At 71.8% G+C, this 57,671-nt stretch carries 52 protein-coding genes (2 of these 52 running past the window's edge); 40 read left to right on the top strand and 12 right to left on the bottom strand.

What is annotated here, in order from left to right:
* On the bottom strand, positions 1-754 hold the 5' portion of the coding sequence (locus NX794_RS12185) for an IclR family transcriptional regulator (RefSeq protein WP_258778465.1). 11 nt of this gene lie to the left of the window's left edge; only the first 754 of its 765 coding nucleotides appear in the window; the start codon lies at positions 752-754; the stop codon falls past the left edge of the window.
* A 326-nt stretch (positions 755-1,080) separates the two neighbouring features.
* Here NX794_RS12185 and metH point away from each other — a divergent pair, with 326 nt between their 5' ends.
* The 3 genes from metH (at position 1,081) to NX794_RS12170 (ending at position 7,467) form a co-directional block, all read left to right on the top strand.
* Positions 1,081-4,596, top strand: a complete 3,516-nt coding sequence (gene metH, locus NX794_RS12180; protein WP_258778463.1) for a methionine synthase — start codon at positions 1,081-1,083, stop codon at positions 4,594-4,596.
* 131 nt (positions 4,597-4,727) lie between these two features.
* Positions 4,728-5,429 (top strand): HAD family hydrolase, encoded by a 702-nt coding sequence (locus NX794_RS12175; protein ID WP_258778462.1) that lies wholly within the window; start codon positions 4,728-4,730, stop codon positions 5,427-5,429.
* Positions 5,430-5,862: 433 nt separating this feature from the next.
* The gene (locus NX794_RS12170; protein ID WP_258778461.1) at positions 5,863-7,467 is read left to right on the top strand and encodes an ABC transporter substrate-binding protein; all 1,605 of its coding nucleotides are present in this window, start codon (positions 5,863-5,865) and stop codon (positions 7,465-7,467) included.
* Between the two features lie 85 nt (positions 7,468-7,552).
* Here NX794_RS12170 and NX794_RS12165 read toward each other — a convergent pair whose 3' ends face one another.
* Together NX794_RS12165 and NX794_RS12160 are read right to left on the bottom strand one after the other, a co-directional pair.
* Positions 7,553-8,224 (bottom strand): response regulator, encoded by a 672-nt coding sequence (locus tag NX794_RS12165; protein WP_258778459.1) that lies wholly within the window; start codon positions 8,222-8,224, stop codon positions 7,553-7,555.
* 49 nt (positions 8,225-8,273) lie between these two features.
* On the bottom strand, positions 8,274-9,251 hold the full coding sequence (locus NX794_RS12160) for a RecB family exonuclease (protein ID WP_258778457.1): 978 nt from the start codon (positions 9,249-9,251) through the stop codon (positions 8,274-8,276).
* Positions 9,252-9,429: 178 nt separating this feature from the next.
* Between NX794_RS12160 and NX794_RS12155 the strand changes: the two genes are divergently transcribed.
* From NX794_RS12155 to NX794_RS12145, 3 genes are all read left to right on the top strand, one after another.
* The gene (locus NX794_RS12155; protein WP_258778456.1) at positions 9,430-10,833 is read left to right on the top strand and encodes a site-2 protease family protein; all 1,404 of its coding nucleotides are present in this window, start codon (positions 9,430-9,432) and stop codon (positions 10,831-10,833) included.
* A 64-nt stretch (positions 10,834-10,897) separates the two neighbouring features.
* Positions 10,898-11,800, top strand: coding sequence for a tRNA (adenine-N1)-methyltransferase (locus tag NX794_RS12150; protein ID WP_258778454.1), 903 nt, complete (start codon positions 10,898-10,900; stop codon positions 11,798-11,800).
* A gap of 211 nt (positions 11,801-12,011) precedes the next feature.
* The gene (locus NX794_RS12145; RefSeq protein ID WP_258778453.1) at positions 12,012-12,581 is read left to right on the top strand and encodes a hypothetical protein; all 570 of its coding nucleotides are present in this window, start codon (positions 12,012-12,014) and stop codon (positions 12,579-12,581) included.
* A 7-nt stretch (positions 12,582-12,588) separates the two neighbouring features.
* Here NX794_RS12145 and NX794_RS12140 read toward each other — a convergent pair whose 3' ends face one another.
* Positions 12,589-12,891, bottom strand: a complete 303-nt coding sequence (locus NX794_RS12140; protein WP_258778451.1) for a ferredoxin — start codon at positions 12,889-12,891, stop codon at positions 12,589-12,591.
* Between the two features lie 520 nt (positions 12,892-13,411).
* Between NX794_RS12140 and arc the strand changes: the two genes are divergently transcribed.
* The 6 genes from arc (at position 13,412) to prcA (ending at position 19,562) form a co-directional block, all read left to right on the top strand.
* The gene (gene arc, locus NX794_RS12135) at positions 13,412-15,178 is read left to right on the top strand and encodes a proteasome ATPase (protein ID WP_258778450.1); all 1,767 of its coding nucleotides are present in this window, start codon (positions 13,412-13,414) and stop codon (positions 15,176-15,178) included.
* A 232-nt stretch (positions 15,179-15,410) separates the two neighbouring features.
* Entirely contained in the window at positions 15,411-16,922 is a 1,512-nt protein-coding gene (gene dop, locus NX794_RS12130) for a depupylase/deamidase Dop (protein WP_346434224.1), read from the top strand.
* Between the two features lie 173 nt (positions 16,923-17,095).
* A complete protein-coding gene (locus tag NX794_RS12125) occupies positions 17,096-17,314 on the top strand; it encodes a ubiquitin-like protein Pup (RefSeq protein WP_258778448.1) in 219 nt (72 codons plus the stop codon).
* 43 nt (positions 17,315-17,357) lie between these two features.
* The gene (locus tag NX794_RS12120; protein ID WP_258778446.1) at positions 17,358-17,951 is read left to right on the top strand and encodes an endonuclease VII domain-containing protein; all 594 of its coding nucleotides are present in this window, start codon (positions 17,358-17,360) and stop codon (positions 17,949-17,951) included.
* Positions 17,903-18,748, top strand: a complete 846-nt coding sequence (gene prcB / locus NX794_RS12115) for a proteasome subunit beta (protein ID WP_258778445.1) — start codon at positions 17,903-17,905, stop codon at positions 18,746-18,748. The genes NX794_RS12120 and prcB overlap by 49 nt, the downstream gene beginning before the upstream one ends.
* A 61-nt stretch (positions 18,749-18,809) precedes the next feature.
* Entirely contained in the window at positions 18,810-19,562 is a 753-nt protein-coding gene (gene prcA / locus NX794_RS12110; RefSeq protein WP_258778442.1) for a proteasome subunit alpha, read from the top strand.
* 73 nt (positions 19,563-19,635) lie between these two features.
* Here prcA and NX794_RS12105 read toward each other — a convergent pair whose 3' ends face one another.
* Positions 19,636-20,652, bottom strand: a complete 1,017-nt coding sequence (locus NX794_RS12105; protein ID WP_258778441.1) for a LacI family DNA-binding transcriptional regulator — start codon at positions 20,650-20,652, stop codon at positions 19,636-19,638.
* Positions 20,653-20,774: 122 nt separating this feature from the next.
* Between NX794_RS12105 and NX794_RS12100 the strand changes: the two genes are divergently transcribed.
* The 16 genes from NX794_RS12100 to NX794_RS12025 all read left to right on the top strand — a co-directional run bounded on the left by NX794_RS12100 (position 20,775) and on the right by NX794_RS12025 (position 37,062).
* Entirely contained in the window at positions 20,775-22,034 is a 1,260-nt protein-coding gene (locus NX794_RS12100; protein ID WP_258778439.1) for an MFS transporter, read from the top strand.
* 9 nt (positions 22,035-22,043) lie between these two features.
* On the top strand, positions 22,044-23,405 hold the full coding sequence (gene pafA / locus NX794_RS12095; RefSeq protein WP_258778438.1) for a Pup--protein ligase: 1,362 nt from the start codon (positions 22,044-22,046) through the stop codon (positions 23,403-23,405).
* Between the two features lie 142 nt (positions 23,406-23,547).
* The gene (locus NX794_RS12090; protein WP_258778437.1) at positions 23,548-24,552 is read left to right on the top strand and encodes an FKBP-type peptidyl-prolyl cis-trans isomerase; all 1,005 of its coding nucleotides are present in this window, start codon (positions 23,548-23,550) and stop codon (positions 24,550-24,552) included.
* Positions 24,553-24,639: 87 nt separating this feature from the next.
* Positions 24,640-25,011, top strand: coding sequence for an FKBP-type peptidyl-prolyl cis-trans isomerase (locus tag NX794_RS12085; RefSeq protein ID WP_258778436.1), 372 nt, complete (start codon positions 24,640-24,642; stop codon positions 25,009-25,011).
* 169 nt (positions 25,012-25,180) lie between these two features.
* Positions 25,181-26,134 (top strand): helix-turn-helix transcriptional regulator, encoded by a 954-nt coding sequence (locus tag NX794_RS12080; RefSeq protein WP_258778435.1) that lies wholly within the window; start codon positions 25,181-25,183, stop codon positions 26,132-26,134.
* Positions 26,135-26,148: 14 nt separating this feature from the next.
* The gene (locus NX794_RS12075) at positions 26,149-27,195 is read left to right on the top strand and encodes a helix-turn-helix transcriptional regulator (RefSeq protein WP_258778434.1); all 1,047 of its coding nucleotides are present in this window, start codon (positions 26,149-26,151) and stop codon (positions 27,193-27,195) included.
* Between the two features lie 56 nt (positions 27,196-27,251).
* The gene (locus NX794_RS12070; protein ID WP_258778602.1) at positions 27,252-27,485 is read left to right on the top strand and encodes a CpXC domain-containing protein; all 234 of its coding nucleotides are present in this window, start codon (positions 27,252-27,254) and stop codon (positions 27,483-27,485) included.
* A gap of 10 nt (positions 27,486-27,495) precedes the next feature.
* Entirely contained in the window at positions 27,496-27,693 is a 198-nt protein-coding gene (locus NX794_RS12065; protein WP_258778433.1) for a hypothetical protein, read from the top strand.
* A gap of 261 nt (positions 27,694-27,954) precedes the next feature.
* Entirely contained in the window at positions 27,955-28,233 is a 279-nt protein-coding gene (tatA, locus tag NX794_RS12060; RefSeq protein WP_258778431.1) for a Sec-independent protein translocase subunit TatA, read from the top strand.
* A 95-nt stretch (positions 28,234-28,328) separates the two neighbouring features.
* A complete protein-coding gene (gene tatC, locus NX794_RS12055) occupies positions 28,329-29,213 on the top strand; it encodes a twin-arginine translocase subunit TatC (protein ID WP_258778429.1) in 885 nt (294 codons plus the stop codon).
* 86 nt (positions 29,214-29,299) lie between these two features.
* Positions 29,300-32,149 (top strand): DEAD/DEAH box helicase, encoded by a 2,850-nt coding sequence (locus NX794_RS12050; protein WP_258778428.1) that lies wholly within the window; start codon positions 29,300-29,302, stop codon positions 32,147-32,149.
* A gap of 316 nt (positions 32,150-32,465) precedes the next feature.
* Entirely contained in the window at positions 32,466-34,136 is a 1,671-nt protein-coding gene (locus tag NX794_RS12045; RefSeq protein ID WP_258778427.1) for an ATP-binding protein, read from the top strand.
* On the top strand, positions 34,133-34,537 hold the full coding sequence (locus NX794_RS12040; RefSeq protein WP_258778426.1) for a roadblock/LC7 domain-containing protein: 405 nt from the start codon (positions 34,133-34,135) through the stop codon (positions 34,535-34,537). The genes NX794_RS12045 and NX794_RS12040 overlap by 4 nt, the downstream gene beginning before the upstream one ends.
* A complete protein-coding gene (locus tag NX794_RS12035) occupies positions 34,534-34,944 on the top strand; it encodes a DUF742 domain-containing protein (protein WP_258778425.1) in 411 nt (136 codons plus the stop codon). Before NX794_RS12040 ends, NX794_RS12035 begins: the two co-directional genes overlap by 4 nt.
* Positions 34,925-35,545 carry a GTP-binding protein gene (locus NX794_RS12030; protein ID WP_258778423.1) on the top strand — a complete coding sequence of 207 codons (621 nt, stop codon included), beginning with the start codon at positions 34,925-34,927 and terminating at the stop codon, positions 35,543-35,545. The genes NX794_RS12035 and NX794_RS12030 overlap by 20 nt, the downstream gene beginning before the upstream one ends.
* 41 nt (positions 35,546-35,586) lie before the next feature.
* Positions 35,587-37,062 (top strand): cytochrome P450, encoded by a 1,476-nt coding sequence (locus NX794_RS12025; RefSeq protein ID WP_258778422.1) that lies wholly within the window; start codon positions 35,587-35,589, stop codon positions 37,060-37,062.
* A gap of 34 nt (positions 37,063-37,096) precedes the next feature.
* Here the strand turns inward: NX794_RS12025 and NX794_RS12020 are convergent, their stop codons facing one another.
* Positions 37,097-38,047: a pseudouridine synthase gene (locus NX794_RS12020; protein ID WP_258778421.1), complete on the bottom strand. Its 951-nt coding sequence runs from the start codon at positions 38,045-38,047 to the stop codon at positions 37,097-37,099.
* 87 nt (positions 38,048-38,134) lie between these two features.
* Between NX794_RS12020 and NX794_RS12015 the strand changes: the two genes are divergently transcribed.
* Positions 38,135-38,716, top strand: coding sequence for a GNAT family N-acetyltransferase (locus tag NX794_RS12015; RefSeq protein ID WP_258778419.1), 582 nt, complete (start codon positions 38,135-38,137; stop codon positions 38,714-38,716).
* Between the two features lie 36 nt (positions 38,717-38,752).
* Here NX794_RS12015 and NX794_RS12010 read toward each other — a convergent pair whose 3' ends face one another.
* Together NX794_RS12010 and NX794_RS12005 are read right to left on the bottom strand one after the other, a co-directional pair.
* Positions 38,753-39,601 (bottom strand): siderophore-interacting protein, encoded by an 849-nt coding sequence (locus tag NX794_RS12010; protein ID WP_258778417.1) that lies wholly within the window; start codon positions 39,599-39,601, stop codon positions 38,753-38,755.
* A 111-nt stretch (positions 39,602-39,712) separates the two neighbouring features.
* Positions 39,713-40,633 carry a 5'-3' exonuclease gene (locus NX794_RS12005; RefSeq protein WP_258778415.1) on the bottom strand — a complete coding sequence of 307 codons (921 nt, stop codon included), beginning with the start codon at positions 40,631-40,633 and terminating at the stop codon, positions 39,713-39,715.
* A gap of 224 nt (positions 40,634-40,857) precedes the next feature.
* Between NX794_RS12005 and NX794_RS12000 the strand changes: the two genes are divergently transcribed.
* The 4 genes from NX794_RS12000 to NX794_RS11985 all read left to right on the top strand — a co-directional run bounded on the left by NX794_RS12000 (position 40,858) and on the right by NX794_RS11985 (position 45,423).
* The gene (locus tag NX794_RS12000; protein ID WP_258778414.1) at positions 40,858-41,931 is read left to right on the top strand and encodes a quaternary amine ABC transporter ATP-binding protein; all 1,074 of its coding nucleotides are present in this window, start codon (positions 40,858-40,860) and stop codon (positions 41,929-41,931) included.
* Positions 41,924-43,747: an ABC transporter permease/substrate binding protein gene (locus NX794_RS11995; RefSeq protein ID WP_258778413.1), complete on the top strand. Its 1,824-nt coding sequence runs from the start codon at positions 41,924-41,926 to the stop codon at positions 43,745-43,747. Before NX794_RS12000 ends, NX794_RS11995 begins: the two co-directional genes overlap by 8 nt.
* Before the next feature lie 378 nt (positions 43,748-44,125).
* Positions 44,126-44,698 carry a helix-turn-helix domain-containing protein gene (locus NX794_RS11990; RefSeq protein WP_258778412.1) on the top strand — a complete coding sequence of 191 codons (573 nt, stop codon included), beginning with the start codon at positions 44,126-44,128 and terminating at the stop codon, positions 44,696-44,698.
* Positions 44,695-45,423: a helical backbone metal receptor gene (locus tag NX794_RS11985; RefSeq protein ID WP_258778601.1), complete on the top strand. Its 729-nt coding sequence runs from the start codon at positions 44,695-44,697 to the stop codon at positions 45,421-45,423. Before NX794_RS11990 ends, NX794_RS11985 begins: the two co-directional genes overlap by 4 nt.
* Here the strand turns inward: NX794_RS11985 and NX794_RS11980 are convergent.
* Positions 45,335-46,501, bottom strand: coding sequence for a TDT family transporter (locus NX794_RS11980; RefSeq protein ID WP_258778410.1), 1,167 nt, complete (start codon positions 46,499-46,501; stop codon positions 45,335-45,337). The genes NX794_RS11985 and NX794_RS11980 overlap by 89 nt on opposite strands.
* A gap of 70 nt (positions 46,502-46,571) precedes the next feature.
* Between NX794_RS11980 and NX794_RS11975 the strand changes: the two genes are divergently transcribed.
* On the top strand, positions 46,572-47,498 hold the full coding sequence (locus NX794_RS11975; RefSeq protein WP_258778409.1) for a LysR family transcriptional regulator: 927 nt from the start codon (positions 46,572-46,574) through the stop codon (positions 47,496-47,498).
* Positions 47,499-47,517: 19 nt separating this feature from the next.
* Here the strand turns inward: NX794_RS11975 and NX794_RS11970 are convergent, their stop codons facing one another.
* Together NX794_RS11970 and NX794_RS11965 are read right to left on the bottom strand one after the other, a co-directional pair.
* Complete coding sequence (locus NX794_RS11970) at positions 47,518-48,237, bottom strand: gamma-glutamyl-gamma-aminobutyrate hydrolase family protein (RefSeq protein ID WP_258778408.1); 720 nt, start codon at positions 48,235-48,237, stop codon at positions 47,518-47,520.
* A gap of 53 nt (positions 48,238-48,290) precedes the next feature.
* Positions 48,291-49,040, bottom strand: a complete 750-nt coding sequence (locus NX794_RS11965) for a FadR/GntR family transcriptional regulator (protein ID WP_258778406.1) — start codon at positions 49,038-49,040, stop codon at positions 48,291-48,293.
* 94 nt (positions 49,041-49,134) lie between these two features.
* On the opposite strand from NX794_RS11965, the gene NX794_RS11960 reads away from it, so the two are divergent.
* From NX794_RS11960 to NX794_RS11945, 4 genes are read left to right on the top strand one after another with little or no spacing between them, the layout of a single operon-like run.
* On the top strand, positions 49,135-50,493 hold the full coding sequence (locus NX794_RS11960; RefSeq protein WP_258778404.1) for a glutamine synthetase family protein: 1,359 nt from the start codon (positions 49,135-49,137) through the stop codon (positions 50,491-50,493).
* A gap of 11 nt (positions 50,494-50,504) precedes the next feature.
* Entirely contained in the window at positions 50,505-51,878 is a 1,374-nt protein-coding gene (locus NX794_RS11955; RefSeq protein ID WP_258778402.1) for an aldehyde dehydrogenase family protein, read from the top strand.
* Positions 51,875-52,657, top strand: a complete 783-nt coding sequence (locus NX794_RS11950) for a 3-oxoacyl-ACP reductase (protein ID WP_258778401.1) — start codon at positions 51,875-51,877, stop codon at positions 52,655-52,657. The genes NX794_RS11955 and NX794_RS11950 overlap by 4 nt, the downstream gene beginning before the upstream one ends.
* A gap of 27 nt (positions 52,658-52,684) precedes the next feature.
* Positions 52,685-53,920 carry an HAD family hydrolase gene (locus tag NX794_RS11945; RefSeq protein ID WP_258778400.1) on the top strand — a complete coding sequence of 412 codons (1,236 nt, stop codon included), beginning with the start codon at positions 52,685-52,687 and terminating at the stop codon, positions 53,918-53,920.
* A 13-nt stretch (positions 53,921-53,933) separates the two neighbouring features.
* Here the strand turns inward: NX794_RS11945 and NX794_RS11940 are convergent, their stop codons facing one another.
* Positions 53,934-55,136, bottom strand: a complete 1,203-nt coding sequence (locus NX794_RS11940) for an amino acid deaminase/aldolase (RefSeq protein WP_258778398.1) — start codon at positions 55,134-55,136, stop codon at positions 53,934-53,936.
* Positions 55,137-56,114: 978 nt separating this feature from the next.
* Between NX794_RS11940 and NX794_RS11935 the strand changes: the two genes are divergently transcribed.
* The gene (locus NX794_RS11935; RefSeq protein ID WP_258778396.1) at positions 56,115-57,104 is read left to right on the top strand and encodes a hypothetical protein; all 990 of its coding nucleotides are present in this window, start codon (positions 56,115-56,117) and stop codon (positions 57,102-57,104) included.
* Positions 57,101-57,671, top strand: partial view of a type VII secretion-associated serine protease mycosin gene (gene mycP / locus NX794_RS11930; RefSeq protein ID WP_258778395.1) — the beginning only. The gene runs 620 nt beyond the window's last position; 571 of the gene's 1,191 nt are visible here — the first part of the coding sequence; it begins with the start codon at positions 57,101-57,103; the stop codon falls past the right edge of the window. The genes NX794_RS11935 and mycP overlap by 4 nt, the downstream gene beginning before the upstream one ends.

The following is a 57,671-nucleotide window of genomic DNA, read 5'->3' as shown; positions in this document are numbered from 1 at the left end:
CCGCGCCCAGATCCCTGGACACGGCACGCGCGCAGTCCCGCACGGCGGCGATCAGCTCCGGACGCAGCTCGCCCTCCCGGCACAGCCGCTCCACCGCCCCCGTGATGCCGACCGCGCCCACCGGCATCCGGCGCCGGTCGTGGATCGGGGCGGCGACCGACGCCACCCCCTCCCAGGTCTCCTCCACGTCCGCCGCGTACCCGCGCGCGCGGGTGAGGTCGAGCAGGTGCTCGAAGTCCCCGGGATCGCACACCGTCCGGTCCGTGAACGGCTTGCGGTCCGCCTCCAGCGCCTCGCTGTGCGCCACCGGGTCGTAGGCCGACAGCACCTTGCCGAGCGCCGTCGAGTGCAGCGGCTGCATGGCCCCGATCTCCAGCACCTGCCGGCTGTCGTCTGGCCGGAACACGTGGTGCACGATCAGCACGCCCTGCTGGTGCAGCACCCCCAGGTAGACGCTCTCCCCGCTGGCACGGGCCAGGTCGTCCGTCCACACCAGCGCCCGCGCCCGCAGCTCGTGCACGTCCAGGTAGGTGGTGCCCAGGCGCAGCAGCTCCGCGCCCAGCTGGTAGCGGCCCGAGGTGTCGTCCTGCTCCACGAACCCCTCCTGCTGGAGGGTGCGCAGGATGCCGTGGGCGGTGCCCTTGGCGAGGCCGAGCGAGGACGCGATGTCGGACAGGCCGAGCCGCCGCTCGCCGCCCGCGAGCAGCCGCAGCATCGCGGCCGCCCGTTCGAGCGACTGGATGTTCCGTGCCATCGCCGTCCTGCCTCCGTCCCTTCGACCGCCGCCGCACGCCGGTCGATTCCGCCCCGGGCGACGGGCGCTACGGCCCACCCGTGTACGTCTCTTACCGCTGTTCGGCAATGTCGAACACTACCGTTCCCTGTCGACCGCCCGCCAATGGTCGGACGACACCAGTTCCCTCACTCGTGGCTCCACCGCGGCCCCGGAGCCATCCGAGTCCGCCCCGTGGACGCCGCTGCCCATCCAAGCCGACTCCCGGCTACTCTGGCGCCGTGCGGCATTCCCGCTGGCAGGGAATCCGCATAGCCGACAGCCGTCGCATCCCAGGGAGCCCCTTCATGGCCTCGTCGCCAACGTCCCCCTCCGCCGACAGCCGGACCCGCGCGTCCGCGCTCCGAGAAGCGCTCGCCACCCGCGTGGTGGTCGCCGACGGAGCCATGGGCACCATGCTCCAGGCGCAGGAGCCCACCCTCGACGACTTCCAGCAGCTCGAAGGCTGCAACGAGATCCTCAACCTGACCCGCCCCGACATCGTCCGCTCCGTCCACGAGGCGTACTACGCCGTGGGCGTCGACTGCGTCGAGACCAACACCTTCGGGGCCAACCACTCCGCCCTCGGCGAGTACGACATCCCCGACCGGGTGCACGAACTCTCCGAGGCCGGCGCCCGCGTGGCCCGCGAGGTCGCCGACGAGTTCACCGCCCGGGACGGCCGCCCCCGCTGGGTCCTCGGCTCCATCGGCCCCGGCACCAAGCTCCCCACCCTCGGCCACGCCCCCTACACCACCCTCCGCGACGCCTACCAGCGCAACGCCGAGGGCCTGGTCACCGGCGGTGCCGACGCGCTGCTCGTGGAGACCACCCAGGACCTCCTGCAGACCAAGGCCACCGTGCTCGGCGCCCGGCGCGGCCTCGACGCCCTCGGCCTGGACCTGCCGGTGATCGTCTCGGTGACCGTGGAGACCACCGGCACCATGCTGCTCGGCTCCGAGATCGGCGCCGCCCTCACCGCGCTGGAACCGCTCGGCATCGACATGATCGGCCTGAACTGCGCCACCGGCCCGGCCGAGATGAGCGAGCACCTGCGCTACCTCGCCCGCACCGCCCGCGTCCCGCTGTCCTGCATGCCGAACGCCGGTCTGCCGGTCCTCGGCCGGGACGGCGCCCACTACCCGCTCACCGCGCCCGAGCTGGCCGACGCGCAGGAGACCTTCGTCCACGAGTACGGCCTCTCCCTCGTCGGCGGCTGCTGCGGCACCACCCCCGAGCACCTGCGCCAGGTCGTCGAACGCGTCCGGGACCTGACCCCGCCCGCGCGCGACCCGCACCCCGAGCCGGGTGCCGCCTCCCTCTACCAGAGCGTGCCCTTCCGGCAGGACACCGCCTACCTGGCCATCGGCGAGCGCACCAACGCCAACGGCTCCAAGAAGTTCCGCGAGGCCATGCTGGAAGGCCGCTGGGACGACTGCGTGGAACTGGCCCGCGAGCAGATCCGCGAGGGCGCGCACATGCTCGACCTGTGCGTGGACTACGTCGGCCGCGACGGCGTCGCCGACATGGACGAACTCGCCGGCCGCTTCGCCACCGCCTCCACCCTGCCGATCGTGCTGGACTCCACCGAGGTCGACGTCCTCCAGGCCGGCCTGGAGAAGCTCGGCGGCCGCGCGGTCATCAACTCGGTCAACTACGAGGACGGCGACGGCCCCGACTCCCGGTTCGCGAAGGTCACGAAGCTGGCGCGGGAGCACGGCGCCGCACTGATCGCGCTGACCATCGACGAGGAGGGCCAGGCCCGCACCCCGCGGAAGAAGGTCGAGATCGCCGAACGCCTCATCGAGGACCTGACCGGGAACTGGGGCATCCGCGAGGACGACATCCTCATCGACACCCTGACCTTCACCATCTGCACCGGCCAGGAGGAGTCCCGCAAGGACGGCATCGCCACCATCGAGGCCATCCGCGACCTCAAGCGGCGCCACCCGGCCGTGCAGACCACCCTCGGCCTGTCGAACATCTCCTTCGGCCTGAACCCCGCCGCCCGCATCCTGCTGAACTCCGTCTTCCTGGACGAATGCGTCAAGGCGGGCCTGGACTCGGCCATCGTCCACGCCTCCAAGATCCTCCCCATCGCCCGCTTCGACGAGGAGCAGGTGCGCACCGCCCTCGACCTGATCTACGACCGCCGCGCCGAGGGCTACGACCCGCTGCAGAAGCTGATGGCCCTGTTCGAGGGCGCCACCGCCAAGTCGTTGAAGGCCGGCAAGGCCGAGGAACTGGCCGCGCTGCCACTGGAGGAGCGCCTCAAGCGGCGCATCATCGACGGCGAACGCAACGGCCTGGAAGCCGACCTGGACACGGCCCTCGAAGACCGGCCCGCCCTCGACATCGTCAACGAGACCCTGCTGGACGGCATGAAGGTCGTCGGCGAACTGTTCGGCTCCGGCCAGATGCAGCTGCCGTTCGTCCTGCAGTCCGCCGAGGTCATGAAGGCCGCCGTCGCCCACCTCGAACCGCACATGGAGAAGTCCGACGCCGACGGCAAGGGCACCATCGTGCTCGCCACCGTCCGCGGCGACGTCCACGACATCGGCAAGAACCTCGTCGACATCATCCTGTCCAACAACGGCTACAACGTCGTCAACCTGGGCATCAAGCAGCCCGTCTCCGCGATCCTCGAAGCCGCCGAGGAACACCGCGCCGACGTCATCGGCATGTCCGGGCTGCTGGTGAAGTCCACCGTCATCATGAAGGAGAACCTGGAGGAGCTGAACCAGCGCGGCCTCGCCGCCCGGTTCCCCGTCATCCTCGGCGGCGCCGCCCTCACCCGCGCCTACGTCGAACAGGACCTCCACGAGATCTACGGCGGCGAGGTCCGCTACGCCCGCGACGCCTTCGAAGGCCTGCGCCTCATGGACGCCCTCATCGGCGTCAAGCGCGGCGTCCCCGGCGCCCAGCTGCCCGAACTCAAACAGCGCCGGGTCCGCGCGACGGCCACCGCCCAGGCCGAGGAACGCCCCGAGGAAGGACACGTCCGCTCCGACGTCGCCACCGACAACCCGGTGCCCGCCCCGCCCTTCTGGGAGACCCGGATCGTCAAGGGCATCCAGCTCAAGGAGTACGCCTCCTGGCTGGACGAGGGCGCCCTGTTCAAGGGCCAGTGGGGCCTCAAGCAGGCCCGCACCGGCGAGGGACCGACCTACGAGGAACTGGTCGAGACCGAGGGCCGGCCCCGGCTGCGCGGCCTGCTGGACCGGCTCCAGACCGAGAACCTCCTCGAAGCCGCCGTCGTCTACGGCTACTTCCCCTGCGTCTCCAAGGACGACGACCTCATCGTCCTGGACGAACGCGGCAACGAACGCACCCGGTTCACCTTCCCCCGCCAGCGCCGCGGCCGCCGGCTGTGCCTCGCCGACTTCTTCCGCCCCGAGGAATCGGGGGAGACCGACGTCGTCGGCTTCCAGGTCGTCACCGTCGGCTCCCGCATCGGCGAGGAGACCGCCAAGCTCTTCGAGGCCAACGCCTACCGCGACTACCTCGAACTGCACGGCCTGTCCGTCCAGTTGGCCGAAGCCCTCGCCGAGTACTGGCACGCCCGCGTCCGCTCCGAACTCGGCTTCGCCGGCGAGGACCCGGCCGACATCGAGGACATGTTCGCCCTGAAGTACCGGGGCGCCCGCTTCTCCCTCGGCTACGGCGCCTGCCCCGACCTGGAGGACCGCGCCAAGATCGCCGACCTGCTGCAGCCCGAGCGGATCGGCGTCCACCTCTCCGAGGAGTTCCAGCTCCACCCCGAGCAGTCCACCGACGCCATCGTGATCCACCACCCCGAGGCCAAGTACTTCAACGCCCGCTGAGCACCCCCACCCGGACCCCCGGACCACACACGAGGCACTTCGCGCCGCCACGTCGTACACTGGTCGGTCCACCGCAGGCCGGTTCCCCGCACGGGAACCGGCCTGATCGTCCCTCAAGGAGGTGCGCCCGGATGACCAGCACGGTCCCCGCGCTCGGAACCCGTTCGGCCGAAGGATCCGCCCTGCAAGCGGTCCTCCTCGACATGGACGGCACCCTGGTGGACACCGAGGGCTTCTGGTGGGACGTCGAGGTGGAGGTCTTCGCCACCCTCGGCCACACCCTCGACGACTCCTGGCGGCACGTCGTCGTCGGCGGCCCCATGACCCGCAGCGCCGGCTTCCTCATCGAGGCCACCGGCGCCGACATCACCCTCACCGAACTGTCGGTGCTGCTCAACGACGGTTTCGAGGAGCGCATCGGCGCCGCCCTGCCCCTGATGCCCGGCGCCGCCCGGCTGCTCGCCGAACTCCACGAGCACGCCATCCCCACCGCCCTGGTCTCCGCCTCCCACCGGCGCATCATCGACCGCGTCCTGACCGTCCTAGGACCCCACCACTTCGGCCTGTCCGTGGCCGGCGACGAGGTCACCCGCACCAAGCCGTTCCCCGACCCCTACCTGCTCGCCGCGGCCCAGCTGGGAGCGGATCCGGCCAGATGCGCCGTCATCGAGGACACCGCGACCGGCGTCGCCGCCGCCGAGGCGGCCGGCTGCCACGTGGTCGCCGTCCCCTCCATCGCCCCCATCACACCCGCCGAGCGGCGCACCGTCGTGGACTCCCTCGAACACGTCGACGTGGCATTTCTGCGCGGCCTGATGACGGAAATGCGCTAGCCGTTCACCCAGCGTGCGAAGCCGAATGCCGAGCACCGGACAGATATCCGCACAACGCCCGGCAGGGGAATTGCCGACCGGCCGCCCGGCCGAAATTCCCCCCGCCCCCGCACCGTACACATGTGACGTTCCCCACGCGAAGCCCCCTCGACAACACCGGCCGACTGTGCTGAACCCGCCCCGACCCACCGGGCCGCCCGGCCCTTGTGTCCCGATTGGTGGGAAGCTGCACTAATCCTGCCGCTGGCGGGCTTTCGGTGCGTCCGCGGCCGGTTCCACTGCGTGATGAGGGGTCAACTCACGCGGCAGTGAACCTTCCAGCGGGCGCGGACTAATCTCATCGCGAGAACATCGCCGAGAACCCCCGTGATCCGCCCGCACCACCCCTGCATGCCGGGTACACGGACCCGAACAGCTCTGGAGAAACTCCCGCATGAACCGCAAGACTTTGGTGCTGCCGGCGGTAGCCGGCCTGCTCACGCCGGTTCTCGCCGCGTGCGGCGGATCCGACAGCGGGAGCAAGGGCGGGGACGCCATCGTCGTCGGTACCACGGACCAGTTCACCGCCACCTCGGACGCCCCCGCGCCACTCGACCCGGCCTACGCCTACGACGTCGGCACCTGGAACATCCTGCGCCAGACCGTGCAGACCCTGATGACCCAGCCCAAGGGCGAGGGCGACCCCGTCCCCGACGCCGCCGAGAGCTGCGCCTTCACCGACAGCGGCAACGAGCGCTACGCCTGCAAGCTGCGCGAGGGCCTCAAGTTCGCCAGCGGCGACCCGGTGACCGCCAAGGACGTCAAGTACTCCATCGAGCGTGCGCTGCGCATCAACGCGGACAGCGGTGTCTCCGCCCTGCTGAACACCCTCGACACCGTCGAGACCCAGGGCGAGCGCGAGGTCATCTTCCACCTGAAGACCGCCGACGCCACCTTCCCCTACAAGCTGTCCACTCCGGTCGCGGGCATCGTCAACCCGAAGGACTACCAGAAGGACAAGCTGCGCGACGGCTTCGACCTCGACGGCTCCGGCCCCTACACCTTCCAGGCCGACGTCAAGAACAACGCCATCACCACCGCCACCTTCACCAAGAACCCCTCCTACAAGGGCAGCGTGACGGTGAACAACGAGAAGGTCGAACTCCGCGCCTTCAGCGACGCCGACGCGATGGGCACCGCCATCGACAAGGGCGACATCGACGTGATGACCCGCACCATGTCGCCCTCCCAGATCCAGAAGCTGGACACCGGCAGCGACGGCAAGGTCGACCTCGTCGACATGCCCGGCCTGGAAATCCGCTACCTGGCCTTCAACACCGACGCCCCCACCGTGAAGACCAAGGCCGTCCGCCAGGCGATGGCCCAGGTCATCAACCGCGGCGAACTCGTCTCCAAGGTCTACGGCACCCAGGCCGAGCCGCTCTACTCGCTCGTCCCGGCCACCGTCACCGGACACTCCAACTCGTTCTTCAACAAGTACGGCAACCCCAGCGTCGACAAGGCCAAGACCTTCCTGTCCAAGGCCGGCATCACCACCCCCGTCAAGCTGACCCTGCACTACACGACCGACCACTACGGCTCCGCCACCAAGCAGGAGTTCCAGGTCCTCCAGAAGCAGCTCAACGACAGCGGCCTGTTCGACGTCTCCATCCAGGGCCACCCCTGGTCCACCTTCCGCCCCGCCGAGCGCAAGGGCCAGTACGACGTCTACGGCATGGGCTGGTTCCCCGACTTCCCCGACGCGGACAACTTCCTCGCGCCCTTCCTCGACAAGAACAACTTCCTCGGCTCGCCCTACAGCAACAGCACCATCCAGCGCAGCCTCATCCCGCAGTCCCGCCGCGAGGCCGACCGGCTCAGCGCCACCAACAGCCTCACCGAGATCCAGGACATCGTCGCCGAGGACGTCCCCGTCCTGCCGCTGTGGCAGGGCAAGCAGTACGTCGCCGCCCGCGACGACATCACCGGCGTCTCCTACGCCCTCAACTCCTCCTCCACGCTCCAGCTGTGGGAGCTGAGCCGCGGCGTCGGCGACTGACCCCGGCACCGGCCGCACCGACGCCACACGAAAGGGCGCCCCTCACCACTCGGGAGGGGCGCCCTTCGCGTCGTACCACAGGCCGCTACTGCGCGCCCGGCCGCACCAGACCGCTCTCGTACGCGTACACCGCCGCCTGCACCCGGTCCCGCAGCCCCAGCTTCGTCAGCACATGACCCACATGCGTCTTCACCGTCGTCTCGCTCACGAACAGATCCGCCGCGATCTCCGCGTTCGACAGCCCCCGCGCCACCAGCTTCAGCACCTCCACCTCACGGTCGGTCAGCGTGTGCAGGGTGTTCGGCACCGGCTCCTCACCCGAGGGCAGATGCGTGGCGTACTTGTCCAGCAGCCGGCGCGTGATGCTCGGCGCCAGCATCGCCTCCCCGGCCGCCACCACCCGGATCGCCTGCACCAGCTCGTCGGCCGGCGCGTCCTTCAGCAGAAAACCGCTCGCCCCGGCCCGCAGCGCCTCCACCACGTACTCGTCCAGATCGAACGTGGTCAGCACCAGCACCTTCGCCGGACCGTCCCGCCCCGGACCACTGATCTGCCGGGTCGCCTCGACACCGTCCATCCGCGGCATCCGGATGTCCATCAGCACGACATCCGGCTGCAAGGCCCGCACCTGATCCAGGGCCCCCAGCCCGTCGCCGGCCTCACCGACGACCGCGATGTCCTGCTCGGCCTCCAGAATCATCCGGAAACCGGTACGCAGCAGTGGCTGGTCGTCGACCAGTAGGACACGGATGGCCACAGGACACTCCTTATACCTAGTCCGGCCCCATTCTGCCCTGCGCCCCCGCTCAGCCGACAGCGGCTCCCGACCCCTCGACCGGCAGGACCGGCAGCGGATACGGCGGGGGAGTGCCCCCGAACTCCGGGCAGTGCGCCTGGTGATCGCACCAGCCGCACAGCTTCGTCGGCCGAGGCCGCCACTCACCCGTCCGCGTCGCCCGCACGATCGCCTCCCACAACGCGTGCAGCTTCCGCTCCACCCGCTCCAGATCCGCCACCACCGGGTCGTACGTCAGCACATCACCACTGCCCAGATACACCAGCTGCAACCGGCGCGGCACCACCCGCTTCAACCGCCACACCACCAGCGCGTAGAACTTCATCTGGAACAGCGCGCCCTCCGCGTACTCCGGCCGGGGCGCCTTGCCCGTCTTGTAGTCGACGATCCGCACCTCACCGGTCGGCGCCACGTCCACCCGGTCGATGATCCCGCGCAGCCGCAGCCCCGAATCCAGCTCCGCCTCCACGAACAGCTCCCGCTCGGCCGGCTCCAGCCGCGCCGGATCCTCCAGCGTGAACCAGCGCTCCACCAGCTGCTCCGCCTCCCGCAGCCAGCCCGCCAGCCGCTCACCCTCCGGATCGTCGGCGAACAGCTCGCCCACCTCCGGCCGGCTCTCCAGCAGCCGGTCCCACTGCCCCGGCACCAACGCCCTGGCCGCCGGCGCCGTCCGCTCCCCGGCCGGCGCGTCGAACAACCGCTCCAGCACCGCGTGCACCAGCGTGCCCCGCGTCGCCGCCGCACTCGGCTTCTCCGGCAACCGGTCGATCACCCGGAACCGGTACAGCAACGGACACTGCATGAAGTCACCGGCCCGCGACGGCGACAACGAGGACGGCGCCGCGGCCGGCCGGACCCCCTCCCGGCCCCGCCCCGCCGCCGAGGAATCCGGCGCCGCCTCCCGCGACACCGGGTGCGGCAGAGCCACCCCGTCCGGCTGCGCGGGCCCGCCGGGTACGGCGCCCGCCTCCTCGATGCTGCTGTCCATGCCCACAGACCTTACGGCCCACCACTGACAGTCACCCAGCCGCCGCCCGCGTCCGCCGGGCCACGACGGGGCGAACACAGAGGGTGCCGGGGCGGAACGTGCCACCACGGCCGCATACCATCGACCAGAGACCCTTCCGCCCGCCAGGCGCGGAAGACGCTTCGAACGAGGGGACACCGTGGACGTGAGCGGCGGGAACGGGCAGCCGGGGTCCGGCGACGACAAGCCGGCCGAACACCCCGCAGGCCCCACGCCCCCGGCCGGCCGGCCCACCGGCCCCGAGGCACCCGGCCGGGAACAGCCCCACACCCCGAGCGCCGGCCACCCCGCCGACACCCACGACAGCACCCCCACCGACCCCCACGACCACCGCTCCCTCGCCCACTCCGGCATCGCCAAGGGCGAACCCCCGCAGCCCCGCCCCAAGGAACCCGGCGGCGGCATCCTCATGGGCCGGCCCTTCGGCGTCCCCGTCTACGTGGCACCCAGCTGGTTCCTCGTCGCCGCCCTCATCACCTGGGTCTTCGGCGGACAGCTCGACCGCGTCCTGCCCGAGCTCGGCGCCGCCCGCTACCTCGTCTCCCTCTTCTTCGCCGTCGCCTTCTACGCCTCCGTCCTGGTCCACGAACTCGCCCACACCCTCGCCGCCATCCGCTTCGAACTCCCCGTCCGCCGCATCCAGCTCCAGTTCTTCGGCGGCGTCTCCGAGATCGAGAAGGAAGCCGAGACCCCCGGCCGCGAATTCGTCCTCGCCTTCGTCGGCCCCCTGCTCTCCCTCGTCCTCGCCGGCCTGTTCTACCTCGCCATGAAACCCGTCGAACCCGGCACCGTCCCCGGCGTCCTCCTCGCCGGCCTCATGGTCTCCAACCTCATCGTCGCCATCTTCAACCTGCTCCCCGGCCTGCCCCTCGACGGCGGCCGCATGCTCCGCGCCGTCGTCTGGAAACTCACCGGCAAACCCATGAGCGGCACCGTCGCCGCCGCCTGGGTCGGCCGCGCCCTCGCCGTCACCGTCCTCATCGGCCTGCCCCTCCTCAACTCCTCCAGCACCTTCGGCAACGGCGGCCAGGACACCGGCGGCATGGACACCGTCACCGACGCGCTGCTCGCCGCCATCCTCGCCGCGATCATCTGGACCGGCGCCGGCAACAGCCTGCGCATGGCCCGCCTGCGCGAACACCTCCCCGAACTGCACGCCCGCACCCTCACCCGACGCGCCGTACCCGTCGAGACCGACACCCCCCTCTCCGAGGCCCTGCGCCGCGCCAACGCCGCCGGCGCCCGCGCCCTCGTCGTCGTCGACGCCGACGGCCACCCCCTCTCCCTCGTCCGCGAAGCCGCCATCGTCGGCGTCCCCGAACACCGCCGCCCCTGGATCGCCGTCAGCGGCCTCGCCCAGGACCTCACCGACGGCATGCGCGTCTCCGCCGAACTCTCCGGCGAAGACCTCCTCGACACCCTGCGCGCCACCCCCGCCACCGAATACCTCGTCGTCGAGGAGACCGGCGAGATCTACGGCGTCCTCTCCGCCGCCGACGTCGAACGCGCCTTCGTCAAGGCCATGGCCCGCCCCACCGCCTGAACGCCCCCGCCGAGCGGCCCTCGCCGTGGTCGGCGCCCCCCGCAAAGGCCGGTAGGCTGTTCACATGTCCGAACCGACCGGTGCCGCCCGCAGGCGCGGGCCTTTCAAGGTCGGGGACCAGGTACAGCTGACCGACCCCAAGGGCCGCCACTACACGTTCACGCTCGAAGCCGGGAAGAACTTCCACACCCACAAGGGCTCCTTCCCGCACGACGAACTGATCGGCGCTCCCGAGGGCAGCGTTGTCCGCACCACCGGCAACGTCGCCTACCTCGCGCTGCGCCCCCTGCTCCCCGACTACGTCCTGTCCATGCCCCGCGGGGCAGCCGTCGTCTACCCCAAGGACGCCGGACAGATCCTCGCCTTCGCCGACATCTTCCCCGGCGCACGCGTCGTCGAGGCAGGCGTCGGCTCCGGCTCCCTCAGCAGCTTCCTGCTGCGGGCTATCGGCGACCAGGGCATGCTGCACTCCTACGAGCGCCGCGAGGACTTCGCCGACATCGCCCGGCAGAACATCGAACGCTACTTCGGCGGCCCCCACCCCGCCTGGCAGCTCACCGTCGGCGACCTCCAGGACAACCTGTCCGACACCGACGTCGACCGCGTCATCCTCGACATGCTCGCCCCCTGGGAATGCCTGGAGGCCGTCTCCAAGGCCCTCGTCCCCGGCGGCATCCTGTGCTGCTACGTGGCCACCACCACCCAGCTCGCCCGGACCGTGGAGTCCATCCGCGAGATCGGCTGCTTCAACGAGCCGACCGCCTGGGAGAACATGATCCGCAACTGGCACATCGAGGGCCTCGCCGTCCGCCCCGACCACCGGATGATCGGCCACACCGGCTTCCTCCTCACCGCCCGCCGCCTCGCCGACGGCGTCGAGCCCCCCATGCGCCGCCGCCGCCCCGCCAAGGGCGCCTACGGCGAGGACTACGCCGGCCCCAACGCCGACGGCGGCACCGGCCGCTGACCCGGCCCCGCCTGCACAACGCACCGGCGCCGTGCCCAGGTTCCCGCCCACCACGGGAACTCGGGCACGGCGCCCACGCGTTGACCGGACACACCCACCACCCCCGGTCCGCTGCCCGCGGAAAGGCCGCACCCCGCCGTTCCCCCGCCCCGTGACATGTGGCACCATGCTGGCCACCCCACCGGCACAGCCCTCACAGGAGACACTCCTAGTGCAGCCATCCGCCGTCCCGGAGCTCGCCCACACCCGGACCCGGCCCATCCACTGGGTCGCCACCGCCACGGCCCTCGCCGGCGTCGTCGCCCTCTCCACCCTCGCCCAGCCCGGACCGGCCACCGCCGCCCAGCCCGCCACCGGCACCAAGACCGCCGCCGCGGCACCCCCCGCCACCACCGGCGTCGCCTTCCCCCTCACCTGCGGCACCGTCAAAGCCGTCGTCACGAAGAAGGCCACCGGCGACCTCGACGGCGACGGGCGCCCCGAAACCGTCGCCGTCGTCCACTGCGACGCCCCCATGGGCACCCCACCCGACGGCGTCTACGTCCTCACCCGCGCCGCCGGCAGCGCCACACCCCGCGTCGTCGCCACCCTCGTCGACCCCAAGGACCGGGTCACCGTCACCGACTTCACCCTGCACGCCGGCACCGTCACCGCCACGCTCCTCGGCTACTCCACCGACAGCGTGCCCAGTTGCTGCCCCGACGTGAAAACCCCGGCCGCATGGACATGGAACGGACACACCTTCCTCCGCTCCACCCCGGCCGGGGCCCACAGCGTCTGAACCCGGCTCACCCCGCCTCGGGCCCGAACACCTCCACACTGTCCGAAACCCGACGCACGTGAATGCACTCCCCAGGACACTCCCTGGCCGAGTCCACCACATCCGTCAGCAACGGCAACGGCACCGGAACCGACGCCCCCGGATCCTGCAGCAGCGCCTCGTCCGCGCCCTTCACATACGCCAGCCCGTCGATGTCCAGCTCGAACACCTCAGGCGCGTACTGGGCACAGATCCCGTCGCCGGTACACAGATCCTGATCGATCCAGACCTCCAGCGCCTCCCCGCCCGGGGCCTCCTGCTGCACGGTCACCTCTCCTGCCGTCGGACCGCCCCACGACCCGGCGGCGCGAAGGCCAGCCCGGACCGCGGCAACGGCTGTTGAACACCCCCGACCCTACCTCCGCACCCCGACCCGCCCGGATCCCCCGGCCCCGGGTTTCCCACCCACCCCACCCGGGTACGAGCGACCGACCGGAAGAGGGGCACCCCACCCACCAGAACCGGCCGGCACACGCCGGACCGGAGGTGACAACCACCAGCGAAACCGTCGCTCTGCGTGACAGACGCCCGAGCGCCCACCGCCATGCCCGCAACCCGCCCCACCCACCCGCAACGGACAACTCCGGCCAGTCACGGAGGGATTTGACCACGCCATACCAGGAACAACCTGCTTTCCCCTCACGTTCAGTGGGTATCCCCTCCGTGCGAGGGAGAGCGCAGCGGGTGACCGACGACACACCTTGACAGTCTTGGTGATCTAGGGGTTTCAATCGTCACCCACCCAGGTAGGGTCTGGAAGCGTCCAGCTCCCCTTGGAGGAGGTGAGGACCGTGGCAGCCCACGACGACGACATGAACCGCGGCATCCGCCCGGGACGCGGGTCCGACGACCCGGCCGGGCAGATTGCCTACCTTGAGCAGGAGATCGCCGTCCTGCGACGCAAGCTCGCCGACTCTCCGCGACACACGAGAATTCTCGAAGAGCGGATCGTCGAGCTGCAGACAAACCTGGCCGGCGTGTCCGCCCAGAACGAACGACTGGCCAACACCCTCCGCGAGGCCCGCGACCAGATCGTGGCCCTCAAGGAAGAAGTCGACCGGCTCGCCCAGCCACCGGCCGGCTTCGGAGTGTTCCTGCAAGCCAACGAGGACGCCACCGCCGACATCTTCACCGGCGGCCGCAAACTCCGGGTGAACGTCAGCCCCAGCGTCGACCTCGACGACCTGCGCCGCGGCCAGGAAGTCATGCTCAACGAAGCACTCAACGTGGTCGAAGCCATGGAGTACGAGAGCGTCGGCGACATCGTCACCCTCAAGGAGATCCTTGAGGACGGCGAACGCGCCCTCGTCCTCGGCCACACCGACGAGGAACGCGTGGTCCGCCTCGCCGAACCCCTGCGCGGCATCACCATCCGCGCCGGCGACGCCCTCCTGCTCGAACCCCGCTCCGGATACGTCTACGAAGTCGTCCCCAAGAGCGAGGTCGAAGAACTCGTCCTCGAAGAAGTCCCCGACATCGGATACGAACAGATCGGCGGCCTCGGCAACCAGATCGAAGCCATCCGCGACGCCGTCGAGCTGCCGTACCTCTACCCCGACCTCTTCAAGGAGCACGAGCTGCGCCCGCCCAAGGGCGTCCTGCTCTACGGCCCCCCCGGCTGCGGAAAGACCCTCATCGCCAAGGCCGTCGCCAACTCACTGGCCAAAAAGGTCGCCGAGGTCACCGGCCAGGCCGCCGGCAAGAGCTTCTTCCTCAACATCAAGGGCCCCGAACTCCTCAACAAGTACGTCGGCGAGACCGAGCGACAGATCCGCCTCGTCTTCCAGCGAGCCCGCGAAAAGGCCAGCGAGGGCACCCCCGTCATCGTCTTCTTCGACGAGATGGAATCCCTCTTCCGCACCCGCGGCTCCGGCGTCAGCTCCGACGTGGAGAACACCATCGTCCCCCAGCTGCTCGCCGAGATCGACGGAGTCGAAGGCCTGCAGAACGTGGTCGTCATCGGCGCCTCCAACCGCGAGGACATGATCGACCCCGCCATCCTGCGCCCCGGCCGGCTCGACGTGAAGATCAAGATCGAGCGCCCCGACGCCGAAGCCGCCAAGGACATCTTCGGCAAGTACCTCACCGAACGCCTCCCGCTCCACTCCGACGACCTCGACGAACACAGTGGCGACAAGACCACCACCGTCCAGAGCATGATCCAGACGGCCGTGGAGCACATGTACGCCGAATCCGAGGAGAACCGCTTCCTGGAAGTCACCTACGCCAACGGCGACAAGGAAGTCCTCTACTTCAAGGACTTCAACAGCGGCGCCATGATCGAGAACATCGTCGGCCGCGCCAAGAAAATGGCGATCAAGGACTTCCTCGACAAGAGCCAGAAGGGCCTCCGCGTCTCCCACCTCCTCCAGGCCTGCGTGGACGAGTTCAAGGAGAACGAAGACCTGCCCAACACCACCAACCCCGACGACTGGGCCCGCATCTCCGGAAAGAAGGGCGAACGGATCGTCTACATCCGCACCCTCATCACCGGAAAGCAAGGCGCGGACACCGGACGCTCCATCGACACCGTGGCGAACACCGGTCAGTACCTGTAACACCAGGGCGGCTGCGGGTCCCCACACCGGGTACCCGCAGCCGTCCGCTTTTCCGGCCACGACCGGAGCAGCCAATGACGCAAATGATCTCCCCACCAGCGCAAAGGCGTTCTAGGCTCGTTCCTACCGCCGAGTCGCGCAGTGCGGGGACGGGCACCGCACACGCACCGGAGCAACAGCGGTACGCGAGCGACGCCCACGACCGAGGGTGCCGCCGGGCAAGGAGGGCCGCATGACCGTACGGCGAGTAATGGGCATCGAGACGGAGTACGGGATCTCCGTCCCCGGGCACCCCAACGCCAATGCCATGCTCACCTCGTCCCAGATCGTCAACGCCTACGCAGCGGCGATGCACCGGGCCCGCCGGGCCCGCTGGGACTTCGAGGAAGAGAACCCGCTACGCGACGCACGAGGCTTCGACCTCGCCCGCGAGTCCGCCGACGCCAGCCAGCTCACCGACGAGGACATCGGCCTCGCCAACGTCATCCTCACCAACGGCGCACGCCTCTACGTCGACCACGCCCATCCCGAATACAGCGCCCCCGAGGTCACCAACCCCCGCGACGCCGTCCTCTGGGACAAGGCCGGCGAACGCATCATGGCCGAGGCCGCAGACCGAGCCGCCCAGCTTCCCGGCGCCCAGCCCATCCACCTCTACAAGAACAACACCGACAACAAGGGCGCCTCCTACGGCACGCACGAGAACTACCTGATGAAGCGGGAGACCCCCTTCTCGGACATCGTGCGCCACCTCACGCCCTTCTTCGTCTCCCGCCAGGTCTTCGCCGGCGCCGGCCGCGTCGGCATCGGCCAGGACGGCCATGAACACGGCTTCCAGCTCAGCCAGCGCGCCGACTACTTCGAGGTCGAGGTCGGCCTGGAGACGACACTCAAACGGCCCATCATCAACACCCGGGACGAACCCCACGCCGACGCCGAGAAGTACCGCCGCCTCCATGTCATCATCGGCGACGCCAACCTCTCCGAGATCTCCACCTACCTCAAGCTCGGCACCACCGCCCTCGTCCTCTCCATGATCGAGGACGGCTTCATCGCCGTCGACCTGGCCGTCGACCAGCCCGTCCGCACCCTCCACCAGGTCTCCCACGACCCGTCCCTGCAACGCCTCGTCACCCTCCGCAGCGGCCGCACCCTCACCGCGGTCCAGCTCCAGATGGAGTACTTCGAGCTGGCCCGCAAATACGTCGAGGAACGCTACGGAGCCGACGCCGACGACCAGACCAAGGACGTCCTCAGCCGCTGGGAGGACACCCTCACCCGGCTGGAGAACGACCCCATGAGCCTCGCCGGCGAACTCGACTGGGTCGCCAAACGCGAACTCATGGAGGGCTACCGGCGCCGCGACGACCTCGACTGGGACGCCGCCCGGCTCCACCTCGTCGACCTCCAGTACGCGGACGTACGGGCCGAGAAAGGCCTCTACAACCGCCTGGCGGCCCGCGGACGCATCAAGCGGCTCCTCGACGAGACCGAGGTCGACCGGGCCCGCACCAAGCCACCGGAGGACACCCGCGCCTACTTCCGCGGCCGCTGCCTGGAGCAGTACGCCGACGACGTGGCCGCGGCCAGCTGGGACTCGGTCATCTTCGACCTCCCCGGCCGGGACTCCCTCCAGCGCGTTCCAACCCTCGAACCACTACGCGGAACGCGAAATCACGTCAAGGAGCTGCTGGACCGCTGCCGCAACGCGGAAGACCTGGTCAGGGTCCTTTCGGGCGGCTGAGCGCGACCAGTGGGTACCCGTACCGGCCCCGGGCGGACGGGGTGGAAATCCCACCGCCCGGGAATCATCGAGGTGGCCCCCGCACGTTGTGGAAACTGCGGGGCCGATGTCGGACCCGGCTTGTAGGGTCTGATCATCACCGATCGGCAGGCGAACTGAGCGGGGTGAGGGTTATGGCAACCAAGGACACCGGCGGCGGCCAGCAGAAGGCGACGCACTCCACCGACCAGGTCGAGGAGCAGACGCAGGACGCGCAGGCTTCCGAAGACCTCAAGGAACGACAGGAAAAACTGTCGGACGACGTGGACTCGGTGCTGGACGAGATTGATGATGTCCTCGAGGAAAATGCCGAGGATTTCGTGCGCTCATTCGTTCAGAAGGGTGGGCAGTAGGGCCTTTTGGCCTTCGAATCTAAGGTTCGGCTCGGGGGTGTGAGTGAGCGAGGGGCAGGAGGCGAAGCGTTGCTCGCGGTGCAAGGAGGTCAGGCCGCGAGCGGCCTTCGCTCGTAACAAGGCGGCACGCGACGGCCTGCAGGCCTATTGCCGGGAATGCTGGGCGGCGTACCACCAGGAACGCCAACTGGCCAAAGGCAGAAACGTCCGTCCGAGGGTGGAGACGCCCGAGGGGCACAAGTACTGCCGGAGCTGCGGGAAGATCAAGCCCCACCAGGACTGGCACCGCAATGCGACCGCCTCCGACGGCCTGTCCACGAGTTGCAAGGCGTGCCGCGCGGCAAGAGGGCGGGCGGGCCATCTGAAGCGCCATTACGGCCTCACGGAGAGCGAGCGCGACAAACTGATCGCCTCTCAGGGCGGCGTCTGTTGCATCTGTCTGGCGGCTCCGGCCGCACATGTGGATCACTGCCATGAGACGGGTAGGGTCCGTGGCGTACTGTGCTTCAGCTGCAATGCCGCGCTGGGGCAGTTCAAGGATCAGCCCGAGGCCATAAGGCGGGCTGCTGCATACGTGGAAGGAAACGCGTGGAAGCCAACACTCGTAGCACCGGGCGTCTACCAGCTGCCTTCCTGACGCCAGGGTCCTCCTCCTTCATGGACTTCGTCTCCGTGCACCAGCCCGAGCTGCTGCCGGGCAACCGGCAGTTGCCGCCGGTGAAGGGTGTGATCGAGGCGCCGCACGGGACGACCATCGTGGCGGCGACGTTCCCGGGCGGTGTGGTCTTGGCCGGCGACCGTCGGGCGACGATGGGGAACATGATCGCGCAGCGGGACATCGAGAAGGTGTTCCCGGCGGACGAGTACTCGGCGGTCGGCATCGCCGGCACCGCCGGTCTGGCCGTGGAGATGGTCAAGCTCTTCCAGTTGGAGCTGGAGCACTTCGAGAAGGTCGAGGGCGCTCAGCTGTCGCTGGAGGGCAAGGCGAACCGGTTGTCGACGATGATCCGGTCGAACCTGGGCATGGCGATGCAGGGTCTGGCGGTGGTCCCGCTGTTCGCGGGGTACGACCTGGACCGGGAGCGGGGCAGGATCTTCTCGTACGACGTGACGGGCGGCCGTTCCGAGGAGCACCACTTCGCGGCGACGGGTTCCGGTTCGATCTTCGCGCGTGGTGCGATGAAGAAGCTGTTCCGTGAGGATCTGACCGAGGAGCAGGCCACCACGCTGGTGGTGCAGGCGCTGTACGACGCGGCTGACGACGACTCGGCGACCGGTGGTCCCGATGTCGCCCGCCGGATCTACCCGATCATCACCGTGATCACCGAGGACGGCTTCCGCCGGCTCACGGAGGACGAGGCGTCCGGGATCGCGCGCGCGGTGCTCCAGAAGCGTCTGGAGGAGCCGGACGGCCCGCGGGCCGCTCTGCTCTGAGCGCCGGGCCGGTTGTTTTCAAGGTGATCCAGTGACCATGACAGAAAGGGACGGATAACCGGTGTCGACGCCGTTCTATGTCTCACCTCAGCAGGCCATGGCCGACCGGGCGGAGTACGCCCGTAAGGGCATCGCCCGGGGCCGCAGCCTGGTCGTGCTGCAGTATGCCGACGGCATCGTGTTCGTCGGCGAGAACCCGTCCCGTGCGCTGCACAAGTTCAGCGAGATCTATGACCGGATCGGTTTCGCGGCCGCCGGTAAGTACAACGAGTACGAGAATCTGCGGATCGGCGGTGTGCGGTATGCCGATCTGCGGGGTTACACCTATGACCGGGACGATGTGACGGCCCGCGGCCTGGCGAACGTGTACGCCCAGACGCTCGGCACGATCTTCTCCTCGGCGGCAGAGAAGCCGTACGAGGTGGAGTTGGTGGTGGCGGAGGTGGGGGAGACCCCGGAGGGTGACCAGATCTACCGGCTGCCGCATGACGGGTCGATCGTGGATGAGCACGGTTCGGTCGCGGTGGGCGGTAACGCGGAGCAGATCAGCGGTTTCCTGGATCAGCGGCACCGGGACGGGATGACGCTGGCGGAGGCGCTGAAGCTGGCGGTGCAGGCGTTGTCGCGGGACACCAACGGCGGTGAGCGGGAGATTCCCGCGGAGCGGCTTGAGGTGGCGGTGCTCGACCGGACACGTCCGCAGAAGCGGAAGTTCAAGCGTGTCGTGGGCCGTCAGCTGGCGCGGCTGCTGGCGGCGGGCGGTGCGTCGACGGAGGCGGAGAGCGCGGCGGAGGACGGTTCCGAGGAGGAGTAGTCCTGCCGGCGGTCTCGTGCCGTCGTGTCGTGTGGGTGCCCCGGCCGGGTTTCCGGTCGGGGCGCTCGGCGTTTCAGGGGCTGGGCGGGGGCGCTGTGGAGCCGCGTACGACGAGGTGGACGGGGATGTCGGTGGGGTCGGGGGTGCGGCCGTCGAGGACGGCGAGGAGGGCGTGCATGCCGTGTTCGCCGAAGAGTTCGGCGTCGAGTCGGACGGTGGTGAGTTCGGGGTCGAGGGCGGTGGCGAGGGCGAGGTCGTCGAGGCCGGTGACGGAGATGTCGTCGGGGACGCGCAGGCCGAGGCGGCGGATGGCTTTGTAGGCGCCGGCGGCGAGTTTGTCGTCGTCGCAGATGATGGCGGTGGGGCGGGGTCCCGGGGTGGTGAGGGCGGTTTCGGTGGCGGTGCGGGCGCCGTCGATGGAGATGGGGGCGGCGGCGGTGCTGAGGCGGGTGCCGGGGGTGGCGGCGAGGCGGGTGGTGAGTTCGCGGGCGCGGACGTCGAAGGTCCAGGAGGGGACGTCGGCGGCGAGGTGGAGGAGGTGGCGGTGGCCGAGGGTGAGGAGGTGGTCGGTGACCTGGCGGATGCCGTCGGCGATGTCGAGGTTGACGGTGGCGGCGCCGAGGCTGCCGTCGGGGTCGCTGTCGAGCATGACGAGGGGGAGTTGGTCGCCCCGGATGGCGGTGAGGGCGTCGGCGGCCATGGAGGAGGCGATGACGCCGTCGAGGGCGGTCTGGGCGGAGGCGAAGGGGTCGCGGGCGGGGCCGATGCCTTCGGGGGAGGGGTAGAGGACGACGCCGAAGCCGTGGTCGGCGGCGACGCGGGCGGCGCCGGTGTAGACGCCGGCGAAGAATTCGGTGGTGAGGGCGGGGACGACGAGGAGGACGGTGCGGGTGTGGCCGAGGCGGAGGTTGCGGGCGGCGAGGTTGGGCCGGTAGCCGAGGTCGCGGGCGGCTTCGCGGACGCGTTGGGCGGTGGTCTCGGAGACCCGGCCGCGCCATTTGTCGCCGAGGACGAGGGAGACGGCGGCCTGGGAGACGCCGGCCGCCTGGGCGACGTCACGGCTGGTCGGGCGCGTGCTGTTGCGTGCCACCGTGGGCGTGCTCCTTCGTCTGGACGTGTGAACAGCGCACATGGTACGTATGGGAGCGGAAGTTATACGTAAAACGTCCGGGCGCAGCGGGTCCGGTCGGTGTGCTGGAGGGCAGGCGGGTCATGGCGACGGGCTATCTGGAGATACTCCGGGCGCGGCATGCGCTGCGGCTGCTGACCGGCACTCTGGTGGGCCGGCTGCCGAATGCGACGGCGGCGATCGCGCTGGTGCTGTTCGTGCGGGCGCAGGGTGGCACGTACAGCCTGGCGGGTGCGCTGGCGGCGGTGTACGGCGTGGCGAACGCGGTGGGCCAGCCGGTGCTGGGCCGGCTGGTGGACCTGTACGGGCAGCCGCGGGTGCAGTTGCCGGCGGCGGTGCTGGCGGCGCTGGCGATGTCGGTGTTCGCGCTGTCGGGGACGGATCCGCTGCCGTTCGCCTATGCGGCGGTGGCGGCGTCGGGGCTGTTCACGCCGCCGTTGGAGGGGGGTCTGCGGGCGCTGTGGCCGTCGGTGCTGCGGCGTGAGGAGCAGGTGCATGTGGCGTACGCGATGGACGCGGTGGCGCAGGAGATCATGTTCACGGTGGGGCCGCTGCTGGTGACGCTGTGCGTGTCGCTGTGGGACGAGCGGGCGGCGCTGCTGGTGCTGAGTGCGCTGGGGGTGCTGGGCGCGCTGTCGGTGGTGGTGTCGGCGCCGTCGCGGGCGTGGCGTTCGGCGCCCCGGGAGGCGCACTGGCTGGGGGCGCTGCGGTCGCCGGGGTTGCTGGCGCTGCTGGCGGCGTTCCTGTTCGTGGGGATCGCGCTGGGGTCGATCACGGTGGCGTCGGTGTCGTACGCGGACGGTCACGGGGGTGACGCGGTGTACGGCTGGCTGATGACGGGGCTGGGTCTGGGGGCGCTGGCGGGTGGCGCGGTCTACGGTGCGCGGCGGTGGGCGGGGGCGCCGGAGCGGCGGCTGCGGGTGCTGGTGGCGTTGCTGGCGGTGTGTTACCTGCCGTTGCTGCTGACACCGGGTGTGGTGGCGATGGTGGCGTTGAGTGTGGTGTCGGGGGTGTTCCTGGCGCCGTGTATCGCGTGTGCGTTCATCATCGTGGACCGGCATGCTCCGGCGGGGACGGTCACCGAGGCTTTCTCCTGGCTGGTGACGACGTTCACGGTGGGCGCGTCGGTGGGTACGGGGCTGGCGGGGCCGGTGGTCGAGGCCGGTGGGGCGGTGTGGGGGTTCGCGCTGCCGGGTGCGGCGGGGGTGGTGTCGCTGCTGGTCCTGCTGGCCACGGGGCGGGTCCTCGCAGCTCCCGTGCGGGGTGCGGTCGTTGCGGCTTCATCGGAAACTGATCCAAATCGTGCTGCCGAACCCCGTTTCAGCGCAGGGGATCGGGCGTAATGTTCAGTCATGGACCGCCGCATTTTCGGGCTGGAGAACGAGTACGGCGTCACGTGCACGTTCAGGGGACAGCGCCGCCTGTCTCCTGACGAGGTGGCGCGGTACCTCTTCCGCCGTGTCGTGTCATGGGGCCGCAGCAGCAATGTCTTTCTGCGGAACGGCGCCCGGCTGTATCTCGACGTGGGCTCACATCCGGAATACGCGACACCCGAATGTGACAACGTGACCGAGCTGGTCACCCACGACAAGGCCGGCGAGCGCATTCTCGAAGGACTCCTGGTGGACGCGGAGCGACGCCTGCACGAGGAGGGAATCGCGGGCGACGTCTACCTTTTCAAGAACAACACGGACTCGGCGGGCAACTCCTACGGATGCCACGAGAACTATCTGGTGGCGCGGCACGGGGAGTTCTCCCGGCTGGCCGACATCCTCATCCCGTTCCTGGTGACGAGGCAGCTGCTGTGCGGTGCGGGCAAGGTGCTGCAGACGCCGCGCGGCGCGGTGTACTGCGTGAGCCAGCGCGCGGAGCACATCTGGGAGGGCGTGTCGTCGGCGACGACGCGTTCCCGGCCGATCATCAACACGCGGGACGAGCCGCACGCGGACGCGGAGCGTTACCGCCGGCTGCATGTCATCGTGGGCGACTCGAACATGTCCGAGACGACGATGCTGCTGAAGGTCGGCGCGACGGATCTGGTGCTGCGCATGATCGAGGCGGGCACGGTGATGCGGGATCTGACGCTGGAGAACCCGATCCGGGCGATCCGTGAGGTCAGCCATGACATCACGGGCCGGCGCAAGGTGCGGCTGGCCAGTGGCCGGGAGGCGTCGGCGCTGGAGGTGCAGCGCGAGTACTTCGACAAGGCCGTGGACTTCTGTGAGCGCCGGGGTATCCGTACGGGCACGGTCGCGCAGGTCCTGGAGCTGTGGGGCCGGACGCTCGACGCGATCGAGACGGAGGATCTGGACCGGATCGCGACCGAGATCGACTGGGTGATGAAGTACAAGCTCATCGAGCGGTACCGGGCGAAGCACAACATGACGATGTCGCATCCGCGGGTCGCGCAGATAGACCTCGCGTATCACGACATCCACCGTCGTCGTGGTCTGTACTACCTGCTGGAGAAGAAGGGTCAGGCGGCGCGGATCTGCAATGACTTGAAGATCTTCGAGGGCAAGTCGGTCCCGCCGCAGACGACTCGGGCGCGGTTGCGCGGTGACTTCATCCGGCGGGCGCAGGAGCAGCGCCGGGACTTCACGGTCGACTGGGTGCATCTGAAGCTCAACGACCAGGCGCAGCGCACCGTGTTGTGCAAGGACCCGTTCCGTTCGGTGGACGATCGGGTGGAGAAGCTGATCGCCGGAATGTAGGCCGGGCGCCGGAGTCAAGCGTTCGGGCGGTGAATTGCGGGAACGCCACACGGGCGTCGTACGTTTTCCGTACGGCGCCCTTCGCGCGTCGTAGAGTTGCGCGCACGCCATCCGCAAGATCGATCGATTACGAGGCTTTTCCGTGCGCCGACGCTCGCTGCTCCTCGCTGCTCTGCCCGCTGGTCTGGTCACTCTCGCCGCGTGCGGGGACGACGGGTCCGACACCGGCAAGACCGGTGTGTCGCCGTCGCCCTCGGGGTCGAGTGCGCCGCCGCCGAAGATCGTGGACGGTCCGTTGCCGGCGGTGACGGCGGGGGTGAAGTTCGGTGAGAAGCCGACGATCGCGAAGGGGTCGGGGGAGCCGTCGAAGAACCTGGCGGTGAAGACGCTGATCGCGGGCAGTGGCCGGCCGGTCGCGGAGAACGAGTTCATCCAGGCCGACTATCTGGGCCAGATCTGGGACACCGGCAAGGTCTTCGACAACTCCTACGACCGGGGCCGGCCGCTGCTGATGCAGCTCGCGCAGGGCACGATCATCGACGGCTGGCGGTATGCGCTGCTGGGGAAGAAGACGGGCAGCCGGATCGAGATCGCGGTGCCGCCGCAGTACGGCTATGGCAAGTCGGGTGAGTCGCAGGCGGGGATCAAGGGCACCGACACGCTGGTGTTCGTGATCGATCTGATCGATTCCTTCAACTCGTCGTCGTCCGCGAAGGGCAAGGCGGTGGCGCAGGGCGACGCGGCGCTGCCGAAGGTGGCGACGAACACCGACGGCAAGGTGCCGAAGGTGACGGTGCCGAAGTCGGCTCCGCCGAAGAAGCTGGTGTCGGAGTACGTCCTGGAGGGGGACGGGGCGCAGGTGAAGTCGGATCAGACGGTGCTGTGCCAGTTCCAGGGGCTGGTGTGGGACAGCGGCAAGACGTTCCAGCAGACGTATGGTTCGGGCCGGCTCAGCCAGTTCTCGATCGAGCAGATGCAGCAGGCGGTGAAGGGCCTGGCGCAGGGGCTGACGGGCAAGAAGGTGGGCAGCCGGGTGCTGGTCGTCGTTCCGCCGGAGCTGGGCTACGGCGACAACCCGCCGAGCGGGGGCGTGATCAAGAAGGGCTCGACGCTGGTGTTCACGGTGGACATCCTCGCCGCGATGTAGGGGCGGGGTGCCCGCTTGCGGGCGGGCGGGGTCCGGGGATGACAGACTGTCGGCGTTTCGTGTCGTACACCAGCAGGAGCTTTTGACGTGAGCATCGAGAAGCCCGAGATCGACTTCCCGGGTGGCGAGCCCCCGGCGGACCTGGAGATCAAGGACATCTGGGAGGGGGACGGCGAGGTCGCGCAGGCGGGTCAGACCGTCACCGTGCACTACGTGGGCGTGGCCTTCAGCACCGGCGAGGAGTTCGACGCCAGCTGGAACCGGGGTACCCCGTTCCGCTTCCCGCTGGGCGGCGGCCGGGTCATCGCGGGCTGGGACCGTGGCGTGCAGGGCATGAAGGTCGGTGGCCGCCGCCAGCTGACCATCCCGGCCCACCTGGCCTACGGCAACCAGAGCCCCACTCCGGCGATCAAGCCCGGTGAGACGCTGATCTTCGTGGTGGACCTGCTCGGAGTCTGATCTCCCCGGCTCACCACTGCGCCGTTGTCGATCGTCCGGTCGGGTGCGACCGGATCCGATCGTCCGGGGCCCACGCCTGTTCGGGCGTGGGCCCTCGGCTTTTGTCACCGCGCCGCGGAGCGGTACGGTCATCGGTCGGAAGCACCATAGGAGAAGGCGAAGGGCGTCGATGGCCATTGCCAAGGCTGAGCGGCTGATGAACCTCGCGCTGTGCCTGCTGGGGACGCGGCGGCCGCTCAGCAAGCGCGAGCTGCGGGAGTCCATCGAGGCCTACCTGGAGGCGGGCAGCGACGACTCCTTCAACCGCATGTTCGAGCGGGACAAGGACGACCTGCGCGAGCTGGGTCTGGTCATCGAGACCGTGGAGAACCTGGACGGCGAGGTCGGCTATCTCGCCCGCCGCGACAGCAACCGTCTGCCGCCCATCACGCTGGACGCCGAGGAGGCCGCCGCGCTCGGCCTGGCCGCCAAGGTCTGGCAGCAGGCCCGGCTGGCCGGGGCCGCCAGCGGCGCCCTGCAGAAGCTGCGCGCCGCCGGCCTGCCCGAGGACGTCGACCCCTACGGCGCGCACGGCGCCCTGGAGCCGCGCATCCCGGTGCACGAGGCCGCCTTCGAGCCGCTGATGCTGGCCTGCCGGGACCGCCGTCCGGTCCTGTTCGACTACCGCAAGGCCTCCGCCGTACACCCCGAGCCCCGCCATGTGGAGCCGTGGGCGCTGGAGTGCTGGCGCGGCCACTGGTACCTGGCCGGCTTCGACCGGGACCGGGGCGCGGAGCGGGTGTTCCGGCTGTCCCGGATCACCGGCAAGGTCCGCTCCCGGGGGACGGGCTTCACCGCGCCGGTACCGGACGTGGTGACCGTGCGGGAGACCGTCGCGGGCTGGGCCGGAGAGACGGCCGACCGCTCGGCGCTGATCCGGCTGCGTTCGGGCGCCGGTTACCCCCTTCGGGCGAAGGCCACGGCGGTCCGGGAACTCGGGGACGGCTGGGACGAGTTGGAGATTCCGTACGGGCACGGACTCGACGCCTGGCTGGTGGAGTTCGGGCCGGACGTGGTGGTGCTGGAGCCGGCCGAGCTGCGCGCCGACGTGGTGGACCGGCTGCGTGCCGTGGCCAAGGGCTGAGGGGGAACAGGACGGTGGCAGGCAAACCGGTCAGGACCGTGAACGCGATCGACCAGACCCGGCGGATGCTCTCGCTGGTCACATACCTGCGCGAGCGCCCCGGCGCCCGGATCGCGGACGTGGCGCGTGCCTTCGGCATCACCGAGGACGAGCTGGTCGCGGACCTGGACCTGCTGCCCATGTGCGGCACCAGTTTCCGTGGCGGCGATCTGCTGGACATCGACACCGACGGCGAGCGCATCTGGTGGCACAACCCGGCCGCGCTCGGCGAGGAGGCGGCCGAGCCGCTGCGCCTCGCGGCGGACGAGGCCACGGCCCTGCTGGTGGCCGCGCGCGCGGTCTCCACCCTGCCGGGCCTCCGGGAGGGCGACCGGCAGGCGCTGCTGCGGGCGACCGCCAAGGTGGAGACGGCGGCCGGCGAGGCGGCGGGCGCCAGCGCCCGGCTGTCGGTGACCTTCGAGTCCGAGGGCGGCGTCTTCGCCGACGTCGACCGGGCGATCTCCGAGCGCCGCCGGCTGTGGATCCGCTACTACTCCCCGGCCCGGGACGAGGTCACCGAGCGGGAGATCGACCCGATCCGCCTGGTCAGCGTCGGCCACACCTATGTGGAAGCCTGGTGCCGGCGCTCCGAGGCCCGGCGCACCTTCCGGCTGGACCGGGTCGCCGAGATCCGGATCCTCGACGAGCCGTCCGCGCCGCCGGAGATCGAGCTGCGGGACCTGTCGGAGGCGCTGGTGCAGCCGGCCGCCGAGGACCCCGAGGTCGTGATCGAGGTCGGACCCGGCGGGCGCTGGGTCGCCGAGTACTACCCGCACGACAGCGCCGACGAGCTGCCCGACGGCGGGCTGCGGATCACCCTGCGCACCCCCGACCCGGCCTCGCTCAGACGGCTGGCCCTGCGGCTGGGCCGCGACGGCCGGATCGTGTCCCCGCCGGAGCTGGCGGACAGCGCCCGCCGGGCGGCCCGCGGGGCACTGGCGGCCTACGACGTCCCGGAGGGTGCGGGGGCCGCGGCCCGGGACGCCGGTGACCGGCGGGGACGTGAGGAGCGAGCGCGGTGAGCGAGTCCCCGGTGCCCGGTGCGGGTGAGATCACGGCGGCGACCGCCTTCGCCGGGATGCGGAAGGTGGTCCCGGTGGTCTTCCGAGCGGGCTGCCCAAACTGCCGGGGCCGCTTCGAACTCGCCGCGGGCGCCCTGCGGCTCGCCATCGGCGCCAGCAGTCGTACGACGTTCTACTCCTTCACCTGCCCCGAGTGCGGAGCGGCGGTGCGCAAGCCGGCCGGGGAGCGCATCGTGGAGCTGCTCACCGGGGGCGGGGTGCGCACTCTGCGGCTGCATCCCACCGTTTAGGCTCGGCGTCATGTTCTGGCCGATGTTCGCGGTAGCCGTGGGTTTCCTGGGTCTCGTCGTGCTGGGGGTGTTCGCCGTGCGGGTGTTCCTGGAGGCGCGGCGCCTCGGGCAGCAGGTGGCGGACTCCGCGCGCCGTATCAACGGGGCGGCGGAGGATCTGGAGCGGGCGGCCGTGCGGGCCGCGACCCGCGCGGCCGACGCCGTCTGACCGTTTTCCGTGAGAACGGTGTGAGACCTGCGGCACAGCCGCTTTGCGCCGCTTCGCCCTGTCCTGTTGCCCAGGGCGACAGGTACGCTGCTGGTCGCGGCGCGCAGAACGAGGCGTGTGCCGCTGACGGGGAGTACGCACGGGGATTGCCTGCTGTTCACCCCTGAGCGTTACGATCGCTGGCAGCACGGCCGTCGGACGCGGGTCCGGCCGACCGGACAGCACCCCACCCCAGCAGCCTCGGTGAGAAGGTAAAGACTTATGTTGCGAAATCTCGGCGGAACCGAGATCGTTCTCATCCTCGTCGTCATCGTCCTGCTGTTCGGCGCGAAGAAGCTTCCGGACATGGCCCGCTCGCTGGGCAAGTCCGCCCGCATCCTGAAGAGCGAGGCGAAGGCGATGAAGGAGGACGGCGATTCCTCGACCCCGCCACCCGCCTCGAACGAGCAGCCCCCGTCCCAGCGCACCATCAAGGCGTCCCCCGGCGATGTGACCAGCTCCCGGCCGGTCAACGAGCCCACGGACACCCCCCAGCGCTGACCCACGGCCGGACCCCCTCCGGCCGGCCCGCACAAGAATGAGGACGTGGGTTGCTGAAGTCCGCCCGCAAGAAAGAGAAGGACCCAGAGGGGCGGATGCCTCTCGTGGAGCATCTTCGCGAGCTGCGCAACCGGCTCGCGAAGGCGATGCTGGCGATCACGGTCGTCTCCGTGGTGGTCGCCTTCCACAGCCAGGACCTGATGTCCTTCCTCATGCACCCGGTCCCGCGCTGCAGCAAGGGTCTGGGTGAGTCCACCGGCGGCCACTGCGCCGTCATCGCCTACACCGACCTGCTGTCGCCCTTCACCACCACGGTGAAGGTCTGCTTCATGGCCGGTGTGATCATCTCCAGCCCGGTGTGGCTGTACCAGCTCTGGGCGTTCGTCGCCCCCGGTCTGCACCGGCACGAGCGGAAGTACACCTACTGCTTCGTGGCCGCCGCCGTGCCCCTCTTCCTGGCCGGCGCCTGGCTCGCCTACACCATCCTGCCCATCAGCATGCGCGTGCTCCTCGGCATCACGCCCGAGGGCTCGGCGAACATCCTGCCGATGGACAAGGTCCTGGACTTCATCGTCCGGATGATCCTCATCTTCGGCGGCGCCTTCGAGCTGCCGCTGCTGCTGGTGATGCTCAACTTCGTGGGCCTGGTCACCGGCCGCCGGATGGCCAGCTGGTGGCGCGGTGTCGTGATGGGCGTCTTCGTCTTCGGTGCCGTGGCGACGCCCACCACTGACCCGTTCGGCATGATCGCCCTCGCCGGCCCCATCGTGGTGCTGTACTTCATCGCCGTCGGCGTGTCGATGCTCAACGACAGGCGGCGCCGCCGTAACAGCCCCGACGCGGAGCTGGACGACGACGAGGCCTCCGTGCTCGATCTGACGCCCGAGAGCGTCGGTGCCGTCGAGCCCCTCTCCGCGTCCCGCGCGCTGCCCGAGCAGGCCACCACGGACCGGGTCAACGGCTACGACGACGTCACCTGAGCCGGCGCGGCCCGAGCCGCCGCCCGCTGCCCCCGTCCTGCTGGGCGGGGGCTTTCGCGTGGGCCGGTCAACCCATGTTCGGGATAATGATCGTCCGGTTGTCGGTGGGGCCCGGTACGCTCGAAAGCACGATGACAGAGGACCTCTCACCGGCCGAGCGGTACGCGGCAGCCCGCAGGCGGGCAGCCGAGCAGGCCACCGCACTCGCGTCCTTCCGCGAGATGTACGACTTCGGCCTCGACCCCTTCCAGATCGAGGCCTGCCAGGCACTGGAGGCCGGCAAGGGCGTGCTGGTGGCCGCCCCCACCGGCTCGGGCAAGACGATCGTGGGCGAGTTCGCCGTCCACCTCGCCCTGCGGCAGGGCAAGAAGTGTTTCTACACGACCCCCATCAAGGCGCTGTCCAACCAGAAGTACGCCGACCTGTGCAGGCGCTACGGCGCGGAGCGGGTCGGTCTGCTCACCGGGGACAACAGCGTGAACTCCGACGCCCCCGTGGTCGTGATGACCACCGAGGTGCTGCGGAACATGCTGTACGCCGGCTCCCAGACCCTGCTCGGCCTCGGCCACGTGGTCATGGACGAGGTGCACTACCTCTCCGACCGCTTCCGCGGCGCCGTCTGGGAGGAAGTGATCATCCACCTGCCGGAGTCGGTCACCCTGGTGTCCCTGTCGGCGACGGTGTCCAACGCCGAGGAGTTCGGCGACTGGCTGGACACCGTGCGCGGCGACACCGAGGTGATCGTCTCCGAGCACCGGCCCGTGCCGCTGTTCCAGCACGTGCTCGCCGGGCGGCGGATGTACGACCTGTTCGAGGAGGGCGAGGGCCACAAGAAGGCCGTCAACCCCGACCTCGCGCGGCTGGCCCGGATGGAGGCCACCCGGCCGTCGTACCAGGACCGGCGGCGCGGGCGCGCGATGCGCGAGGCGGACCGGGAGCGTGAGCGCCGGCAGCGCTCGCGGGTGTGGACGCCGGGCCGCCCGGAGGTCATCGAGCGGCTCGACTCCGAGGGCCTGCTGCCCGCCATCACCTTCATCTTCAGCCGCGCCGCCTGCGAGGCCGCCGTCCAGCAGTGCCTGTACGCGGGCCTGAGGCTGAATGACGACGAGGCGCGGGGCCGGGTCCGCGCCCTGGTCGAGGAGCGCACCGCCGCCATCCCACGCGAGGACCTGCACGTCCTGGGCTACTACGAATGGCTGGAGGGCCTGGAGCGGGGCATCGCCGCCCACCACGCGGGCATGCTTCCCACCTTCAAGGAGGTCGTGGAGGAGCTGTTCGTCCGCGGTCTGGTCAAGGCGGTGTTCGCCACCGAGACCCTGGCGCTCGGCATCAACATGCCCGCCCGCTCGGTGGTGCTGGAGAAGCTCGTCAAGTGGAACGGCGAGCAGCACGCCGACATCACGCCGGGCGAGTACACCCAGCTCACCGGCCGCGCCGGGCGCCGGGGCATCGACGTCGAGGGCCACGCGGTCGTGCTCTGGCAGCGCGGTATGAGCCCCGAGCACCTCGCCGGCCTGGCCGGTACCCGCACCTATCCGCTGCGCTCCAGCTTCAAGCCGTCGTACAACATGGCGGTCAACCTGGTCGAGCAGTTCGGCCGGCACCGCTCGCGCGAGCTGCTGGAGACCTCCTTCGCCCAGTTCCAGGCCGACAAGTCGGTCGTCGGGATCTCCCGCCAGGTGCAGCGCAACGAGGAGGGCCTGGCCGGCTACAAGGCGTCCATGACCTGCCACCTCGGCGACTTCGAGGAGTACGCGCGGCTGCGCCGGGAGCTGAAGGACCGCGAGACCGAGCTGGCCCGGCAGGGTGCCGGCCAGCGCCGGGCCGAGGCGGCCGTCGCGTTGCAGAAGCTCAAACCCGGCGACGTCATCCATGTGCCGACGGGCAAGTACGCCGGGCTGGCGCTGGTCCTCGACCCGGGCCTGCCGGCCGGCCGGTCCGACGGTCACCGCTTCGACCAGCACGACGGCCCGCGCCCGCTGGTGCTGACCGCCGAGCGGCAGGTCAAGCGGCTGGCGTCGATGGACTTCCCGGTGCCGGTGGAGCCGCTGGACCGGATGCGGATCCCGAAGTCCTTCAACGCGCGCTCACCGCACTCCCGCCGGGACCTGGCGTCCGCGCTGCGTTCCAAGGCCGGGCACATCCCGCCCGAGCGGGCCCGCAAGAAGCGCTCGGCCGCCGCAGACGACCGGGAGATCGCCCGGCTGCGCACCGCCATCCGCGCCCACCCCTGCCACGGCTGCGACGACCGCGAGGACCACGCCCGCTGGGCCGAGCGCCACCACCGGCTGATCCGCGACACCTCCCAGCTGGAGCGGCGTATCGAGGGCCGCACCAACACCATCGCGCGCACCTTCGACCGCATCGTGGCCCTGCTCACCGAGCTGGACTATCTGCGCGGCGACGAGGTCACCGAGCACGGCAAGCGGCTCGCCCGGCTCTACGGCGAACTCGACCTGCTGGCCAGTGAATGCCTGCGCGAGGGCGTCTGGGAGGGTCTCGGCCCGGCCGAACTCGCGGCGTGCGTCTCGGCGTTGGTGTACGAGGCGCGGGTCGGCGACGACGCGATGGCGCCCAAGCTGCCCTCGGGCGGGGCGAAGGCGGCGCTCGGCGAGATGGTCCGCATCTGGGGCCGGCTCGACGCCCTGGAGGAGGACTTCCGGATCAACCAGACCGAGGGCGTCGGCCAGCGGGAGCCGGATCTCGGGTTCGCCTGGGCCGCGTACATGTGGGCCTCGGGCAAGGGGCTCGACGAGGTGCTGCGCGAGGCGGAGATGCCCGCCGGTGACTTCGTGCGCTGGTGCAAGCAGGTCATCGACGTGCTCGGGCAGATCTCCGCGGCGGCGCCGGGCGCGGACTCGACCGTGGCGAAGTCCGCGCGCAAGGCCGTCGACCAGCTGCTGCGGGGCGTGGTGGCCTACTCGTCGGTGGGCTGAGCGCCGGGCCGCTGCGGGACCCCTTCACTCGTCAGGGTGGAGGGGTTTCGTCTGCCCGTACGCCGTGACCGAACGTGTTCGAATAGGAGCGCTGCGTGTAAATGGTGATGAGCGTACTCCTGGTGCTGGGGCGATTTCAGGTGCTTGCCGAATATGACACGGCGATGATCCGGTCGGACTAAGCTCGCCCGCGGCGCACCGAGTTGAGACGAATTCGCGCGCCTGTTCCCAAATACCCCGGAAGACCCTGTTAGTTCATGAACCTTCCCCCCGTAAGTCCCCCCGACACCCAGCCGATCCGTCTCGGAAGGCATCCATGGTGAGTGTTCAGAAGCCTCCCGGTCGCCGTGAACGTCCCTACGCCCGCGTGTTGTTGCCGCCCCTCCTGGCGATGGCCGCGGCGAGCGCGGCGGCCACCGCGCTGGTGCCGGCGCCGGCCCGGCTCGCCGTCGGCCTGTGCGGGGCGCTGGCCGTGCTGCTGGTCCTGCTCACCGCGGCGGAGGCGGCCCGCCGCGGCCGGAGTCTGCGCGCGGCGCAGGCCGAACTCGCCCGCCAGGCCGCGCACCTGGACGAGCGGCTCGCCGCCCAGGACGAGCTCATCCACCGCTTCGCCACCGACATCATCCCCATCGGTCTGGCCCGGCTGCGGGCCGGCGAACCGCTGCGGGACGTGCTGCGCAACATCTACGACGCCGACTCCGATCTCGTCGGCCTGAGCGAGTGGTACCGCGAGATGTTCCGCGTCTCCCTGCGCGGCGCCGACCACGAGATCTCGATGCGCGACGCCACCGAGCGCTCGTATGTGAGCATCGCCCGCCGCGTCCAGGCCATCGTGCACCAACAGGCCGTGGAAATGCGGGAGATGGAGGAGGACCACGGCCGCAACCCCGAGGTCTTCGACGACCTGCTCCGCCTCGACCACGGCACCTCGCTGATCGGCCGGCTCGCCGACACCATCTCCGTGCTCGGCGGCGGCCGGCCCGGACGCCAGTGGCCGCTGCCGGTCTCCCTCTACAGCACCCTGCGCGGCGCCATGTCCCGCATCCTGGAGTACCGGCGCATCGAACTCAGCTCCATCGTCAACATCAACATCAAGGGCACCTCGGTCGAGCCGATCATCCACGCCGCCGCCGAACTGCTCGACAACGCCACCCGCTACTCGCCGCCCACGGCCAAGGTGCACGTCACCGCCTCCGAGGTGCAGGCCGGACTCGCCGTCGAGATCGAGGACGCCGGCGTCAGCCTCACCGAGGAGTCCCGCGCCCGTATCGAGCGGATGATCGAGGACGCGAAGAACGGCGAGGACGCGCACAACCTCGGCGAGACACCGCACCTCGGCCTGGCCGTCGTCGGCCGCCTGTGCAAGCAGTTCGACATGGAGGTCTCGCTGCGCGCCTCCGCTTACGGCGGCGTCCGCGCCATCCTCGTCATCCCGCGCGTCATGACCACCACCGAGCCCGGCGTCGGCGCCGCGCACGGCATCGGCGCCACCGGCGTCCCGCAGGCCTCGCTCGGCGCCGTCGAGGGCCCCAAGCGCCCGCCGAAGATCCGCCGCCCCACCAGCCCCAAGATCCCCGCCGGGATCTCCATGGAGGACGACGTCCCCGAGGTCACCGAGTGGACCGCGGGCGGACTGCCGCAGCGCCGCAGCCGGGTGAAGATCCCGCTCGCCCAGCGGTACGCCGAGCAGGCCGCCATCGAACGCGCCGAACGCGAGGGCCGGCCCACCATCTGGTCCCGGACCAGAACCGAACCGGAACCCGAGCCGGAGATCGACCCCGAGCGCAAGAAGCTCATGGACCGCCCCGCCGGCGCCGGCATCGAGGACTTCTGGAACGGCCTGCGCCAGGGCATGCCCGAGGACGCCACCGCCGCCGAGCTGACCGACTTCACGCTCCACCCGACCAAGTACCTGCACCTGCTCAACGATTCGGACGACCCCGCCGAGGGCGCCACCGAGGCCGACGACGAGAGGGACCTCAAGTGATCCAGCAGCGAGGCAACCTGGACTGGATGCTCAAGCAGCTGAACGACGGTGTGCCGGGCATCGAGATGATCGTGGTCCTCTCCGCGGACGGCCTGCGCATCGCCCGCTACGGCGGCGACCCCGACGCCGCCGACCGGGTGGCCGCCGCCTGCGCCGGAGTGCAGAGCCTGGCCGGCGCCATCATCCAGGAGATCCCCGGCGCCGGGGAGATGAAGGTCGTCGTCTTCGAGATCGAGGGCGGCTACTTCTACCTCATGAACGCCGGCGACAACGCCTACCTCGCCGTGCTCGCCGACGTCACCTGCGAGCCCGGCCGGATGAGCGGCATGATGCGCGACCTCGTCGTCCGGATCGGCGCCCACCTCACCAGCCCGCCGCGGCGAGGCGGGCAGGCCGTATGACGCCGCCCCGCCGCAAACGCCGTCAGCAGGACCTGCCACCGCCCCCGCCGCCCCCTGGACCGGCCGGCGGCGCGAAGAAGTCCGGCAGCCCCGAACGGCTCTTCACCATCGCCGGATCCGTCGACGGCGCCCGCGCCGAACTCGACCTGGTGACCCTGATCGTGGCGCGCTCCGCGCCGGGTCCCGCCGCCTCGCCCGAGCAGGCGGCGGTGCTCCGGCTGTGCGCCGCCCCCCTGTCCGTGGCCGAACTCTCGGCCTACCTCCAGCTGCCGTTCAGCGCGATGACCGTCCTGATCACCGAGCTGATCGCGGCCGAACTGGTGCAGGCGCGCGCCCCGATCGTCCGCCAGGCGCTCCCCGACCGTTCACTCCTCGAAGCGGTGATGCATGGACTTCAACGGCTCTGACACGATCCCCGGCCCCCGTACCGAGGACCAGCTGCCGCACACGGCCCAGGCCGCGGTGAAGATCGTGATCGTGGGCGGCTTCGGCGTCGGCAAGACCACCATGGTCGGTTCCGTCAGCGAGATCAGGCCGCTGACCACCGAGGAGACCATGACGCAGGCCGGCATCGGCATCGACGACAACTACGGCTCCGACTCCAAGACCGCCACCACCGTGGCCATGGACTTCGGCCGCATCAGCATCACCGACAAGCTGGTGCTCTACCTGTTCGGCACCCCCGGCCAGGAGCGCTTCTGGTTCCTGTGGAACGGCCTGTTCGAGGGCGCTCTCGGCGCGGTCGTGCTGGTCGACACCCGGCGCCTGGAGGTCAGCTTCGACGTCATGGGCCGGCTGGAGGAGCGCGGCGTGCCCTTCGTCGTCGCCGTCAACACCTTCCCCGACGCGCCCCGTTACCCCGTCGAGGAACTGCGGACCGCGCTCGACCTGTCCCCGGACATCCCGATCCTGGACTGCGACGTACGCCGGCGGGCCTCCAGCAAGGACGTCCTGATGACCCTCACGCGCTTCCTGCACTCCCTCGCCCTGTCCGGCGCCCTCACCTGACGCCGGGCCCACCCCCACCCATCCGTTCCGGAGCGAACACCGTGACGTCTGAACCCTCGTCCCCCACCGGCACCGACCCCCTCCCCGGACCGCCGCCGGGCTGCCCGGCACACGGCCGCGGGCCCGGCGGAACGCACCGGCTCCACGGCCCCGACGCGAAGGACCTCGGCGGGCTCTACGAGCGCCTGCGCGACGAGCACGGCCCCGTGGCCCCCGTCCTGCTGCACGAGGACGTGCCGATGTGGGTGGTGCTCGGCCACGCCGAGAACCTGCAGATGGTGCGCAGCCCCTCGCAGTACACCCGCGACAGCCGGATCTGGACCCCGCTGCTGGACGGCACGGTCAAACCCGACCACCCGCTGATGCCGCACATCGCCTGGCAGCCCATCTGCTCGCACGCCGAGGGCGACGAGCACCAGCGGCTGCGGGACGCCGTCACCTCCGCCATGGCCACCATCGACCACCGCAGCGTGCGCCGGCACATCGGCCGCTCCACCCAGGCCCTGGTCAACCGCATCTGCGAGCGCGGCCGGGCCGACCTGGTCTCCCAGTTCGCCGAGCACCTGCCGATGGCGGTCATGTGCGAGATCCTCGGCATGTCCGAGGAGTACAACGAACGCATGGTGCAGGCCGCCCGCGACGCGCTCAAGGGCACCGAGACCGCCATCCAGAGCCACGCCTACGTCATGGAGGCGCTGAGCCGGCTCACCACCCGGCGGCGCGCCCGGCCCGAGGACGACTTCACCAGCCACCTCGTCACCCACCCGGCGCGGCTCACCGACGACGAGGTCCGCGAACACCTGCGGCTCGTCCTCTTCGCGGCCTACGAGGCCACCGCGAACCTGCTCGCCAACGCGCTGCGCATGGTCCTCACCGAGCCGGGCTTCCGCGCCCAGCTCAATGGCGGGCAGATGACCGTGCCGGAGGCGATCGAGCAGTCCCTGTGGAACGAGCCGCCGTTCAGCACCGTGTTCGGCTACTACGCCAAGCAGGACACCGAGCTGGGCGGACAGGCCATCCGCAAGGGCGACGGACTGCTGTTCGCCCCCGCGCCGGGCAACGTCGACCCGCGTATCCGCCCCGACCTGTCGGCCGGCATGCAGGGCAACCGGTCCCACCTGGCCTTCGGCGGCGGCCCGCACGAGTGCCCCGGCCAGGACATCGGCCGCGCCATCGCCGACGTCGGTGTCGACGCCCTGCTCACCCGGCTGCCGGACATCCGCCTCGCATGCCCGGAGGAGGATCTGCGCTGGCGCGAGTCCATCGCCGCCCGGCATCTCGTCGCCCTGCCCGTGTGCTTCGACCCGAAGCCGCAGCAGGACGTCGACCTGCCGCCCCGGCTGATGCCGGTCCCACCCACCCGCGTCGACCGCCCGGCCTACGACGACACCGCCCCCGGAGCCCTGCCGAAACCGGCCCCGGTCCCGGCTCCCGTCCCGCCCCCCACGCCCCCGCGCCCGGACACCCATCCCACGGGCTTCTGGGGACGCCTGCTGCGCTGGTGGCACGGCGACTGAGCGGGGTGCCCGGTGCGGGGCCGGCGCCCGCTGGTCAGGCAGCCCCGGCCCAGTCGGCGTACGACGACCAGGACCGCAGCTCGCGGCCGCTGCGGAAGTGGTGCCGCAGGCCCGTGACGGGGTCGGCGAAGGAGAGGTCGCGGGCGAGGAGTTGGAGCGGGCGGCGGAAGTCGTCCGGTGCGGTCGGGGGCGTCGCCTCCGGGTACAGGGGGTCGCCGAGGATCGGGACGCCGAGGGTGTTCAGGTGGACGCGGAGCTGGTGGGTCTGGCCTGTGGCCGGGACCAGGCGGTAGCGGGCCAGACCGTGCCGGTGGCCGGTGACCTCCACGTGCGTCTCGGCGTTGGGCTCGCCCTCGACCTCGCGGGCGGCCAGCACCCCGCGTTCCTTCGCGATCCTGCTGCGCACGGTCCGGGGCAGGGCGAGCGTGGGGTCGTACGGTGCGATCGCCTCGTACTCCTTGCGCACCAGCCGGTCCCGGAACAGGCTCTGGTACGCGCCGCGTTCCCCGGGGCGCACCGTGAACAGCACGAGGCCCGCCGTCAGCCGGTCGAGGCGGTGCGCGGCCGTCAGCGCCGGGATGCCGAGGTCGCGGCGCAGACGGGCGAGCGCGGTCTGGGTGACGTGCGATCCGCGCGGGGTCGTCGCCAGGAAGTGCGGCTTGTCGGCGACGACGAGGTGCTCGTCCCGGTACACGACCTCCACCGGGAACGGCACCGGCACCTCGGCGGGCAGCTCGCGGTGGAACCACACGGACATGCCCGGCCGGTAGGGCGCGTCCGGCGGCACCGCCCGGCCGTCGGCCCCGACGACGAGCCCCGCGTCGAACATCTCCTCGACCATGCCGGGACCGGCGCCCGTCAGCCGCTCCACCAGGTGCTCGCGCACCGTGGCCCACGCCCCGGCCGCGGGCAGCCGTACCCGTACGGGATCGACGCCCTCGCGCTGGGGGAGCGGGGCGGGCGGCGGCGGGGTACGGCGTCTCATCGCCATCAAGGGTACGAGGAACCCGTAGGGGTTACGGCGTCCGAAAACGGCTCGGCAGGCCCGGGGCGACCCGGCACGATACGGATCATGCCGTTTCTCACCAGCCCCGTGCTGCCTCCCGGAACCCTCGCTCTTATCCCGCAGCCCGTCCTGCCCGCCGGTGACGGCCTGGTGCTGCGCCCCTGGCGGACGGAGGACGCGCCCGCCGTGCACGCCGCCTTCCAGGACCCGCTGATGCACCAGTGGCATCTGCGGACCTGCGCCTCGGTGGGGGAGGCCGCCGACTGGATCAGCCAGTGGCAGCGGGCCTGGGCGGCGGAGACCCAGGTGCAGTGGGCCGTGGCGGAGGAGGAGTCGGGTGAACTGCGGGGCCGGGTCGCGCTCCGGCAGATCCTGCTCGACGACGGGGTGGCCGAGGTGGCGTACTGGACCGTGGCCGGGGCGCGCGGCCGGGGTGTCGCGGCGCGGGCCGCGACCGCGCTGTCCCGCTGGGCGCTGGAGGAGATCGGCTTCCACCGCCTCGAACTGCACCACTCCACCGCCAACGAGGCGTCCTGCAAGGTGGCCGCCAGAGCCGGGTTCACCCTGGAGGGCACCCGGCGCAGCGCGCTGCTGCACCCGGACGGCTGGCACGACATGCACCTGCACGCCCGCGTACACGGCGGCTGAGCCGGGGACGCGTCGGGCGTTCCGGACCCGACGGGGTCAGGCGGCCGCCGCCGCGCCGCCCTCCTGCTCGACCTCGATGCGGGCGTTCCACTCCCGCTTGGAGGCCTGCCAGCCGTCCTCGTTGTGGCCGAGGCGCCAGTATCCGGAGATGGAGAGGTCCTCGCGCGGGATCTGGAGGTCGACGCGGAGCATCCGGCGCAGTTCCTTCACGAAGGCCGCCTCGCCGTGCACGAACGCGTGCGGGCGGCCCGCCGGGAACTCCAGGGCGCGGACGGCCGCCAGCAGGGCCTCGCCGACCGGGCGGTCCCCGCGGTGCAGCCAGACGACCTCCACCTCGGTGTCGATCTTCTGCTCCTCCTCGGGGCCGGAGACCTCCACGAAAACGTGGGCGCGGGCGCCGGCCGGGAGGGTCTCCAGGGCGCGGGCGATGGCGGGCAGCGCGCTCTCGTCCCCGGCGAGCAGGTGCCAGTCGGCGGCCGGGTCGGGCGTGTAGGCGCCGCCGGGGCCCATGAAGCGGATCGTCTCGCCGGGCTGGACCCGGGCGGCCCAGGGGCCGGCCAGGCCCTCGTCGCCGTGCACGACGAAGTCGAGGGTCAGCTCGCGGTGTTCGGGGTCCCAGGCGCGCACGGTGTAGGTGCGGGTCACCGGCCACTGCTCACGGGGGAGCTCGGCGCGGATGTGCTCCAGGTCGAAGGGTTCCGGGTAGCTGACGCCCTCGGGGCCGAAGAGCAGTTTCACGTAGTGGTCGGTGCAGGTGTCCGCCGCGAAGTCGGCCAGGCCCTCGCCGCCCAGCACCACGCGCTGCATGTGCGGGGTGAGGCGTTCGGTCCGCACCACCTGCGCGGAGTGCACCTTGCGCGGCTTTCGTACCGGGCGCTCTGCCATCACGGCCTCCTGTGAATGTGGTTAGGCTTGCCTAAGTTAGCATCCCGCCCCGGTGTGGTGCCCTTTGCCGGGGCTCGAAGTGAGCCCTTTGTCGTAAAGTTCCGGCCAAAGTCATGATGACAGCGTCCCGAGCAGTCGTTGCAGGGAGCCGCCGAGCCCCCAGCGTTCGGCCAGGTCCTCCAGTGCCGCCGGATCGTGCGGGGCGCGCGGCAGGGCGGTGTCGACGTCCGGCAGCGGTACGTCCTCGGCCACCCGCACCACCTTCGGCGCGACCGCCAGGTACGGCCGGGCCTCGGTGAGCCGCCTGCGCTGCGACGGCGTCAGCTTCGCCGCCGGGTCCGCCGCGGCCGCCATGATCCCGGCGAGGTCCCCGAACTCGGCCAGCAGCTTGGCCGCGGTCTTCTCGCCGATGCCGGCCACGCCCGGCAGGCCGTCGCTCGGGTCGCCGCGCAGCAGCGCCAGATCCGCGTACCCGCGCCCGTCGACCCCATACTTCCCGCGCAGCACCGCCTCGTCGGTCAGCTGGAGCGTGCCGACGCCCTTGAGCGGGTACAGCACCCGGACCCCGCGCGCGTCGTCCACCAGCTGGTAGAGGTCGCGGTCGCCGGTGACGATGTCGACCGGGCCCCTCGCGCGTCCGGTGAAGGTGCCGATCACGTCGTCCGCCTCGTACCCGGCGACGCCCACGCGCGCGATCCCGAGCGCGTCCAGCACGTCCTCGATCACCGGCACCTGCGGGGAGAGCGTGTCCGGCACCTCCTCCTCGTCCGGTGCGCCCGCGTGCTCGGCGGCGACCCGGTGCGCCTTGTAGGTGGGGATGAGGTCGACCCGCCACTGGGGGCGCCAGTCGGCGTCCATGCAGGCCACCAGCCGGTCCGGGCGGTGGTCCCTGACCAGCCGGTCGATGAAGTCCAGCAGTCCGCGCACGGCGTTCACCGGCGTGCCGTCCGGTGCCTTCACGGAGTCCGGTACGCCGAAGTAGGCGCGGAAGTACAGCGAGGCGGTGTCGAGGAGCATGAGTCGTCCGGTCACGCTGGCATCATGCCGCACCCTGCCGACAGCCGCCGCCCGCTCCGGAACGGGTTGCGTGACGCGCATCGCCGTGAGCCCCGCCACCTTTGAGTTTGCCTCGCCTTGACCTGGGGAGGCGCGGCCACGGTACGAGGCTGTTTGCTCTTTCAACTGTTGGTTGGTCCGACCGTTGGCGGCTCTCCGTCTCCCTGTCCCTGTCCCTGTCCCCGAGACGAGAGGTCCGCGTGCGAGCGAGACTTGAGGCGGAACACCTGTTCAAGGTGTTCGGCCGACGACCCGACCAGGCGGTGTCACGGCTGCGCGAGGGCGCCGACCGGGAGGAACTGCGCGCCGACGGCACCACCGCCGCCGTGATCGACGCCTCCTTCCGGGTCGAGGCGGGTGAGATCTTCGTCGTCATGGGCCTGTCCGGCTCCGGCAAGTCCACCCTGCTGCGCATGCTCAACGGCCTGCTGGCGCCCACCGCCGGCAGCGTCCGCTACGACGGCCGGGAGCTGAGCGCGCTCACCGACCGCGCCCTGCGCGAACTGCGCTCGACGAAGATCAGCATGGTCTTCCAGCACTTCGCGCTCTTCCCGCACCGCAGCGTCCGCGACAACGCCGCCTACGGCCTGGAAGTGCAGGGCGTGCCCCGCGCCGAGCGCGAACGCCGCGCCGACGAGGCGCTCGCTCTGTGCGGCCTGGCCGGCTGGGAGAAGTCCTGGCCCGACGAGCTGTCCGGCGGCATGCAGCAGCGGGTGGGCCTGGCCCGCGCCCTGGCCACCGACGCCGACGTGCTGCTGATGGACGAGTCCTTCAGCGCCCTGGACCCGCTGATCCGCCGGGACATGCAGGACCAGCTGCTGGAACTCCAGAAGACCCTGAAGAAGACCATCGTCTTCATCACCCACGACCTCAACGAGGCGATGCGGCTCGGCGACCGCGTCGCCGTCATGCGGGACGGCCGCATCGTGCAGACCGGCACCGCCGAGGACATCCTGCTGCGCCCCGAGAGCGACTACGTGGCCTCCTTCATCCAGGACGTCGACCGCTCCCGGGTACTGACCGCGGGCGCCGTCATGGACACCGCCCCGCGCGGCGACGAGGCGGACTGCGGCTGCGAGACCGCGACGCCGGACACGCCCTTCACCGAGCTGTGCGCGATCAGCGCCCGGCTCAGCCACCCGGTCGCCGTCCTGGACCGAGGCCGGGCGCTCGTCGGCGTCGTACCCCGGCAGCGCCTGGTCGGCTTCCTCGGGGACGAACAGAGCGCGCCGACGGCGTGCGGCGGCGCGAAGAAGGTGATCGGCCGTGCCTAGGATTCCGCTCGGCGACTGGGTCGACTCCGGTGTGAACTGGCTGGTCGACCACCTCTCCTGGCTCTTCGACGCGGTCAAGGCCGTCATGGAGGGCATGTACGACGGCATCGACACCGTGCTCGCCGCCCCGCAGCCGCTGCTGATGGCCGGCATCCTCGCCGTCCTCGCCTGGTGGCTGCGCGGCCTGGCCGCCGGTGTCCTCGCCTTCGCCGGATTCGCCCTGGTCGACTCCCTCGCCCTGTGGGACCGGGCCATGTCCACGCTCGCGCTGGTGCTGGTCGCCACCGTGATCGCGCTGGTGATCTCCCTCCCGCTGGGCATCTGGGCGGCCCGCTCCCGGGCGGTCAGCGCCGCCGTACGGCCCGTCCTGGACCTGCTCCAGACCATGCCGTCGATGGTCCTGCTGATCCCGGCCATGCTCTTCTTCGGGCTCGGCACCGCGGCCGGCGTGGTCGCCACCCTGATCTTCGCGCTGGCACCCGGCGTCCGCATGACCGAGCTGGGCATCCGGCAGGTCGACGCCGACCTCGTCGAGGCCGCGGAGGCCTTCGGCACCACCCCGCGCGACATCCTCTGGCGGGTGCAGCTGCCGCTCGCGCTGCCGACCATCATGGCCGGCGTCAACCAGGTGATCATGCTGGGCCTGTCGATGGTCGTCATCGCCGGCATGGTCGGCACCGGCGGTCTCGGCGGCGCCGTCAACGAGGCCATCGGCCAGCTCGACATCGGCTACGGCTTCGAGGCGGGCGTCGGCATCGTCGTCCTCGCCATCTACCTGGACCGCGTCACCGGCGCCCTCGGCACCCAGCTCTCCCCGCTGGGCCGCAGGGCCGCCGCCAAGGCGCCGAAGCGTGTCTGGTCGTACCGGCCGCGCCCGGTGATCGCGGTGGCCGGTGTGGTGGTCCTCGCCCTCGTCGCGGGCGGACTCGGTGTCTTCGGCGGCTCCGGCACTTCAGGCGGCGCCTCCGAGGCCTCCGGCACGAACGTCGGCAAGGGCAAGGAGATCAAGATCGGCTACATCCCCTGGGACGAGGGCATCGCCTCCACCTTCCTCTGGAAGGAGATCCTGGAGGAGCGCGGCTTCGAGGTCAGCACCGCCCAGTACGCCGCCGGGCCCCTCTACACCGGGCTCGCCACCGGCCAGATCGACTTCGAGACCGACTCCTGGCTGCCCACCACGCACGCCGAGTACTGGGCGAAGTACGGCAAGCAGCTCGACGACCTCGGCAAGTGGTACGGCCCCACGTCCCTTGAGCTGTCGGTGCCGTCCTACGTGAAGGGCGTGAACTCCCTGGCCGACCTGAAGGCGCACGCCTCCGAGTTCGGCGGGAAGATCGTCGGCATCGAGCCCAGCGCGGGCGAGATGGGCCTGCTCAAGAGCAAGGTCCTCAAGGCGTACGGCCTCGACGGCACCTTCGAGGTCGTGGACGGCTCGACCCCGGCCATGCTCGCCGAGCTGAAGCGCGCCTACGCGCGAAAGCAGCCGGTCGTCGTCACCCTGTGGTCCCCGCACTGGGCCTACAGCACATACGACCTGCGGAAGCTGACCGACCCCAAGGGCGCCTGGGGCAAGGGCGACGGGGTGCACACCCTCTCCCGTAAGGGTTTCGCCGGGGACAACCCGCAGGTCGGACGCTGGCTGAAGGACTTCTCCATGACCGAGAAGCAGCTCACCGGCCTGGAGGCCCGCATCCAGCAGGCCGGCAAGGGCAAGGAGCAGGACGCCGTGCGCGCCTGGCTGCGGAAGCACCCGGGACTGGTCGACAAGTGGGCCCCGGTCGGCAAGGACAAGGCCATGAGCCAGGCGGCCGGGTGACCTGACCGGCCCGGCCGCCGCCCGAGGGGCGGGCGGCACCGTACGACGGAGGTACGGTGCCGCCCGCCCCTCGCCGCTTTCGTCGCCCCAGCGATTCGGCCAATCACGGCGCGTGAGGACCGTTGGCCCTGACCGGCGCTCCGGGCCCGGCTGGTCGGCGGATTCACACCCACGGGGGACCGGGTCCGGGACGGCCGCGCACCCCGGGGGACTGGCGTGAACAGTGAGGGTGGGGGCCCGTGGGCATGTCAGGGATGTGACAGGCACGTGAAACGGTTTGCCGAACATGCGTAGGGTGCAGAGAAGTCATCAGAAGAGGGAACCCCGCAAGGGGGCACCCGGACAGCCGCACGACGAGCGAGGGAGGGAGCCGGAGCGATGGGCGACCACAAAGAACAGCAGCCCGTGCGGGTCGGCGCGGCCGTCCGGCGCCGCCGCCGCGCCCTGGAGCTGACCCTCGCGGTCGTGGCCGAGCGCACGGGCCTTTCGGTGCCCTTCCTCAGCCAGGTCGAGAACGACAAGGCGCGCCCCAGCCGCGGCTCCCTGGAGAAGCTGGCCGACGCGCTGCGCACCACGGCCGTCGAACTCCTCGCCGCCGCCGACCCGGCCGCCAGCGTGGACGTCGTGCGTGCCGAGCAGGTCACCGAGGGCGACTTCGACCCCCGCACCCGGGCGCTGGTGCGCGGGCACCACCAGCTGCACGCCTCCGAGTTCACCGGCGACCACGACGCCGGGCGCGAGTTCCAGCACCGCAACGACGAGCTGATGTACGTCGCCGACGGCGCGGTGGAGATCGAGGCGGAGGGGCGCGCGTACCGGCTCGGGCGGGGGGACACGCTGTATCTCACCGGTGGGGTGCGGCACCGGTGGCGGGCGACGGTCCCGGACACCCGGGTGATCGTGGTGGCGGTCGCGGAGCACATCGAGGCCGTGCAGGACCGGGCCCGCTGAGGCCGGTGCGGGTCGTCTCCCTCGTGCCCTCGCTCACCGAGGCCGTCGCCGTGACCCTGCCCGGGGTGCTCGTCGGGGCCACCGACTGGTGCAGCCATCCGGTGGGGCTGGACGTCGTCCGGATCGGCGGGACCAAGAACCCGGACGTCGAGCGGATCGTCGCGCTCGGCCCCGACCTGGTCATCGCCAACGAGGAGGAGAACCGCGTCCCCGACTTCGACGCCCTGCGCGCGGCCGGCCTGGAGGTGCTGGTCACCGAGGTGCGGACGCTGCCGGACGCGCTGGCCGAGCTGGCGCGGGTGCTGACCGTGTGCGGGGCGGCCGGGCGTCCGCGCTGGCTGGACGAGGCCGCCGAGGCCTGGGCGGCGCCCCCGGCACCGGCGGGGCGGGCGACGGCGGTCGTGCCGGTCTGGCGCCGGCCCTGGATGGTGCTCGGCCGGGACACCTTCGCCGGTGACCTGCTCGCCCGCCTGGGCGTCGGCCACCTGTACGCGGGGCACGCCGAGCGTTATCCGCGCGTCCCCCTGGCGGACCTGCGGGCGGCCGGGCCCGACCTGGTGGTCCTGCCCGACGAGCCCTACCGCTTCACCGCCGACGACGGTCCCGAGGCCTTCCCGGGGCTGCCCTGCGCGCTGGTCAGCGGACGGCATCTGACCTGGTACGGCCCGTCGCTGGCCGAGGCGCCCCGGGTGCTGGCCGGGGCGCTGCGAGCAGCTCGCCGCTGAGCAGCCCGCGTACCGTGCCGCCCGCCGCCGCGAGCCAGGCCGCGACGAGCAGGGCGTACAGCGTCCAGGCGAGGGCGTCGTACAGGGCGAGTCCGGTGTGCCGGGCGAGGGCGGCGGCGCCGGTGACGCAGGTGCCAACTGGGAAGGTGAACGCCCACCAGGTCATCGCGAACCCCATGCCCCGGCGCCGGGCCCGCACCACGTGCGCGGTCGCCAGCGCCAGCCACAGCAGCGCGAACCCCATGACCGGCACCCCGTACAGCACGGCGAACACCGCGAGACCCCGGTCGTAGGGGGCCGGCACCACGCCGGGCGCGGCGTCCGCGATCAGGCCGACGGCGGTGGTGGACTGCCCGAGCGGGCCCAGCACCAGGAACAGGGTCGGCGTCAGCGCGAGCGGCAGCGGGCCCGAGGTGATCAGCCGGGCGAAGACCAGCGGCAGCGTCAGCAGGACGGCGAACAGGCTCAGCCCGAACAGCGCGAGACAGCCCAGCAGCAGGGTCTCGCGGGGCTGGCCCGGCGGCAGGTGCGGAACGAGCAGCGGGCCGAGCGCGGCCGACACCATCGGCGCGACCAGCGGCAGCAGCCACACCGGGGAGGCCTGGGCGGCGTCGGCTCGGTGCCGTACGGCCATCAGGTACGGCACCGCGACGGCCGCCGCCAGTCCGACGGCGGTACCGGCGGTGAACAGCACGGCGTCCAGCGCGACCGCGGTGTCCGTGCCGAGCAGAGGCCGCCCGGCGGTCAGGGCGCCGCCGCCCACCGCGAGCAGGGCCATGGCCAGACAGCCGTAGAAGGGCGCCATGGCCGGGTCGAGGAGGTGGGCGCGGGCCTGGTCGGCGTGCCGGGACCAGTGCAGGGACCGGGCCACCAGGAGGACGGCGAGCAGGAGCAGCGACAGCGCCCAGAGCCCTGCGAGGACGCCGCGCGGCACGATGGGTGGCCCGGGCAGCGCTGCGCCGGCCGAGCCGAGGATCGCGGTGCCCATGACGGAGGCGTACCAGTTGGGCCCGAGGTGGCGGACCCGGGCCACGGCGGGGGCGGGGGCGTCGGACAGGGGCTGGGCTGCGGTGACCATGCCCCCACCGTCTCCCCGTCTCCGGCCCCCGACCAGGGAGCCCTTCTCTATGGGGACATAAGCTGGTCTTATGAGTGAGACGGAGGGGGTGCGGGAGCGCACGGGTCCGCTGGCGCACCGGGTGCCCGATCTGGCCGCGCTGGAGCTGCTGCTCGCGGTGGCCCGGCTGGGCAGTCTGGGGGCGGCGGCGCGGGAGATGGGGATCACCCAGCCGGCCGCCAGCAGCCGCATCCGGTCCATGGAGCGGCAGTTGGGCGTGGCCCTGGTGGACCGCTCGCCGCGCGGCTCCCGGCTCACCGACGCGGGCGCCCTGGTGACGGACTGGGCCCGCCGGGTGGTGGAGGCCGCGGCGGCCTTCGACGCGGGGGCGCGGGCACTGCGGGACCGGCGCGACTCCCGGCTGCGGGTCGCGGCCAGCATGACCATCGCCGAGTACCTGCTGCCCGGCTGGCTCCTCGCCCTGCACGCCGAGCGGCCCGACACGGCCGTCTCGCTGCTCGCCGGGAACTCGGCGCGGGTCGCCGAACTCCTGCTGGGCGGCGAGGCCGACCTCGGCTTCGTGGAGGGCCTGTCGGTGCCGGCCGGCCTCGACTCCGCGGTGATCGCCCATGACCGGCTGATCGTCGTCGCCGCGCCCGGCCACCCCTGGGCCCGCCGCCGGCGGCCCCTCACGGCCGAGGAGTTGGCGGCGACCCCGCTGATCCTGCGGGAACGCGGCTCCGGCACCCGCCAGGTCCTGGACGCGGCGCTCGGTGGCCTGGCCCGCCCCCTGATCGAACTCTCCTCCACGACGGCCGTGAAGGCCTCCGCCGTCAGCGGCGCCGGCCCCTCCGTCCTCAGCGAGCTCGCGGTGACCGAGGAACTGACCACCCGCCGCCTGGTCAGCGTCCCGGTGGCCGACATCTCCCTGCGCCGCGCCCTCCGCGCGGTCTGGCCGACAGGCCACCGCCCGACGGGGCCGGCCCGGGAACTGCTGTCGTTGACGCAGGGGAGGTAGGTGAATGCGGTGGCCGGGCTCAGCATGTGCCGGTGTCCTCCGGGCCGCGTCCTTGCGTCGCCGCCTCGACCAGCCCCCGCATCACCCGCAGATCCCCGCCCATCTCCGGATGCCACTGCACGCCCAGGGCCCAGCCGTGGTCGGCCGGCAGTTCGAGGGCCTCGACGGTGCCGTCCGTCGCGTAGGCCGAGGGGATGAGGTCGGTGCCGAGGCGTTCCACCGCCTGGTGGTGGTAGGTGGGGACCGTTGTCTCGTGGGGGACGAGGCCGGCGTAGCGGGTGCCCGGTACCGGCTTCACCGGGTGGGCGCCGAAGACGCCGGTCCGTTCGGCGTGGCCGTCGAGGTGCTGGACGAGGGTGCCGCCGCGGGCGACGTTGAGGAGTTGCATGCCGCGGCAGATGCCCAGCAGCGGGACGCCGGCGGTGAGGGCCGCGTCGATCAGGGCGAGTTCCCAGGCGTCGCGTTCGGGGGCGGGCGGGCCGGTGCGGGGGGAGCGCTCGGCGCCGTAGCGGGACGGGTCGACGTCCGGGCCGCCGGCGATGACCAGCGCGTCGAGGCGGGCGATCGTCGCCGGGGCGTATGCGGGGGCGTCCGGGGGGAGCATGACGGCGAGGCCGCCGGCCCGTTGGACCAGCCGCGGGTAGCCGGCCGGCAGCAGGGCCGCGTCCAGCTCCCACACGCCCCAGCGGGCCCCGGTCTCCAGATACGTGCTCACGCCGACCAGCGGTCGTACGGTCATGCCGCCCTCCCCGGACGCAAAAGGTTTCACCGCATACCTTTGCAGAGAGTGCCCTAGATGAGGAAGCCCCGCAGCAGGGCCGCCGTGCCCGCGCAGTGCTCGCGCATCATCTCCCGCGCGCCGTCCGCGTCCCCGTCCAGCACCGCCTCCACCAGGGCGACGTGCTGGCGCTGGGAGTGCTCCAGGTTGCGCACCAGCAGCGGGATGCAGTCGAGCAGGTCGTTGACTGCGGCCCGCACCGCCGCGTACTGGGCGGTCAGCGACGGCGAGCCGCACAGCTCCGCCAGGGTGAGGTGCAACAGCGTGTCCAGGCGCCGGTAGTCGGCGAGCGGGGCCTCGTGGGTGCGGTCCAGGGCCTCCCGGAGCCGGTCCGCCTGTTCCCCGGTCAGCCCGTGCGCCGCGCACAGCCCGGCCGCGCCCACCTCCAGCACCTCCCGGAACCGCAGCACGTCCTCGACGTCCACCGCGGCGATCCGCCGGCGCAGCTCGTCCTCGCCGCCCGTGCCCGTGCGCGGGAGCACGAACGTGCCGCCGTACCGCCCGCGCCGGGCCTCCACCAGTCCCTGGTCCTGGAGCACCTTCAGGACCTCGCGCAGCGTGACCCGGCTGATCCCCAGCCGCTCCGCCAGCTCCCGCTCGGAGGGCAGCCGCTCCCCGCCCGGCACCAGCCCGAGCCGCACCACCTGAAGTATCTGCGCCAGCGCCTCCTCGAACCCGTTGCCCGCCCGCACCGGCCGCAGCACCGGCGCCAGCCGGTCGCCCGGCAGGTCGCCCACGCCGTGCGACCCGGTCGGTGACGACATTGCCGCACCCCCTTCCCAAGTAATGGTCCTGAGCAATACCTTATGGCTGCCGGCCCGGCCGAAGAAGCGCGAAGGCGCCCAAGGAGGCTCTCCCGTGGCAGACCGCACAGCCCCGCTCAGCGTCGAGGAACTGCACGCCCTCGTCGCGAGCGGTGAGATCGACACTGTCGTCCTGGCCTTCCCCGACATGCAAGGGCGACTCCAGGGAAAGCGGTTCGCGGCCCGCTTCTTCCTGGACGAGGTGCTCCACCACGGCACCGAGGGCTGCAACTACCTGCTCGCCGTCGACACCGAGATGAACACCGTCGACGGCTACGCCATGTCCTCCTGGGACCGAGGCTACGGCGACTTCGCGATGCGCCCCGACCTCGCCACCCTGCGCCGCATCCCCTGGCACCCCGGCACCGCCCTGCTCGTCGCCGACCTCGCCTGGGAGGACGGGGGCCCGGTCGCCGCCGCCCCCCGCCAGATCCTGCGCCGCCAGCTCGACCGGCTCGCCGAACTCGGCTACACCGCCCAGGTCGGCACCGAGCTGGAGTTCATCGTCTTCAAGGACAGCTACGAACAGGCCTGGGACGCCGGCTACCGCGGCCTGACCCCCGCCAACCAGTACAACATCGACTACTCCATCCTCGGCACCGGCCGCATCGAACCCCTGCTGCGCCGGCTGCGCAACGACATGGCCGGCGCCGGCCTCACCGTCGAGTCCGCCAAGGGCGAGTGCAACCCCGGGCAGCACGAGATCGTCTTCCGCTACGACGAGGCGCTCACCACCTGCGACCAGCACGCCCTGTACAAGACCGGCGCCAAGGAGATCGCCTCCCAGGAAGGCGTCTCGCTCACCTTCATGGCCAAGTACAACGAGCGCGAGGGCAACTCCTGCCACATCCACCTCTCGCTCACCGACGCCGACGGCGCCAACGCCATGGCCGGACCCGACGACATGTCCGAGGTGATGCGGCACTTCCTCGCCGGACAGCTCGCCGCCCTGCGCGACTTCTCCCTCCTGTACGCCCCGAACATCAACTCCTACAAGCGGTTCCAGCCGGGCTCCTTCGCCCCCACCGCCGTCGCCTGGGGCCAGGACAACCGCACCTGCGCCCTGCGCGTCGTCGGCCACGGCCGCTCCCTGCGCTTCGAGAACCGGCTGCCCGGCGGCGACGTCAACCCCTACCTCGCCGTCGCCGGACTGGTCGCGGCCGGCCTGTACGGCGTCGAGCACAAGCTGGAACTGCCCGACCCGTGCGCCGGCAACGCCTACACCGCCGACTACGCGCACGTCCCGACCTCCCTGCGCGAGGCCGCCGAGCTGTGGGCCGACAGCCCCATCGCCCGGGCCGCCTTCGGCGAGGAGGTCGTCGCCCACTACCGCAACATGGCGCGCGTCGAGCTGGAGGCCTTCGACGCCGCGGTCACCGACTGGGAGCTGCGCCGCTCCTTCGAACGCCTGTGAGAGGCCGTCCCGTGACAGATCCGCACCAGCTCGTCGTCCTCAACCCCGCCACGGAGGAGGTCGTCGCCACCGTCCCGGCCGCGAGCGCCGAGGACGTGGCCGAAGCCGTCACCCGGGCCGGGCGCGCCCAGACCGCGTGGGCCGCGCTCGCCCCCGCCGACCGGGCCCGGCTGCTGCGCCGCTTCGCCGACACCGTCGACGCCCACCTCGACGAACTCGCCCGCCTGGAGGTCCGCGAGGCCGGCCACACCCTCGGCAACGCCCGCTGGGAAGCCGGCAACGCCCGCGACCTGCTGCTGTACGCGGCCGGCGGCGCCGAACGCCTCCTCGGCCGGCAGATCCCGGCGCCCGGCGGCTGGGACGTCACCTTCCACGAACCCCTCGGCGTCGTCGGCGTCATCGCGCCCTGGAACTTCCCCATGCCGATCGCCGCCTGGGGCGCCTTCCCGGCGCTCGCCGCCGGCAACACGGTCGTCCTCAAACCCGCCGAGACCACCCCGCTCACCGCGCTCCGCCTCGCCGAACTCGCCCTGGAGGCCGGCCTGCCCGAGCACGTCCTCCAGGTGCTGCCCGGCCACGGCGCGGTCGCCGGACGCGCCCTGGTGGACCATCCGGACGTGGCGAAGATCGTGTTCACCGGCTCCACCCGCACCGGCCGCGAGGTCATGGAGCGCTGCGCCCGCCTGGTCAAGCCGGTCACCCTGGAACTCGGCGGCAAGAGCCCCAACGTGGTCTTCGCCGACGCCGACCTGAAGACCGCCCTCGACCCGTCCTCCTTCCTCGACAACGCCGGGCAGGACTGCTGCGCCCGCACCCGGATCCTCGTCCAGGAGACGGTGTTCGAACAGGCCCGCGAGCTGCTCGCCGACGCCCTCGCCGCCGTCGTGGTCGGCGACCCGGCTGACGAGAAGACCCAGATGGGCCCGCTGATCTCGCGCGCCCAGCTCGACCGGGTCCGCTCCCACGTCCCCGCGGACGCCCCGGCCCTGCGCGGCACCGCCCCCGACGGGCCCGGCTTCTGGTTCGCGCCGACCGTCCTGACGGGGGAGCGGCCGGACAGCCCGGCGGCCCGCGAGGAGATCTTCGGACCCGTCGCCGTCCTGCTCCCCTTCACCGACGAACAGGACGCGGTCCGGCTCGCCAACGACACCCCCTACGGGCTGTCCGGCTCCGTCTGGACCCGCGACCTCGGCCGCGCCCTGCGCGTCTCCCAGGCCGTCCGGGCCGGCAACCTGTCCGTCAACTCCCACTCCAGCGTCCGCTACTGGACCCCGTTCGGCGGCTTCAAGCAGTCCGGCCTCGGCCGGGAGCTGGGCCCCGACGCCCTGACCGCCTTCACCGAGACCAAGAACGTCTTCATCAGCACGGAGGGCCCCGCACTGTGACCGACTCCATCGTCTGCCGCCGCCTGGCCGGCCGTACCGCCGTCGTCACCGGTGCCGGCAGCGGCATCGGCCTGGCCACCGCCCGCCGGCTCGCCGCCGAGGGCGCCCACGTCGTCTGCGCCGACATCGACGAGACCGCAGGCAAGGCCGCCGCCGACGCCGTCGGCGGACTCTTCGTCAAGGTCGACGTCACCGACCCCGACCAGGTCGAGGCGCTGTTCCGGACCGCCTACGACACCTACGGCAGCGTCGACATCGCCTTCAACAACGCCGGCATCTCCCCGCCCGACGACGACTCCATCCTGGAGACCGGCCTGGACGCCTGGAAGCGGGTCCAGGAGGTCAACCTCACCTCCGTCTACCTGTGCTGCAAGGCCGCGATCCCCTACATGCGCCGCCAGGGCAAGGGGTCCATCATCAACACGGCGTCCTTCGTGGCCCGGATGGGCGCCGCCACCTCCCAGATCTCCTACACGGCCTCCAAGGGCGGCGTCCTCGCCATGTCCCGGGAACTGGGCGTGCAGTTCGCCCGCGAGGGCATCCGGGTCAACGCCCTGTGCCCCGGCCCGGTCAACACCCCGCTGCTCCAGGAGCTGTTCGCCAAGGACCCCGAGCGGGCCGCCCGCCGCCTGGTGCACATCCCGGTCGGCCGGTTCGCCGAGGCCGACGAGATCGCCGCCGCCGTCGCCTTCCTGGCCAGCGACGACTCCTCCTTCGTCAACGCCACCGACTTCCTGGTGGACGGCGGGATCTCCGGCGCGTACGTCACCCCGCTGTAGCCGCCCGAGGTGTACGGTCCCCGTCGTATGCGACGACTCCTCGTGTGGACCCTGGCAGCGGCCGCCACCCTGGCGGCCGCGCCCACCGCGACCCCCGCCGACCGGCGCCCGAACTGCCCACAGCTGTCCGGGCGTTGGTACGGCGACAACCGCGCCCGCCTGCAACAGGTCATCGACGCCCGCGGCACCTGTTCCGGGCACCGGGGCGCGGTCGCCGCCTTCGACTGGGACAACACCCTCACCAAGAACGACATCACCGACGCCACCCTGTCCTGGGCACTGCGCCACGACCGGCTGCTGAGCCCCGCCCGCTGGAAGGACACCAGCGCCTGGCTCACCGGCGCCGCCGACCGCGCCCTCACGGCCGCCTGCGGCACCGGCGCCGGCGTGCCCCTGCGCACCTCGGACAACCCGGACTGCACCGACGAGATCGTGCGGATCCGCGAGGACGGCACCACCATGAGCGGCGCCCCCGCCTTCGCGGGCCGCTGGAACCACCGGCGCACCGTCCCGCAGTACGCCTGGGTGCCGCAGCTCTTCGCCGGCCGCACCCCCGCGCAGCTTGCCTCCTACGCCCGCGCAGCCCGCACCGAGGCACTGGCCGCCCCCGTCGGCGCGACCCGGGTCCTCGGCACCCACACCGTGCCCGCCTACGTCCGCTACTACGACCAGCAGCGCGACCTCGTCCGCACCCTGCACCGCGCCGGGTTCCGGGTCTACGTCGTCTCGGCCGGCTCCGAGCCCGTCACCGAGGTCTGGTCCCGCTCCCTCGGCATCGACGCCGCCCACACCCTCGCCATCCGCTCCGTCCTGGACACCCGGGGCCGCATCACCACCCGGAACACGGGCTGCGGCGACGTGCCGGCGAGCGAGGGCGCGGCGATCCCGTACATCGACGGCAAACGCTGCTGGATCAACCAGGAGATCTACGGCGTCCAGGGCGCCGCCGCCTGGCGGAAGCAGCCCCCCGCCCGGCGGCCGGCGATCGCGGGCGGCGACGCGGACACCGACGTCACCTTCGTCGGCGACGCCACCGGCGCCCACCTCGTGCTCAACCGCAACAAACCGGAACTGATGTGCCGGGCCTACGACGACGCCGACGGCCGCTGGCTGGTCAACCCCATGTTCATCGACCCGCTGCCGCGCCGGAAGCAGCCCTACCCCTGCGCGAGCACCGCCCGCACCGCGCCCGACGGCACCCCCGGCCCGGTCCGGCGCCCCGACGGCTCGGTGGTGCCGGACCAGGCGGACACGGTGTACTGACCGGCGCCCGCGCTCACAGGAAGGTGCGGCCCTCGCCCCGGTAGGTGGGCACGGTCGCCGTCACCGCGTCCCCCTCGACCAGGTGCAGCACCTCGAACCGCTCGCACATCTCGCCCGCCTTGGCGTGCCGGAACCACACCTTGTCGCCGATCAGCAGATCGTCGGCCGGGGAGCCGAGCAGCGGGGTCTGCACCTCGCCGGGCCCCTCCTGCGGGTCGTAGGCGAGCCCCTCCGGCAGGTACGGCACCGGCAGCCGGTCGGGGCCCGGGGCGCCGGAGGCCGGATAGCCGCCGCCGAGCACGGTGACCACGCCGACACCGGGGCGCCGGACGACCGGCTGGGCGAAGAGGGCGGCCGGCCGGCCCCGGAACGACGTGTAGTTGTCGAACAGCCGCGGCACGTACAGCCCGGAACCGGCCGCGATCTCCGTCACCGCGTCCTCGGCGGCGGTGTGCTGCACACTGCCGGTGCCGCCGCCGTTGACGAACTCCAGATCCGGGGCGACCGCACGGACCGCGCGCACCGCCGCCGCCCGCCGCTCGGCCAGCTCCCGGCGCGCCGTGGCCTGCATCAGCCGGATCGCCCGGGACCTCAGCGGCCGTCCGGCCACCGCGTCCCCGACCCCGGCGATGTGCCCCTCGTACGCCATGATCCCGACCAGCCGGAAACCCGGGCGCCGGGCCACCGACCGGGCCAGCTCGGCGAGTTGGGCGGGAGAGTGCAGCGGGGACCGGCGGGCGCCGACCCGGACCCGGCCGCCGAGCAGCCGCAGCGCGGTGTCCAACTCCAGGCACACCCGCACCACTTCGCGTCCGCCGTCGCGCGCGGCGTCGATGAGGTCGAGCTGCGCCGGATCGTCCACCAGTACCGTGACGGCACCGGCCAGCTTGGGGTCGGCGGTCAGCTCGGCGAAACCGGTCCGGTCGGCCGACGGGTAGGCCAGCAGGATGTCGTCGAAGCCGGAGCGCGCGAGCCACAGCGACTCGGCCAGCGTGAACGACATGATCCCCTGGAAGCCGTCCCTGGCCAGGACGCGTTCCAGCAGCGCCCGGCAGCGCACGGACTTGCTGGCCACCCGGACCGGCTTGCCGCCGGCCCGGCGGCGCAGGTCCTCCGCGTTGGCGTCGAAGGCGTCCAGGTCCACGATCGCGAGCGGGGCGTCGAGAGGGGCGGTGGCCCGGTCGTAACGGGCCCTGTCGGCGGCGAGCGCAGTCATGACGGAAGCCTGCCAGACAGGATTACCGCAGGGTAGGGGGACGTACCGGGCAGATGCCACGGCGTCACGGACCGGTTCCGCTTCCGCCCGTGACAACCCGTAGAGTGACGCGCACGTACGGCGCGACGCGACCGGCGAGCCGGCTGAACCTGGATGCCGGCCCAGCCGTACGGGTATGCGTGCCCGGAGCGAGCTTCCGCCCGGGCGCGGCCGAGCAGCAGGACGGCCCGCGTACGGCAGACGGCCCGGGCACGAGGAAACGGGGGTGCGGTGAGCACGGAAGCACGCCGGGTCCCACCCCGCCCCCAGGTCCCGCCGCCCGCCGCCCGATTCCCCTCACCCCGCCCGGAGGACGACCCGGACGAAGAGCCGTCGGTCTTCACGCCGCGCACCCCCAGGGGACACGAGGGCCCGTCGCGCCCGACGCGGGTGCCGAGGATCGGCCAGGGCGCGGACGCGGCTCCGCCCGGCTCTACGGGGCCTGTCGGCGGCGGCGGGCGTCCGGGTTCCGGGCGGTCCCTGCCGGGGACCGGTGCGGGCAGGGCGGACGAGGGCGCGTCGGCCGGTGCCCCCGGTGCTGGTCGCAGGGCCGCCCGCGGAGGCGTGCCCGAGGCCGGGGAACCCGTCAGCCCGCCGCCTCCGCCCGCCTCGGCGCGCTTCCCCGACACCCCGCCGGGTGCGCGCGGTGCCGGCCCCTCCGGCCGCGCGGCCCCGGCCGAGACACCCGAAGAGACCACGACCCGGCTCCGCCCGATTCCCTCGGCACCATCGAGGCGTGGAGCATCAGCGCGTCCTGGTACGGGCGGCCCGGCGCCGGCCGATTCCTCGCACCCTGGTGGCGCCGCCCGCCCGGGTACCGGTGGCCCGGCGAAGACCGACGCCCGGCACCTCGATGGCGCTGCCCGCCCCGGTGCGGGCGGCCCGGCGCCGGCCGGTTCCCCGCGTACCGGCGTCGTCCGCCCTGGTACCGGTGGCCCGGTGTCGGCCGAGTCCCGGTACGCAGGGGGCGCCGTCCGCCCCGGAGCGGGCATCGCGACGCCTGCTGACTCACCGAACTTCGGTGGTGCCGTCCGGCCGGGCACGGGTGACCCCGCGTCGGCCGGCACCCGGCACCCCCAGGACGCCGCCCGGCCCGGGGCGCCCGTCCCGGGCCACCCCACCGCCGGCTGGACCTCGGCCCCCGTACCGCCCGTCGCGGCCGCCCCCACCCGCCCTCGCTATCGCGCCCGGGCGGCCGTGGCCGCCGCCTGTCTCGTGCTCGGGGTCGGGCTCATCGGCGGTGCGGTGACCGGGAGTTGGCTCACCGGGGGCGGTGGGGAGGACGGCTCGGCGAGTGCGTACGCCACCGCCGGGGCGCTCTGGCACAGCACGCCCGTGGACCAGCTCTTCCCGGCCACCGTCCAGGGCACCGGCGCCGGCCCCGGCGGAGCCGACCGCACCTGGACCCGGATCGCCGTCGCGCCGGACAGCGGCTGCGCGCACGCCTTCGACCCGCTGCTCCGCAAGCTCCTCGCCCCGCTCGGCTGCCGGCGCCTGCTGCGCGCCACCTACACCGACGCCACCCAGACCTACGTCACCACCGTCGGCCTGCTGTTCACCAAGGCCGACCCCGCCGCCATGACCGCACTCGCCACCCGTTACCGCGACCAGCACCTCGACCGCCGCACCGACCTGATGCCCCGCCCCTACGCCGCCGAGGACACCGCCGCGGCCGGCTTCGGCGACCCGCAGCGCGCCACCTGGACCCTGTCCGTTCTCCCCGACGCCCCGGTGATCGCCTACGCCGTCTCCGGCTGGGCCGACGCCCGCACCGTCGACACGCCGCAGCCCGCCGCCGACGCCGTCCGCTCCGGCGCGACCACGGCACCCGCCCAGGCCGGTCTCGGCAACGAGGCACAGGGGCTGTCCGACCGCGTCGAGCGCCGGCTGCGCCGTACCGTCGACGCGGCCACGAAGGGGTCCTCATGAGCCGCCGGCACCCGGTCCGCGGCCTCGCCCGCCGGGCTCCCGGCGCCGCCCTGAGCCTCCTGCTGGCCGGCTCCCTCGCCCTGCTGCCGTCGGCCACCGCGCACGCCGACAGCATCCGCGCCCAGCAGTGGGGCCTGTCCGCGCTGCACCTGACCGAGGCCTGGCAGACCACCCGGGGCACCGGTGTCACCGTCGCCGTCCTGGACACCGGCGTCGAGGCCGACCACCCCGACCTCACCGGAAACGTGCTGCCCGCCAAGGACATGATCGGCTTCGGCGCCGGTCCCGGTGACCGCACCTGGGCCCGGCACGGCACCGCCATGGCCGGCATCATCGCCGGGCACGGCCACGGCGCCGGCGGCACCGAGGGGGTGATGGGCGTCGCCCCGGACGCGAAGATCCTGCCGGTCCGGGTGATCCTGGAGGACGGCGACCCGGCCCGCGCCAAGGCCCGCTCCACCCGCGGCAACGCCCTCGCCGACGGCATCCGCTGGGCCACCGACCACGGCGCCGACGTCATCAACCTCTCCCTCGGCGACGACTCCGACTCCGCCCACCCCGAGCCGA

The sequence above is a fragment of the Streptomyces pyxinicus genome (genome assembly GCF_024753135.1).
GTDB lineage: Bacteria > Actinomycetota > Actinomycetes > Streptomycetales > Streptomycetaceae > Streptomyces > Streptomyces pyxinicus.
Note: the sequence above shows the minus strand (reverse complement) of the source record. Positions and strands in the feature narration are given on the sequence as shown.

Coding starts and splice junctions, on each gene's coding strand:
- metH (WP_258778463.1), top strand. CDS start 1,081: ATGGCCTCGTCGCCAACGTCCCCCTCCGCCGACAGCCGGACCCGCGCG.
- NX794_RS12175 (WP_258778462.1), top strand. CDS start 4,728: ATGACCAGCACGGTCCCCGCGCTCGGAACCCGTTCGGCCGAAGGATCC.
- NX794_RS12170 (WP_258778461.1), top strand. CDS start 5,863: ATGAACCGCAAGACTTTGGTGCTGCCGGCGGTAGCCGGCCTGCTCACG.
- NX794_RS12160 (WP_258778457.1), bottom strand. CDS start 9,251: ATGGACAGCAGCATCGAGGAGGCGGGCGCCGTACCCGGCGGGCCCGCG.
- NX794_RS12150 (WP_258778454.1), top strand. CDS start 10,898: ATGTCCGAACCGACCGGTGCCGCCCGCAGGCGCGGGCCTTTCAAGGTC.
- dop (WP_346434224.1), top strand. CDS start 15,411: ATGACCGTACGGCGAGTAATGGGCATCGAGACGGAGTACGGGATCTCC.
- NX794_RS12125 (WP_258778448.1), top strand. CDS start 17,096: ATGGCAACCAAGGACACCGGCGGCGGCCAGCAGAAGGCGACGCACTCC.
- NX794_RS12100 (WP_258778439.1), top strand. CDS start 20,775: ATGGCGACGGGCTATCTGGAGATACTCCGGGCGCGGCATGCGCTGCGG.
- pafA (WP_258778438.1), top strand. CDS start 22,044: ATGGACCGCCGCATTTTCGGGCTGGAGAACGAGTACGGCGTCACGTGC.
- NX794_RS12080 (WP_258778435.1), top strand. CDS start 25,181: ATGGCCATTGCCAAGGCTGAGCGGCTGATGAACCTCGCGCTGTGCCTG.
- NX794_RS12070 (WP_258778602.1), top strand. CDS start 27,252: ATGCGGAAGGTGGTCCCGGTGGTCTTCCGAGCGGGCTGCCCAAACTGC.
- NX794_RS12065 (WP_258778433.1), top strand. CDS start 27,496: ATGTTCTGGCCGATGTTCGCGGTAGCCGTGGGTTTCCTGGGTCTCGTC.
- tatA (WP_258778431.1), top strand. CDS start 27,955: ATGTTGCGAAATCTCGGCGGAACCGAGATCGTTCTCATCCTCGTCGTC.
- tatC (WP_258778429.1), top strand. CDS start 28,329: ATGCCTCTCGTGGAGCATCTTCGCGAGCTGCGCAACCGGCTCGCGAAG.
- NX794_RS12050 (WP_258778428.1), top strand. CDS start 29,300: ATGATCGTCCGGTTGTCGGTGGGGCCCGGTACGCTCGAAAGCACGATG.
- NX794_RS12045 (WP_258778427.1), top strand. CDS start 32,466: ATGGTGAGTGTTCAGAAGCCTCCCGGTCGCCGTGAACGTCCCTACGCC.
- NX794_RS12035 (WP_258778425.1), top strand. CDS start 34,534: ATGACGCCGCCCCGCCGCAAACGCCGTCAGCAGGACCTGCCACCGCCC.
- NX794_RS12030 (WP_258778423.1), top strand. CDS start 34,925: ATGGACTTCAACGGCTCTGACACGATCCCCGGCCCCCGTACCGAGGAC.
- NX794_RS12020 (WP_258778421.1), bottom strand. CDS start 38,047: ATGAGACGCCGTACCCCGCCGCCGCCCGCCCCGCTCCCCCAGCGCGAG.
- NX794_RS12015 (WP_258778419.1), top strand. CDS start 38,135: ATGCCGTTTCTCACCAGCCCCGTGCTGCCTCCCGGAACCCTCGCTCTT.
- NX794_RS12010 (WP_258778417.1), bottom strand. CDS start 39,601: ATGGCAGAGCGCCCGGTACGAAAGCCGCGCAAGGTGCACTCCGCGCAG.
- NX794_RS11990 (WP_258778412.1), top strand. CDS start 44,126: ATGGGCGACCACAAAGAACAGCAGCCCGTGCGGGTCGGCGCGGCCGTC.
- NX794_RS11980 (WP_258778410.1), bottom strand. CDS start 46,501: ATGGTCACCGCAGCCCAGCCCCTGTCCGACGCCCCCGCCCCCGCCGTG.
- NX794_RS11975 (WP_258778409.1), top strand. CDS start 46,572: ATGAGTGAGACGGAGGGGGTGCGGGAGCGCACGGGTCCGCTGGCGCAC.
- NX794_RS11970 (WP_258778408.1), bottom strand. CDS start 48,237: ATGACCGTACGACCGCTGGTCGGCGTGAGCACGTATCTGGAGACCGGG.
- NX794_RS11965 (WP_258778406.1), bottom strand. CDS start 49,040: ATGTCGTCACCGACCGGGTCGCACGGCGTGGGCGACCTGCCGGGCGAC.
- NX794_RS11945 (WP_258778400.1), top strand. CDS start 52,685: ATGCGACGACTCCTCGTGTGGACCCTGGCAGCGGCCGCCACCCTGGCG.
- NX794_RS11940 (WP_258778398.1), bottom strand. CDS start 55,136: ATGACTGCGCTCGCCGCCGACAGGGCCCGTTACGACCGGGCCACCGCC.